The following is a 55,869-nucleotide window of genomic DNA, read 5'->3' on the forward strand; positions in this document are numbered from 1 at the left end:
GGCTGGCCGTACCCGCCCTGCTGGGGCGGATAGCCCCCGCCCGGGCCGTAGCCGGGCGGCTGCTGGCCGTAGCCCGGCTGGTTGCCCCAGGCACCGCCGGGGCGCGGCGGCTCCTGGCGGGGATCCTGGCGGGGATCTTGGCGGGGATCTTGGCGCGAGCCGCCGCCGAAGATGCTGGAGAAGAAGCCGCCGCCCGCGCCCTGACCGGCCCCCTGACCGCGCTGCGCCTCGGCGCGCGCCTGCTCGAGCTGCTGGTTGAGGCTCTTGATCGCCTCCTGCTGCACGTAGATCAGCTGCGCCATGGCGTAGGGCGCGTAGGGCTGGGTCCGGATCTTCTCGGCGATGAACCGCTCCGCGTCGGCATCGCGGGGCTGCTGCGCGGCCTGCTCGAGACGCTGGAAAATGCCGTTGATGACGTCGCGTTCTTCGCTGTTCATGGAGTCGTACTCCTATCGGCACCAGGCAGCGAGACCGCCCGGCGGCCTCCAGATGGGAGGGGCGTTGCTGTTTGTCACGGGGCACGAGAGCCGAAATCGACCGAGTCCCGGCCCCGATGAGATTACGATTTGGTCACCTGCTCTCATCCCGCCGCTCCGCTCGACCGCGGCCGCACTGACCTGACAGTTCGCGAGATTTGAAATGGTTCCGCCTCGGCAGCGTCGCCGCGCCGGCACGCGGCGCCTATCTGGGCCCTGTTTCGCCTGTTAAGGACGGCGCGCGCGGCACGCGTGACGGGCCTGCCGCCGGGAGGATGATGATGGATCGAGAAAAGGTCAGCGGGTTGCAGGTGGCGCGGGTGCTCCACGACTTCGTGGTCCGCGAGGCATTGCCGGGCACGGGCGTGTCGCCCGAGGTGTTCTGGGGCGGGCTCGCCGCCGTCCTGCGCGACCTGACGCCGAGAAACCGCGCCCTGCTCGCCAAGCGCGACGCGCTGCAGGACCGGATCGACGCGTGGCACCGCGAGCGCGCGGGCAGGCCCGTCGACGAGGCCGCCTACGAGAGCTTCCTGCGCGAGATCGGCTATCTCCTGCCCGATCCGGGCCCGGTGCGCGCCCGCACCGAGAACGTGGACGACGAGATCGCCAGCATCGCGGGCCCCCAGCTGGTGGTTCCGGTCTCGAATGCCCGCTACGCCCTCAACGCCGCCAATGCCCGCTGGGGCTCGCTCTACGACGCGTTCTACGGCACCGACGCGATCTCGGACGAGGGCGGCGCGGTCCGCGGCCCGGGCTACAACCGCACCCGCGGCGCCCGCGTCGTCACCCGCGCCCGTGCCTTCCTGGACCGCACCGTGCCGCTCGCGGGCGGGCGCCACGCCGACGTCGTGACCTACGCCATCGAGGGCGGCGCCCTCGTCGGCAACATGAACACCGGCGACACCATCCCGCTGGCGCGGCCCGAGGCCTTCGTCGGCTATCGCGGCCGGGCGAGCATGCCCTCGGCGCTGCTCCTGCGCCACAACGGCCTGCACATCGAGATCGTCCTCGACCGCACCCACCGGATCGGCCGCTTCGACGCCTCGGGCGTGGCCGACATCCTGATCGAATCCGCGATCTCGACCATCATGGACCTGGAGGATTCCGTCGCGGCGGTCGACGCGGACGACAAGGTCGTCGTCTACCGCAACTGGCTCGGCCTGATGAACGGCAGCCTCTCGGCGACGTTCCAGAAGGACGGCCGCGTGCTGGAGCGCCGCCTCAACCCCGACCGGCACTACACCGCCCCGACCGGCGGCGAGGTGACGGTGCCCGGCCGCAGCCTGATGCTGGTGCGCAATGTCGGCCACCACATGTTCACGGACGCGGTGCGCGATGCGGAGGGCAACGAGGTGCCGGAAGGCATCCTCGACGCCGCCGTCACGGCGATGATCGCGATCCACGACCTGCGCAACGAATCCGGCCTGCGCAACAGCCGCAAGGGCTCGGTCTACATCGTCAAGCCGAAGATGCACGGGCCCGAGGAGGTCGCCTTCGCGGTCGAGCTGTTCGGCCGGGTCGAGGCGATGCTGGGCCTGGAGCGCAACACGCTCAAGATGGGCATCATGGACGAGGAGCGCCGCACCACGGTCAACCTCGCCGCCTGCATCAAGGCCGCCGACGAGCGGGTCGTGTTCATCAATACCGGCTTCCTCGACCGCACCGGCGACGAGATCCACACCGCGATGGAGGCGGGACCGGTCATCCGCAAGAACGACATGAAGGCGACGCCCTGGATCAAGGGCTACGAGGAGAACAACGTCGATGTCGGGCTGGCCTGCGGGCTGCTCGGCCGGGCGCAGATCGGCAAGGGCATGTGGGCGGCGCCCGACGCCATGGCCGACATGCTGATGCAGAAGGGGGCCCACCCGAAGGCCGGCGCCAGCACGGCCTGGGTCCCGTCGCCGACCGCCGCGACGCTCCACGCCCTGCACTACCACGAGACCGACGTGCGCGCCCGCCAGGAGGAGCTCGCGCGCCGGCCCCGCTCGGCCCTGCACGAGATCCTGCAGATCCCGCTCGCCCGCTCCAACTTCGCCCCCGACGACGTCCAGCAGGAGATCGACAACAACGCCCAGAGCATCCTCGGCTACGTGGTGCGCTGGATCGATCAGGGCGTCGGCTGCTCCAAGGTCCCGGACATCCACGATGTCGGGCTGATGGAGGACCGCGCCACCCTGCGCATCTCCTCCCAGCACATCGCCAACTGGCTGCACCACGGCGTGGTCAGCGAGGAGCAGGTGATGGAGACGCTCCGGCGGATGGCCAAGGTCGTGGATCGCCAGAATGCCGGCGACCCGCTCTACACGCCGATGGCGCCGGGCTTCGACGGGCCGGCCTTCCGGGCCGCCTGCGACCTCGTCTTCAAGGGCCGCGTGCAGCCGAACGGCTACACCGAGTGGGTGCTGCATGCCCGCCGCCGCGAGGCGAAGGCGGCCGGAGCCCCGACCGAGAAGGCCCGCGAGGGCGCCACGGCGTGACGTCGCGGGCCGGCTCCCCCGGGAGCCGGCCCCGTCGGCAGGCGTCAGGCCGCCGGCCCGCCGCCCTCCAGGCTCGCCCCGAGCCAGGGCTGGCTGTTGACCATCCCGACCCGCCAGCCGGCCCCGTCCGGGCCCTCGTAATGGTCGAGCCGGGTGAGCGAGCAATTCTCCACCGCGAAGGCCAGCCCGCCCTGGGGCGGCAGGGCGAGGGCGAGGGCGATCGCGGCCCGGATCGTGCCGCCATGCGCCACCGCGACGATGTCGCGGCCGCGGTGCTCCGCCGTCAGCTCCGCGATCGCGGCGTGGACTCTCCCGCACAATTCCGAAAAGCTCTCGCCGTTGGGCGGGCGCTCGTCGGCGGGGGCGAACCAGTAGCTGTCCGCCAGGGGCTGCCGCTCGGCGAAGAAGCGGGCGCGCTCCCGGCCCTGCCAGTCGCCGAGATCCTGCTCCGCCAGCGCGGGCAGCACCGTCAGGGCGGGCGCGATCCCGTCGACCGTGAAGTCGCGCGCCTGCCACAGGGCCTCGGCGGTCTGGCGCGTGCGGCCGAGATGGCTCGACACCCAGGCCGCGCCGAGCGGCAGCACCGGGGCGAGGCCCGCGAAGACGTGGGCATCCCCGCAATCGCAGGCGATGTCGGAGCCGCCGTAGATGCGGCCGTTGTCGCCGCGCACGGGCGCGTGGCGCACCCACCACCAGCGGGTGCGGACGAAGGAGGGGGGAGGGGCCTTGCTCATCACCCCGCTATAGCCCGAATTGCCGGGAAGCCCGAATTGCCAGGACGGCGAACGCACCATACCGTCCTTTCGAAATGCGGAGCGGGCGGATGGCGGACGGGGCGGCGGATCTGATCTTCGGGGCGGACATCCCCTTCGCGCGGCTCTGCGGCGTGGAGGCGTTGCGCTTCGCGGAGGGGCGGACGCATCTGCGCCTCGCCCTCGGGCCCGCGCACGCCAACAATCTCGGCATCGCGCACGGGGGCGTCCTGTGCACGCTCCTCGACATTGCCATGGGGACGGCGGCGCGGCTCAATGTGGGGCGGCCGGTGGTGACGCTCGACATGCAGACGCGCTTCCTGTCGCCGGGACGGGGCGTGCTCCTGGCGGAGGGGCGCGTGGTGCGGGCCGGGCAGTCGATCCTGTTCTGCGACGCCGAGGTGCGCGCCGAGGGCGGCGCCCTCGTCGCCACGGCGAGCGGCGTGTTCAAGCCGACCGGCCTCGCCGAGCCGACCTCGCGGCCGGCCGGCGCGGCGAGCCCGTGAGGGAGCCGCGCCTCACGCGGCCAGGACGCCGCGCCTCACGCGGCCAGGAGTGTGCGCCCGTCGTGACCGGTGATGGCGAGGCGGCGCAGCGTGCCGGGCGCGACGCCCTCCGGCAGCCGCACCGGCAGGAACCCTTCCGTGCGGCCGGTGCCGCCGCGCTCGGCCAGCACCTCGCGCCGCTGCCCGACCTCCGCGGCGAGGCGGCGGGCGAGGGCGGCGGCGCCCGCCTCGCGCAGCCGCGCCGCCCGGGCGCGCGCGACCTCGCCCGGGACCTGCGGCATCCGCGCGGCCGGCGTCTCCGGGCGTGGCGAGTACGGGAAGACGTGGAGCTGCGTCAGCCCGCATTCCTCCACCAGGGCGAGCGAGCGGGCGAACTGCGCCTCGGTCTCCGTCGGGAAGCCCGCGATCAGGTCGGCGCCGAGCACGATCTCCGGCCGCAGGCGCCGGACCGTCTCGCAGAAGGCGACGGCGTCGGCGCGGGTGTGCCGGCGCCTCATGCGCTTGAGGACGAGGTCGTCCCCCGCCTGCAGCGACAGGTGCAGCTGCGGCATCAGCCGCGGCTCGGTCGCCAGCGCGTCGAGGAGGTCGGCATCCGCCTCGACCGAATCGATCGAGGACAGGCGCAGCCGGGCGAGGTCGGGCAGCGCCCGCAGCAGCGCCTTGACGAGACCCCCGAGGCCCGTCCCCGCGCCGAGATCCCGGCCGTAGGCCGTAAGGTCGATTCCGGTCAGCACGATCTCGCGGACCCCGTCCTCGACGAGATCCCGCGCCTGGGCGATCGCCGCCGCGACCGGCAGCGAGCGCGAGGGGCCGCGCCCGAACGGGATCACGCAGAAGGTGCAGCGGTGGTCGCAGCCGTTCTGCACCGGCAGGAAGGCCCGGGTGCGGCCCGGCATGCGGGGCGCGGGGGCGGGCGAGGCGTGCCGCACCGCCATGACGGCGCCGACGCCAGCGGGATCCGGCGCCGCCCGGCTCTCGCCCGACCAAGTTCCGCCCGACCAAGCCCCGTCCGACCACGTCGCCGGCGCGAGCTTTGCGTGGTTGCCGACGAGGCCGGAGACCTCCGGCATCGCCCGGTAGGCCCGCGCCTCGACCTCGGCGCCGCAGCCGGTGACGACGATCCGAAGCCCGGGCCGCTCGCGCGCCGCCTGCCGGATCGCCTTGCGCGCCTGGCGGGTCGCCTCCGCGGTGACCGCGCAGGTATTCACGACCAGGAGGTCGCCGCCCGCCGGCCCGGCCGCCCTCCTGACCGCCTCGCCCTCGACGGCGTTGAGGCGGCAGCCGAAGCTCAGCACCTCCACGGGCATCAGGCCGCGCCCGCGAACAGGGCAGGGGGGAAGCGGCCCTCCCATTCGAGCTCCGTCGGCCCGGTCATCCGCACGTGGTCGTCCTCGCCCCAGGCGATCACGAGGTCGCCGCCCGGCAGGGTCACGGTGGCGCGCCGGCCGGTCAGCCGCAGCCGCGCCGCCGCCACCAGGGCGGCGCAGGCCGCCGAGCCGCAGGCCCGGGTGAGGCCGGCGCCGCGCTCCCACACGCGCAGCCGGATGCGGTCCGCCGCGACCACCTGGGCGAGCGAGATGTTGGCCCGCTCCGGGAAGAGCGGATGCGCTTCGAGGAGCGGCCCGATCCGGCCGAGATCGTAGGTCTCGGGATCGCGGTCGACGAAGAACACCGCGTGCGGGTTGCCCATGCTGACCACGCCCGGCGAGTGCAGGATCGGCGCATCGATCGGTCCGATCTGCAATTCGATCCGCCGCGTGTCCGGGAAGGGCTCCGAGAGCGGGATCTCGTCCCAGCGCAGGTGCGGGGGGCCCATGTCGACGGTGAAATCCGTGTCGGAGACGCGGGTGACGGCGAGCAGCCCCGCCGCGCTCTCCAGGGTGAGCTGCTCGCCCGCGCGCCCCATGACCGGATCGGCGCGCATCGCCCAGGCGACGCAGCGGGTGCCGTTGCCGCAGGCGCCGGATTCCGAGCCGTCCCGGTTGTAGATCCGCAGGCGGGCGTCGGTGCCGGGCGTGACCGGATCGTGAAGCACCATGAGCTGGTCGAAGCGGGAGCGGGGATCGGCCGCGATGGCCCGCGCCTCCTCGGGCCGCACCACGTGGCTGCTGGCGCGCAGGTCCAGCACCACGATCTCGTTGCCGAGACCGTTCATCTTCAGGAAGCGGTGATCCGCGAGGGGGGACATGGGTGTGGCGGCTCGTCTTCAGGTCGCCCGTATATGGCCCGAAACGCCGCCGCGCGCGAGCGCCGCTCTCGCCGGGGCAGGCGAACCGGATTACGGTCTCGCCCGTTCGGATGGTGGCGCACGGCGCCGGCCCGACCCCCGATCCCGACCGGAGCGCTTCGCCCGTGATTGTGTCCCGTCTCCCGCTCGCCGCGCTCGGATTGGCCCTCGCCCTCGCCGCCGGATCGGGCGCCCCGCGGGCCCAGCAACCGCCCGCGCAGGCCAACCCGCTCCCGACCACCACCGATCCGGGGCCGGGGCCCCGCTCCGGCGAGGCGCCGGCCCCGCCGCTGCCCGAGAAGGCGGTGCCGCCGGGCCCCGCGCCGGCCGGCCCGCGCCAGACCCTGGTGCCGAATCCCGGGGATCCCTCGGACGTGGACGAGGTGATGCTGCCGGCCAAGCCCGCCGCGATCCTCGCCGGCAACGCCAAGTGGGACGCGGCGGTGCCGACCCTGCGCGACGCCTTCGCGCGGCTGGAGGGCGACCTCGCCAAGGCGGGCGTGCGGGCGGTGGGCCGGCCGGTCGCGGTCTTCACCCGCACGGACGACGACGGGTTCCAGTTCGAGGCGATGCTGCCGATCGAGCAGGTGCCGGACCCGAGGCCCGCCGGCCTGCCGGCCGATCTCCGCTTCGGCAGCACGCCGAGCGGCAAGGCCCTGCGCTTCGTGCACAAGGGCGCCTACGACGAGATCGACCAGACCTACGAGACGGTGACGGCCTATCTCGACGCCAAGGGCATCATCGTCCAGGACGCCTTCGTGGAGGAGTACCTGACCGACCTGAGGAGCGCGAGCGACACCGGGCTCGAGGTGAACATCTACGCGCTGCCGAAGGAGGGTGGGCCGCGGTGATACGACGTCCGACTGATCCGGGATCCGCTGCGGTCAACCGGAGCCCGGATCAGACCATCCGGCGGCCGGCCTGACCCGGCGCCGGCCCGCCCGCCTACTTCGCCGCGGCCCGCACCTTCTCCAGGAAGCTCTCGTAATTCTCCGCCGTCAGGATGCCGACGAGCTTGTCGCGGATGCGGCCGTCCGGGCCGATGATGAAGGTCTCGGGCACCCCGTAGACCCCGAAATCGATGCCGACGCGCCCACTCTCGTCCATGCCCACGGCCCGGAACGGGTTGCCGTGGCGGCCGAGGAAGCGCCGCCCGTTCTCGGGCGCGTCCTTGTAGTCGATGCCGACGAGGTTCACCCCGTCGCGCGACAGGCGCATCAGCATCGGGTGCTCGATCTGGCAGGGCGCGCACCAGGACGCCCAGACGTTGAGCACCGTCACCTTGCCGGCGAAATCGGCGCTGGCGAGGCCCGGCACCGGCCCGTCCTGCCCCGCGAGGCCGGGCAGCCCGGGCAGCGCGAAGGCGGGGGCCGGGCGGCCGATCAGGGCCGAGGGCACCGCCGAGGGGTCGTAGCCCCGCGTGAGCAGGCGCCCGAGGAAGATCCCGGCCAGCGCGAGGAAGACCACGAGCGGCAGCAGGAAGAGGATCCGGCCGCGCCGGGCGGACGCCGCCTCGGCCTCGTCGGCGGCGCTCACGCGTCCCTCCCGTCCTGGAGCCGCGCCAGGGCGCGGCGCTGGGCGCGGAAATCGAGCACGGCGTGCAGGATCAGCGCCGCGACCACCAGGGCCGTGAAGGCGTAGGAGGCGAGGATGAAGGTGGCGTGCGGTCCGAGATCCACGGCGGGTCCGATCGGTCAGGCGATTTGGGGCGTCGGCACGGCGTCGAGCCGCTCCGCTTCGAGGATCGCCAGCGTCCGCACCCGGCGGCGCAGGATCTCGGTGCGCATCGTCGCGAGGTGCAGCGTGATCCCGAGCACCGAGAAGGCCGCGATCATCACCAGCAGCGGGTAGAGCATGGTCGGGTGGATGGTCGGCCCACCCATCCGCAGGATCGAGGCCGGCTGGTGCAGCGTCGACCACCAGTTCACCGAGAACTTGATGATCGGCAGGTTGACGGCGCCGACCAGGGTGAGGATCGCCACCGCCCGGGCGGCCCGGCCCGGATCCTCGATGGTGCGCCACAGCGCGAGCAGCCCGCAATAGATCAGCAGCAGCACCAGCATCGAGGTCAGGCGCGCGTCCCAGACCCAGTAGGTGCCCCACATCGGCTTGCCCCAGAGCGAGCCGGTGACGAGGCAGATCAGCGTGAAGGCGGCGCCGATCGGGGCGGCGGCGCGCTGCGCCACGTCGGCCAGCGGGTGGCGCCAGACCAGCGTGCCGAGCGCCGAGACCGTCATCGCCCCGTAGAAGAACACGCCGAGCCACGCGGCCGGCACGTGCAGGAACATGATCCGCACCGTCTCGCCCTGCTGGTAATCGGCGGGCGCGACGAAGAACGACAGGTAGAGGCCCGCGGCCAGCAGCACGGCGCTGAGGCCGCCGAGCCAGGGCAGGGCGGCGCCCGACCAGCGCATGAAGTGGCTCGGCTGCGCGAGCCGGGTGAGGAGGCCTTGTGCCATGGGGCGGGATCTAGCCCGGGGCCGCGGCCGCCCGCAATGCGGATGATCGGCGCATCACGGAACGCGCGCGGGAGAACCCCGTTGGGGTGCGGTTTCTCGGTCAAGGTTCCGCGACATGCTGAAATGGGCCCTCATCTTCTTCGTGGTCTCGCTGGTAGCGGGCGCGCTCGGATTCACCAACGTGGCGGCGGGCGCCCGCGGGATCGCCCGCCTGCTGTTCGGCCTCTTCCTCGTCGTCGCCGTGGTGATCGTGGTGGTCGCCTTCGCGCTCGGGCAGGCGGTGTTCTGAGCCTCGCGGCCGAGCCGGGGGCGCCGCGCGCGGCGGCGCGGGTCACTCGCTGGCGCGCAGCGCCGCGGCGGCCCCGAGCGTGCCGACGACGCCCGCCACCAGGCTGAGCGCGCCCAGGATCATGAGCGGCGTCGCGAAGGGCACGGTGCCGCCCGTGGCGGCCTCCGCCGCCGAGACCCCGAAGATCAGGGTCGGGATCATCAGGGGCAGCACCACCACGGCGAGGATCAGCCCGCCGCGGCGGATCGAGGCGGTGAGCGCGGCGCCCACCGCCCCGATGAAGGTGAGGGCGGGCGAGCCCACGAGGAGCGTCAGGCTCGTCGCCGCCATGGCGGTCGGCGTGAGCGCCACCAGGAGCCCGAAGAGCGGCGCCGCGAGGGCGAGCGGCAGGCCGGTCGTCAGCCAATGGGCCAGGGCCTTGGCCAGCACCACGAGTTCGAGCGGCACCGGCGCCCCCGTGAGGAGGTCGAGGGAGCCGTCCTCCTCGTCGGCCTGGAACAGCCGGTCGAGGCCGATCAGGGTCGCCAGCACGGCCGAGAGCCACAGGATGGCCGGGCCGATCCGGGACAGGAGGTTGAGGTCGGGTCCGAGCGCGAAGGGCACCAGCACCACGATCATCAGGAAGAAGACGAGCGACAGGGCGCCCGAGCCGCCGATGCGGCCGGCGAGCCGCAGGTCGCGCAGGAGCACCGCGAGGAAGGAGCGGGTCATCGGGCGGCCTCGGCGAGGGGGTCGAGGCGCGCCGGGCGATGGGCCTCGATGGCGATCTCGCGGGCGCCCTCGAGCCCGAGCGCCTGGTGGGTCGCCGCGATCACGAGGCCGCCCTCGCGCAGGTGGGCGCGCATCAGCGCGGCGAGGATGCCCTGCGAGGCGACGTCGAGGGCGGCGGTCGGCTCGTCGAGGAGCCAGAGCGGGCGGCGGCAGACGAGGAGCCGCGCGAGCGCGACCCGCCGCCGCTGCCCGGCCGACAGGTAGGCGACCGGCAGGCCCGCCGCGTGGGCGAGCCCCATCCGGCCGAGCGCCTCGCGGGGCGACAGCGCCGCCTCGCCGAGGAGGTCGCGGGCGAAGGCGAGGTTCTCCTCGGCGGTGAGCGCGCTCTTGAGCCCGTCCCGGTGGCCGACCCCGTGCAGGCATTCGGGGATCGTGCGCTCGCCGACATCCTCCGCGCGCAGCCGCCCGGCCTCCGGCGCGAGACGCCCGGAGACGAGGGCGAGCAGGGTGGACTTGCCCGCGCCGTTGCGGCCCGTCACGACCAGCGCCTCGCCGGGGCCGAGGGCGAAGGAGAGGCCGGAGAAGATGCGCCGCCCCGAGCGGCGGCAGGCGAGCCCCTCGGCGATCAGCCGCACGGGGCCGCCCCGGCCGCGCCCGCGACGCCGCGTCCCGGCCCGCCAGGGAAGGGCGCGCGCCGCCCCCCGGGCGCGTCCCGGTGCCGCCTCGCCTGCGCGTCTCGTCTCGCCACCTCACACCCCCGTAGCGGCCACATTCGAAGTGTTCTATACGCATCCCTGGCTGCGCCGCGCGACCTTGAAGGCGTCCAAACCGTCTCTCGCGCAATCCCAGTCCGGGCACCCCCGGGGCGGCGCGCGCACCGTGGCCCTCCCGGCCCTGCCCGGGATGCCGCACGGGAAGCGGAGTCGTGCCCGCACAGGGGACCGGCGCCGCTCGCGCATCCGGCCGAACACATGACGTCTGGCGCAGGTCATCCCTGCGCCGTGTTCGACAACCCCTCGCGAGGACCACGCCGTGGCTTCCATCGACAGCTTCAAATCCCGTCAGACCCTGCAGATCGGCGCGAAGGCTTACGCCTACTACTCCATCCCTGAGGCCGAGAAGAACGGCCTGCCGGACGCGGGCCGGCTGCCCTTCTCGATGAAGGTGCTGCTGGAGAACCTGCTGCGCTTCGAGGACGACCGCTCCGTCAAGCGGGCCGACATCGAGGCCGTGACCGCCTGGCTCGACAACCGCGGCAAGGTCGAGACCGAGATCGCCTTCCGGCCCTCGCGCGTGCTGATGCAGGACTTCACCGGCGTGCCGGCCGTGGTCGACCTCGCGGCCATGCGCGACGCCATGGTGGCGCTCGGCGGCGACCCGAAGAAGATCAACCCGCTCGTGCCGGTCGATCTCGTCATCGACCACTCCGTGATCGTGGACGAGTTCGGCACCCCGAAGGCGCTGGCCGACAACGTCGCCCTCGAATACGAGCGCAACGGCGAGCGCTACACCTTCCTCAAGTGGGGCCAGACGGCGTTCGACAACTTCTCCGTGGTGCCGCCCGGCACCGGCATCTGCCACCAGGTCAACCTCGAGTACCTCGCCCAGACGGTCTGGACCAAGGCCTTCGAGAACGGGCAGGAACTGGCCTATCCGGACAGCCTCGTCGGCACCGATTCGCACACCACGATGGTGAACGGCCTGGCGGTGCTGGGCTGGGGCGTCGGCGGCATCGAGGCCGAGGCGGCGATGCTCGGCCAGCCGCTCTCGATGCTGATCCCCGAGGTGGTCGGCTTCAAGCTCTCGGGCAAGCTGCCGGAGGGCACCACCGCCACCGACCTCGTGCTGACCGTCACCCAGATGCTGCGCAAGAAGGGCGTGGTCGGCAAGTTCGTGGAGTTCTACGGCCCCGGCCTCGACGACATGGCGGTGGCCGACCGCGCCACGATCTCCAACATGGCGCCCGAATACGGCGCGACCTGCGGCTTCTTCCCGGTCGACGCCAAGACCATCGACTTCCTGAAGGTCACCGGCCGCGCCGACGAGCGCATCGCGCTGGTCGAGGCCTACGCCAAGGCGCAGGGGATGTGGCGCGACGCCGCGACCCCCGACCCGGTCTTCACCGACACGCTGGAACTCGACCTCGCCGACGTGAAGCCCTCGCTCGCCGGCCCCAAGCGCCCGCAGGACCGGGTGCTGCTCGATTCCGCCAAGGCCGGCTTCGCCGCCTCGATGGAGAGCGAGTTCCGCAAGGCCGCCGACATCGCCAAGCGCTACCCGGTCGAGGGCGCCAATTTCGACATCGGCCACGGCGACGTGGTGATCGCGGCGATCACCTCCTGCACCAACACCTCGAACCCGAGCGTGATGATCGGGGCGGGGCTGCTCGCCCGCAACGCCGTCGCCAAGGGCCTGCGCTCGAAGCCCTGGGTGAAGACCTCGCTCGCCCCCGGCTCGCAGGTCGTCGCCGAGTACCTGGAGAAGGCCGGGCTGCAGCAGAGCCTCGACGCGCTCGGCTTCAACCTCGTCGGCTTCGGCTGCACCACCTGCATCGGCAATTCCGGCCCGCTGCCGGCGCCGATCTCCAAGGCGATCAACGACAACGACGTGGTCGCGGCCGCCGTGCTGTCGGGCAACCGCAACTTCGAGGGCCGGGTGAATCCGGACGTGCGGGCGAACTACCTCGCCTCGCCGCCCCTCGTCGTCGCCTACGCGCTCGCCGGCTCGCTCCAGGTCGACCTGACCCGGGAGCCGCTCGGCACCGGCTCGGACGGCAAGCCGGTCTACCTGAAGGACATCTGGCCGTCCTCGGCGGAGGTGAACGCCTTCATCGAGCAGACCATCACCTCCGCCCTGTTCAAGAGCCGCTACGCCGACGTGTTCGGCGGCGACGCGAACTGGAAGGCGGTCGAGGTGACCCCGGCCCAGACCTTCCAGTGGAATTCCGGCTCCACCTACGTGCAGAACCCGCCCTACTTCGTGGGCATGGAGAAGACCCCGGCGCCGGTCACCGACATCGTCGGCGCCCGCATCCTCGGGCTGTTCCTCGACTCGATCACCACCGACCACATCTCGCCCGCGGGCAACATCCGGGCGGCCTCGCCGGCCGGCGCCTACCTGCAGGAGCATCAGGTCCGGGTGCAGGACTTCAACCAGTACGGCACGCGGCGCGGCAACCACGAAGTCATGATGCGGGGCACCTTCGCCAACATCCGCATCAAGAACCAGATGGTCCGCGACGCGTCCGGCACGGTGGTGGAGGGCGGCTGGACCCTCTACCAGCCTACGGCTGAGAAGATGTTCATCTACGACGCGGCGATGCGCTACCAGCAGGAGGGCACGCCGCTGGTCGTGTTCGCCGGCAAGGAATACGGCACCGGCTCGTCGCGCGACTGGGCGGCCAAGGGCACGAAGCTGCTCGGGGTGCGGGCGGTCATCGCCGAGAGCTTCGAGCGCATCCACCGCTCGAACCTCGTCGGCATGGGCGTGGTGCCGCTGGTCTTCCAGGGCGACACGACCTGGGCCTCCCTCGGCCTCAAGGGCGACGAGACCGTGACGATCCGCGGCCTCGCCGGGGAGCTGAAGCCGCGCCAGACCCTGGTGGCGGAGATCACCGGGGCGGACGGCGCGACCCGGGAGGTGCCGCTCACCTGCCGGATCGACACCCTCGACGAGCTGGAATACTTCCGCAACGGCGGCATCCTTCCCTACGTGCTGCGCCAGCTCGCGGCGTGACCGAACGGGCCGGGCGCCCGCCCGGCCCCTCCCGAGGGCCCTTCCGCGCCGCGGAGGGGCCTTTTTGCTGGGCGCCGCGCCCCCCGGAGACAGCGCATGACCGCGGATGACAAGATCAACGGCCTCACCGTCCTGTCGGCGAGCCACGGCGAGATGATCGCCCGCCTGTCGGAGGCCCAGGCCGACGTGGCGGCCAAGCAGGTGGCGCTGCAGATGGCGATCGGCTTCCTCGCCCGGATCCTGCGCGGGATCGATTCCGACCATTACCGCCACGAACTCGGCGGCTACCTCGCGATGCTGGAGGACGCGCTCACCCGCGACGACCCGGATTCGGACCTCGCCAAGCGGGTGCTCGCCACCGTGCGGGCGACCCTGGAGACCGGCGACGCCGAGGAGGAGTGATCCGGGATCCGCTCGATCGAAGCGGATCCCGGATCACGAGCCTGCGCGGCGCCTGAGGGACGCCGACAGCCGCATTACTGCGCCACCGCGGCGGCCTGCGTGGCCTGCGCCTCGGCGCCGGACTGGGTCCAGCGCGTCGCCTCGATGATGTTGGTGCCGAGCATCGTGCGCACCGAGATGCGCAGGGGCAGCAGCACCCGCGCGCCCTCGACCGGGGCGAGCCACACCGACATGTCGGTGTTCTCCTCCATGAACTTCACGCCCGGCTTGTCGGGCCGGTGGCCCGTGATCGGCCGGTAGCGGGCGTTGCAGACCAGGACCGGCCCCGCATAGCCCGGCTTCTCCACCCGGCGGGTCTCGCCGTAGCTCAGGATCACGTCGAACCGGCTCGCCCCGTCGAAGACCGGGATCACCCGGTTGCAATTCTGCGGGTCGGTGAGGTCGCCCCGTCCCTGGGCGGGCATCAGCAGCGCGCTCACCGGATCGACCACGGCCCGCTTGCTCGCCGCGTCGACCGGCACCCGCTCGGGATCGACCAGGAGCGGCGGCACGATCTCGGAGGCGACCACGTTGCCCCGCGCCAGCGCCATCCGGACGGTGATCGAGGTGCTCGACGAGTGCGAGGACACCGCGAAGGTGCCGGGGATCGGGCGCCCGGACCCCGCGACCCCCGAGGCCCGGCCCGAGCCGTAGCCGCCGGTGATCGCGCCGACGAGGCCCGTGAGCTTGGCCGTCACGTCCATCCGGTAGCGCTGGCCCTCGATCGCTCCCGTCATCTGCGCGGTCCCGATCGGCACGCCGGCCAGCATGATGCCGTAATCCACCGTCACCGCGGTCGCGGCCGCCCGTGCGCGGGCCGCCGCGGCAGGGTCCGCCGGCCCCATCCCGAGCAGCAGGCCCGGGGCGAGGAGGGCCGGGAGGAAGGGCTTGGCACGCATGGCACAGACCGTGGTGAGGGGACGCGGGACGAGCCCGCCATCCGCAGGAATCGCGCGGCATCGTGACGAGTTTAAGGTTAACGCTTCGTCTCGGCGCCCGCGGGCGCGCGGACGTGACGCCGCTCACGCTTGACGAAACCGCCCTCTCTCCCCTATAGGCGCGAGCCTTCCTGGCTTTCGCGCGGTCCGGTCGCCGCCGCGGTCGCTGTTCCAGCGCCCGGCGTGAGCGTCAAGCGGCCCGTGGCCTATCGGATTGTGAAGGACTGATACCATGTCGCGTCGCTGCGAACTCACCGGCAAGGCCGTGCTCACCGGCCACTTGGTGAGCCACTCGAACCGCAAGACCAAGCGCCGGTTCCTGCCGAACCTGTGCAACGTCACCCTGCTCTCCGACACGCTCGGCCGCTCCGTGCGCCTGCGCATCTCGGCCAACGCCCTGCGCTCGGTCGAGCACCGGGGCGGGCTCGACGCCTTCCTGGTCAAGGCCGGCGAGCAGGACCTGTCGCAGAACGCGCGCCTGCTGAAGCGCGAGATCGAGAAGAAGCTCGCCGCCGCGGCCTGAGCGGCCCCCGCCGGGCGCGGCGTTCCGCGCCGCCGGCGGGGCCCCCGGGCACCCGATCGAGAGCCGCCGCCCGACCCGGGCCGGCGGCTCTTCGCGTCCGGGGCGTCTTCGCGCCCGGGGCGGGATCGCGGCTGTGACGCCGTGTCGGGGCGGCCGCCCTTGCCGCGCTGCGCGTTCTGCCGCAGCGTGCCGCCCAACAGCCCGGCCGTGCCGGGATCCATCGGCCCGCTCGCGGCCGGGGTTGAGGGAGGCGTCCCGTGACGAAGGGTGGGCGCGCGCATCTGTGCGGCGTGCAGACCGCGTGGTCGGAGCTGGACCGGGCCGAGGAGGCCGTGGCGGCCATCGCCGACGCGATCGACGCGCGGCGGGTCGGCCAGCTCCTCGTCTTCTTCTCGCCCGCCTACGGGGCCGACGCGGTCGCGGCGGCGCTGGCGCGCCGCTTCCCGGGCATTCCGGTGGCGGGCTGCACCTCCTCGGGGGAGATCAGCCCGGCGGGCGGCCTCGATCGCGGCCTCGTCGCGGTCGCCTTCCCGCGCGAGGGCTTCCGGGTCGTCTCGACCGTGCTCGCCGACGTGGAGCAGCTCGACGTCGAGGCGGCGGTGGCCCGCGTGCGCAGCCTGCGCCTGCGCCTCGGCACCGAGGGGGCGGAGTACGGCCAGCGCTTCGCGATCTCGCTCATCGACAGCCTGACGCTGGCCGAGGAGCGGGTGACCTCGGCGGTCGCCTTCGGCCTCGACGCGATCCCCCTGGTGGGCGGCTCGGCGGGCGACGCGCTCACCTTCGCCCACACGGCGCTGATCCACGACGGGGTGGTCCATCACGGCGCGGCGATCCTGCTCATCGTGGCGACCGACCACCCGATCCAGGTGTTCAAGACCGACAACCTGGAGCCGCGGGCGGTGAAGTTCGTGGTCACCCAGACCGACGCCGAGCATCGCACGGTGCGCGAGCTCAACGCCGAGCCGGCCGCGGCCGAGTACGCGCGGGCGCTCGGCCTGCAGCCCGAGATGCTGACCCCGACGGTGTTCGCGGCCAATCCGCTCGCCGTGCGGGTCGGGGGCGACTACTTCTGCCGCTCGATCCACCGCCTCAACCCGGACGGCTCGCTGAGCTTCCTGTGCGCGGTCGACGAGGGGGTCGTGCTGACGCTGGCCGGCCGCAAGGATCTCGTGGCGACGACCCGGGACGAGCTCGCCCGGCTCGACGCGTCGCTCGGCGGCCTCGACCTCGTCATCGGCTTCGACTGCGTGCTGCGCCGGCTCGACGCCGAGTCGCACCAGGTCCGCCACCGCCTGTCCGATCTCTATCGCCGCTACAACGTGATCGGGTTCGAGACCTTCGGCGAGCAGTACCGGGCGATCCACCTCAACCACACCTTCACGGGAATCGCGATCGGGGCGGGGTCGCGGGCGTGAGGGCGCGCCGCATCCCGGCGCGCGGGTGATCCGCGCGGCCGCGCCGGCAGCGCCCTCCTCGCCGCGCGCCATCCCGGCGGCCCGGGACGCCGACGCATCGGGCCGTCGCCGATGGCGGACCCGGGCTTCGCTCAGGCGCCGCGCGGGCTTGTGATACGTTTTCCGGAAGTGATCTTCCGGAAAACGTATCAGACCTTCGGCAAGGCGCGCGCGTCGCCGTGGTAGGAGCGGTTCGGCCGCATGTCGACCGCCGAGGCCATGCGGTTCGTCATGTTGAAGAAGCTCGCCACCGCCGCGATGTCCCAGATGTCCTTGTCGGTGAAGCCGGCATCGCGCAGCGCCTCGCGGTCCTCCTCCTCCACCGTCCAGGGCGCCTCGGTGAGCGCCACCGCGAAGTCGAGCATCGCCCGGTGGCGCGGCGAGAGCGACGCGGCCCGGTAGTTCATCACCAGCATCTCGCCGAGGACCGGGTCGCCCGAGAGCACGCGCACCGCCGCCCCGTGCGCGGTCAGGCAGTAGTAGCAGCGATTGGCGCTCGACACCGCCACAGCGATCATCTCGCGCTCCAGCTTCGACAGGCCCGACGGCGCCAGCATCAGGTCGCTGTAGAAGGACACGAAGGCGTCGAGCTTGGCCGCGTCGTGCGCGTAGGCGAGCAGCACGTTCGGCACGAAGCCGATCTTCTCCCGGCACTTGTCGAAATAGGCGGCGAGGTCGGGGGGCAGCTCGGCCGCCGGCTCCAGGTCGAGGGCCATCACGGCGCCCTCGGTCTCCTGGAGGCGCGGGTGCTCGCCGACCTCCTCCTTGGCCACCTTCCTCTTCGGCTTCGCCCCGGCCATCGCGTCGTCTCCCTGTCGTCGCGACTGAGCTATAGATCGGGAAACGCACGCGGACGAGACGCCAGGGTTGCGGGCCGCCGAGGTCTATGTCACCCGTCGCCCGCTGACACCTCGGCGGGAGGGACGAGCCGTGGACCTGTCGACCGCGACGCCCGAAGCGCGGGCGAGCCGCACCGACCTCATCGCCGCCGCCGTCGCGGCGGCGGAGGCCCGCCGGGAGCCCGGCGACTTCGTCCGCGACCTGTTCGGCCGAGTCCCGCCCGAGGATCTCAACGCCTACGCGCCCGAGACCCTGGCCGACCTCGCCCTCGCGGCCCGCCAGCACCTCGCCGCGGCGCGGCCCGACGAGAGCGGCGCGGATCTGCGCCTCAACGACGTGGTGGTGGAGCGCGACGGCGGGCGGCGCGACGTCACCGTCCTGGAGGCCATCAATCCGAACCGGCCCTTCCTGCTCGATTCGACCCTGGCCGAGCTGGTGGCGCGGGGCTACGAGCCGCGCCTCGTCGCCCACCCGATCCTGGCGGTGGAGCGCGGCCCCGACGGCGCCCTGCTGCGCCTCGTGGGCGAGACCACCGCGGGAGCCGGCGACGCGCTGAGCCGCGAGAGCTTCATCCACATCCATCTCGACCGGATCGACGACGAGGGCGAGCGGGCGGGCCTCCTCGACGGCCTCGCCCAGGTCTACGCCGACGTGGCGGTCTCCACGCAGGACCACCGGGCGATGCTGGCCCGGCTCGACGCGGTCGCCGCCGCCTACGAATCCGCGCCGCCGCCGGTGGCGGCCGAGGAGGTCGCGGAGGCCCGCGCCTTCCTCGACTACATCCGGGCCGACCAGTTCACCTTCCTGGGGATGCGCGAGTACCGGCTCGGCGAGGGCGCCGAGTACCGGGGTGTGCGCGAGAGCGGCCTCGGCCTCCTGCGCGACGGCTCCGTCGAGGTGCTGCGCCGCGGCCGCACCATGGTGGCGATGACACCCGAGATCCGCGCCTTCCTGGAGCGGCCCGAGGCGCTGATCATCACCAAGGCAAGCCTGATCTCGCGGGTCCATCGCCGCACCCACCTCGACATGGTCGGGATCAAGCTCTTCTCGGGCGACGGGCGCGTCGCGGGCGAGCTGCGCATCGTCGGGCTCTTCGCGAGCACCACCTACACGAGCCGGGCCGAGGAGGTGCCGTACCTGCGCCGCAAGGTCGCGACCGTCGTGGCCGAGGCCGGGCTCGACCCGACCAGCCATGCCGGCCGCTCGCTCCTGCACGTGCTGGAGACCTATCCGCGCGACGACCTCTTCCAGATCGACACCGATCTCCTGCGCCGCTTCGCCCTCGCCATCGTGCTCCTGGCCGAGCGCCCGCGGGTGCGGGTGCTGGCGCGGGCGGACAAGTTCGGCCGCTTCGTCTCGCTCCTCGTCTTCGTGCCGAAGGACCGCACCGACGCGGCCCTGCAGAAGCGAATCGCCGCCCACCTCGCCATGCGCCTCGGCGGGCACATCTCGGCGATCTACCCGGATTATCCGGAGGGGCCGCTCGCCCGCTTCCACATCGTGATCGGCCGCCGCGAGGAGGTTCCGCCGGCGATCGATCCGGCCGAGCTCGAGGCCGAGGTGACGGCCCTCTCGCGCACCTGGGCCGACGGCCTGCGCGACGCCCTCGCCGAGGCCATGGACGGCGGCCGCGCCCGGGCGCTCGGAGCCTACTACGCCGAGGCGTTCCCGGCGGGCTACCGGGAGACCTACGACAGCGCTCAGGCCCTGTCCGACATCGCGATCCTGGAGCGGATCACGGCGGAGCGCCCGCGCGCCGTCGACCTCCACCGCCACCCGGGCGACCCCGAGACGCGGATCGGCCTCAAGGTATTCTCGAAAGGCAGCGCGCTGCCCCTCTCGGATCGGGTGCCGGTGCTGGAGAATTTCGGGTTCCGGGTCATCGACGAGCGCACCTTCCTGATCGGCCGGCCCGGCGCGCCGGAGACGGACGGGATCTGGCTGCACGACATGCTGCTCGAGCGCGCGGGCGGCGGGGCGATCGATCTCGCCCGGCTCGACCGCCCCGTCGAGGCGGCCCTGCTCGCCATCGCGCGCGGCCTCGCCGAGACCGACGCCTACAACCGGCTGATCCTGGAGGCCGGCCTCGGCTGGCGCGACGCGGCCCTGCTGCGCGCCCTCGGGCGCTACCTCCGGCAGTTGCGGATCCGCTACGGCCAGGGCTACCTCGCCGCCACGCTGAGCCGCCACCCCGCCCTGGCCGCCGGGATCGTCGCCCTGTTCTACGCGCGCTTCGATCCCCGCGCCGAGGGCGGTGCCGAGAGCCGCGCTGCCCGCGAGGCGGCCCTGCGCGCCGAGATCGAGGCCGGCCTGTCCGCGGTGACGAGCCTCGACGAGGACCGCATCCTGCGCCGCTTCGTGAACCTCGTGGAGGCGGCCCAGCGCACCAACTTCTTCCAGGTCGCCCCCCACGGCCTGCCGCCCGACACCATCGCGTTCAAGTTCCGCTGCGCCAAGGTCGACGGGATGCCGCTGCCGCGGCCGCTCTTCGAGATCTTCGTCTATTCCCCGCGCGTCGAGGGCGTGCACCTGCGCTTCGCCTACATCGCCCGCGGCGGCCTGCGCTGGTCGGACCGGCCGGAGGATTTCCGCACCGAGATCCTCGGCCTCGTGAAGGCCCAGCAGGTCAAGAACGCCGTGATCGTGCCGGTGGGCGCCAAGGGCGGCTTCTTCCCCAAGCGCCTGCCGCCCGCCTCCGACCGCCAGGCCTGGATGGCCGAGGGCACCGAGAGCTACCGGATCTTCATCCGCACCCTGCTCTCGCTCACCGACAACATCGTGGACGGGGCGATCGTCCCGCCCGCCGACACGGTGCGCCACGACGGGGACGACGCCTACCTGGTGGTCGCGGCCGACAAGGGCACCGCCACCTTCTCGGACATCGCCAACGCGATCTCGATCGAGCGCGGGCACTGGCTCGGCGACGCCTTCGCGTCGGGCGGCAGCCAGGGCTACGACCACAAGGCGATGGGCATCACCGCCCGGGGCGCCTGGGAGGCGGTCAAGCGCCACTTCCGCGAGATCGACGTCGACGTGCAGAGCCAGCCGGTGACGGTGGTCGGCGTCGGCGACATGTCGGGCGACGTGTTCGGCAACGGCATGCTGCTCTCGCGCTGCCTCAAGCTCGTGGCCGCCTTCGACCACCGGGACATTTTCCTCGATCCGGACCCGGACCCGGCCACCTCCTACGCCGAGCGCCGCCGCCTGTTCGAGCTGCCGCGCTCGTCCTGGGCCGATTACGACCGGGACAAGATCTCGGCCGGCGGCGGGGTCTTCCCGCGCTCGGCCAAGACGGTGCCGCTCTCGCCGGTGATCCGCGCCCGCCTCGGCTTCGACCGGGCCGAGGCGACCCCCGCCGAGGTGATGCAGGCGATCCTGAAGGCGCCCGTCGACCTGCTCTGGTTCGGGGGCATCGGCACCTACATCCGCGCCTCGGGCGAGAGCGACGACGAGGCGGGCGACCGCGCCAACGACGCCCTGCGCATCACCGGCGCGGAGGTGCGCGCCCGGGTGATCGGGGAGGGGGCCAATCTCGGCGTGACCCAGCGCGGGCGCATCGAGGCGGCGCGGCGGGGCATCCGCCTCAACACCGACGCGATCGACAACTCGGCCGGCGTCAACACCTCGGACGTCGAGGTGAACATCAAGATCGCGCTCACCACGCCCGAGCGCGACGGGCGGCTCGGCCCGGAGGCGCGCAACGCCCTGCTCGCCGGCATGACCGGCCAGGTCGCCGACCTCGTCCTGCGCAACAACCAGATCCAGACCCTCGCCCTGTCCCTCGCCCAGCGCCAGGGCGCGGCCGAGTCCGGCTTCGCGACGCGGCTGATGCAGGCCCTGGAGGCGGAGGGCCGCCTCGACCGCTCCGTCGAGTTCCTGCCCTCGGACGCGGCCCTCGCGGAGCGCGCCCAGGCCGACGAGGGCCTGACGCGGCCCGAACTCGCCGTGCTCCTCGCCTACGCCAAGCTGTCGCTCAAGGACGCGCTCCTCGACAGCGCCGTGCCGGACGATCCCTATCTGTCGCGCGAGCTCGATCGCTACTTCCCGCCGGTGCTGCTCGCCCGCTACCCGGACGCGGTGGCGAGCCACCGCCTGCGCCGCGAGATCATCGCGACGGGCCTCGCCAACGCGATCATCAACCGCGGCGGCCCGACCCTGGTGAGCCGCCTCTCCGACGAGACCGGCGCCGAGGCGCCGACCGTGGCGGCGGCCTACGCGGTCACCCGCGACGCGTTCGGGCTCCTCGACCTCAACCGGGCCGTGGACGGGCTCGACGGCGCCGTCTCGGGCGCCCAGCAGCTCGCCCTCTACGCGGAGCTCCAGGACCTCCTGCGCCAGCGCATGGTCTGGTTCATCCGCCACGAGAGCCTCGGGGAAGGGGGCATCGACGCCGTGGTGGCGCGCTACCGGGACGGGATCGCGGCCGTGGCCTCCTCGCTGTCCTCGGTGCTGCCGGCCGGCGCGCGCGAGGCCCTCGCCAAGCGCGGCCGGAGCCTCGCCGACCAGGGCGTGCCGGAGCCCCTCGCCGGGCAGCTCGCGGCCCTCGCCGAGCTCGGCGCCGCCCCCGACATCGTGCGGGTCGCCGAGGCGACCGGGCGCCCGCCGGTCGCCATCGCGGCGACCCACTTCGCCATCGAGGAGCTGTTCCGCCTCGGCCCGCTCACCCGGGCGGCCCGCGCCGTGCCGGTCTCCGACACCTTCGACCGCATCGCCCTGGAACGGGCGGTCGCCGGCATCGCCGCCGCGCACCGGGCGCTGACGGCCGAGGCGGCCGCGACGGGGGCCCAGGGCCAGGCGGCGGTGGAGAGCTGGAGCGCCGCCCGCGGCGCCTCGCTCGCCCGCATCCGCACCGCCGTCTCGGCGATCGCGGCCTCAGGCCTCACCGTGTCGAAGGTCTCGGTGGCGGCGAGCCTGCTGGCGGACCTGTCCAGGCCGTGACGGAGGCTCCCGCCTTCGACGCCGCCTTCCGCGAGCGTCTCGCGGACCTCGTCGCGTGGCGGCGCGACGTGCGCCGCTTCCGGCCCGACCCGGTGCCGGAGGAGGACCTGCGCGCCTGCCTCGCCCTCGCCTGCCTGAGCCCCTCGGTCGGCAACAGCCAGCCCTGGCGCTTCGTGCGGGTCGGCGACCCGGACCGGCGTCGCGCCGTGACGGAGAATTTCGCCCGCTGCAACGACGAGGCGGCGCGGGCCTACCCGGACGCGCGCGCCGCCGCCTACCGGCGCCTGAAGCTGGAGGGGCTGCGCGAGGCGCCCGTCCACCTCGCGGTGTTCTGCGACGAGGCGACGGAGAGCGGCCACGGGCTCGGCCGCGCCACCATGCCGGAGATGCTGCGCTACTCGGTCGTGCTGGCGATCCACACCTTCTGGCTCGCCACCCGCTCGCGGGGCCTCGGGGTCGGCTGGGTCTCGATCCTCGACCCGGCGCCGCTGACGGCGCTCCTCGGCGTGCCGGAGGCGTGGCGCCTCGTCGCCTACCTGTGCGTCGGCTACCCCCAGGAGGAGCACGCCGATCCGGAACTCGTGCGCCACGCCTGGCAGCCGCGCCTGCGGGCCGAGGACCTCGTCGTCGAGCGCTGACCGCCCCGGCGCCGGCAAAAAGGAAGACCGCACTCCGGGGAGGCGGCCTTCAAGGAAGGGTCTCGAAACCTCTGGAGGAGGCCCGGATCCTTCGCCGCCCGCGCAGCCGGGGCTGGCCGGGTGCCGGAGGGGCCGGACCGAGAGGTCGTGCCGTGAATACAGCGGCTTCGCGGCCGGGCGAAGGCACCATTTCGGCGGAATGATGACGCGTGGCCGGTCCGGGCGCGGCGGGGCGGCCGCCGGCCGAGACCTGTGCGAAGCCGGCAACGCGATGCGCCGCGTCGCCCTTGCGGGGCCGGGAGCGGCATCCCATCATGCCCGGCAGGGACGTGCGCAGACGTCCGGCGAGACCAGCGGAGGAACGATGACGGAAGGAGAGACCCCGGACAGTCGTCTACCGGGGGCTGAGGCGCGGGTGATCCCGTTTCCCCGCGCTGCCCCCCCGCCGGTCTCGTTCCATCGCAGCGAGCTGCGCGAGATCCTCAACCTCTACGGGCGCATGGTCGCGGCCGGAGAGTGGCGCGACTACACGATGGATTTCACCCGCGAGAAGGCGGTGTTCTCGATCCATCGCCGCACCTCGGAGCGCCCGCTCTACCGCATCGAGAAGGATCCCCGGCTCGCCCGCCGCCAGGGCGCCTACGCGGTGGTGGCCGAGACCGGCCGCATCCTGAAGCGGGGCCACGATCTCGCGCAGGTGCTGCGCGTGCTGGAGAAACCCCTGCGCGTCGTGTCCTAGGACCCTGACGCCAGCTTGCGCCAGCCTCAGGCAAGGTTGCGACCCTAGACCTCGGGATACGGAATGGTTCCGAGGATCCGACATTGAGCGGCATCTACCTCTTCGGCCTCGCGTCCCGGCGGGCGCAGTACCTCTCGGTGCGGCAGGCGACGGTCGCGGGCAACATCGCGAATGCCGACACGCCCGGCTACAAGGCGCGCGACGTCGTGCCCTTCGCCGAGGTGCTCTCCCGCGCGGGGCTGGACCTCGCGGCGACGTCCCAGGGCCATCTCAGGGCCGGCACGACCACTCCCACCGCGAAGGTGAAGCCGAGCGAGAGCTGGGACGCGATCCAGGGCGGCCACTCGGTCAGCCTGGAGCAGGAGATGCTGAAGTCCAACGACATCGCGCGCGACTTCAACCTCAACACGGCGGTGGTGAAGGCCTTCCACCGGATGATGCTGTCGGGCGTGAGGAGCGGCTCGTGATCGACCCTCTGACCGCCTCGGCGCGCCTCGCCAGCGCCGGGATGGAGGTGCAGTCGCTGCGGCTGCGCGTCGTGGCCGAGAACATCGCCAACGCCCAGTCGACGGGCGTGGACCCGGGCTCGGACCCCTACCAGCGCAAGACGATCACCTTCCGCAGCGAACTCGACCGGGCGGCGGGGGCCGCCACCGTGGGCGTGCGGGAGATCGGCGTCGACCGGGCGCCCTTCCGCGTCGAGCACGAGCCCGGCAACCCGGCGGCCGATGAGAACGGCGACGTCAAGTATCCCAACGTCAATGTCCTCATCGAGATGACGGACATGCGCGAAGCCAACCGCTCCTACGAGGCGAACCTGCAGATGATCAAGCAGGCCCGGGCCCTCGTGGCGAGCGTCATCGATCTCCTGAAGAGCTGAGGCGTGGCGCCATGATCGAGGCCGTCGCATCCCTGAACGCGCTGATCGACCGGACGGGACCGGTCTCCGGCCCCTCCTCGGCCGGGCTCCTTCAGGGCGTTCTCAGCCCCGCCCCGACCGCGATCCCGACGGGTCCGGCCTTCGGCGACGTCATGGCCCAGATCGCCTCCGGCATGCGCGACACCCTGCGCGCCGGCGAGGCGACCGCCATCGCCGGGCTCCAGGGCAAGGCTTCCGCCCAGCAGGTGGTGGAGGCAGTGCTCTCCGCCGAGCAGAGCCTGCAGACCACCATCGCCATCCGCGACAAGGTCGTGGCCGCCTATCTCGAAATCAGCCGCATGGCGATCTGAGGATCCACCCCGACATGAGAGCGCTCGCCATCGCCGCCACGGGCATGAATGCCCAGCAGCTCAACCTCGAAGTCATCGCCAACAACGTCGCCAACCTGAACACGACCGGCTTCAAGGGCGCCCGGGCGGAGTTCACGGACCTGCTCTACCAAGCCGAGCGGCAGCAGGGCGTGCCGAACCAGACCGGACAGGAGGCGGTGCCCGAGGGGGCGCTCCTCGGCCTCGGCGTGCGGGCGGCCGCGATCCGCAACCTGCACCGCCAGGGTCCGCTCGCCCAGACCTCGAACAACCTCGACCTCGCCATCAACGGCCGCGGCTACTTCCAGGTCACGAACCCGAACGGCGAGGTGAACTACACCCGCGCCGGCTCCTTCAACAAGAGTTCGACCGGCCAGCTCGTCACCCTCGAAGGCTACGTGGTGGAGCCGGCAATCCTGTTCCCGGCCAACACCGTCGACGTCGTGATCAACCAGTCGGGGCAGGTCTACGCCAAAGTCGACGGGCAGGCGACGCCGCAGCTCCTCGGCCAGCTCTCGATCGCCAACTTCGCCAACGAATCGGGCCTGGAGCCCCTCGGCAACGGCCTCTACCGCGAGACCGCCGCCTCGGGCGCCCCCGTCACCGGCGTCGCGGGGGATACCGGCTTCGGCAAGGTCCAGCAGGGCTACCTGGAGAGTTCGAACGTCGATCCGGTCAAGGAGATCACCAGCCTGATCACGGCCCAGCGCGCCTTCGAGATGAACTCGAAGGTGATCCAGGCCGCCGACGAGATGGCCGGCACGGTGTCGAAGGGCATCCGGTAACCCGGCGCGCCGCGGCGGCGCCCGCGAGCGGCGCGGCCCCGGCGCGCCCGCGAAGGCGAGGATGCGATCACGATGGTCATGAGCAGTCGAACCCGGCGGGCGCTCGCGCTCGCCCTCCTGGCCGGCGCCTGCGGCGCCGGCATCGGCCCCTGCGCGGCCGCTCCCGCCGCCGGCCCCGCCGCCGCGCAGGCGCCGCCCGAGCGCGCGCCCGACCTCGTCCTCCCGGTCCCGGCCGTGACGATCTACCCGGGCGACATGATCAAGGAGACGATGCTGCGCGAGCAGTCCTTCCCGCCGACCTTCCGCGCCCGCGCCGCCGTGATCGACGCGCCCCTCGCCATCGTCGGCCGGGTGGCGCGGCGCACGCTCCTGCCCGGGGAGCCGGTGCCGGTCAACGCGGTGGACGATCCGCGCCTGGTCAGCCGCGGCACGCCCACCACGATGATCTTCGAGGAGAACGGCCTCATCATCACCACGCTCGGCACGCCGCTGCAGAATGGCGGCCTCGGCGAGGTCATCCGGGTGCGCAACACCGATACGGGCCGGATCGTCGTCGGCGTCGTCCAGGGCGACGGCCGCATCCGCATCGGGGACATGCGCTGATGGACCGGATCCTCGCGCTGCTGCTCGCCCTGCTGGTCGCGCCCCTCGCCGCGCTCCCGGCCCTCGCCGGCACCCGGATCAAGGACATCGCCGCGCTCCAGGGCGTGCGCGACAACCAGCTCGTCGGCTACGGGCTCGTCACGGGCCTCCAGGGCACCGGCGACACCCTGCGCAACGCGCAGTTCACCGAGCAGTCGCTGCAATCGATGCTCGACCGGATGGGCGTCAACGTGCGCGACTCGCGCCTGCGCACCCGCAACGTCGCGGCCGTGATGGTGACGGCCGACCTGCCGCCCTACGCGACCGTGGGCTCGCGCATCGACGTCACCGTGACCTCGCTCGGCGACGCGACCTCGCTCAAGGGCGGCACGCTCCTGATGACGCCGCTCTCGGGCGGCGACGGGCAGGTCTACGCCGCCGCCCAGGGGCCGATGGCGGTCTCCGGCTTCTCGGTGGGTGGCCAGGCCGAGACGGTCACGCAGGGCGTGCCGACCGCCGGGCGCATTCCGAACGGCGCCCTGATCGAGCGGCAGGTGCCGGGCTCGCTGCAGGACCTGCCGCAGCTCGTCCTCGAACTCAAGAACCCCGACTTCAAGACCGCGACCCTGATCGTCGACGCGGTCAACGCCTACGCGCTGCAGCGCTTCGGCCGGCGCGTGGCGATCCCGCGCGACCAGCGCTCGGTGGTGCTGCACAAGCCGCCCGCGATCGCGCAGACCCGCTTCATCGCGGAGGTCGGCGACCTGACCATCCAGCCCGACACCCCGGCGCGGGTGGTGGTGGATCAGCGCACCGGCACGGTGGTGATCGGCCGCAACGTCCAGATCTCCACGGTGGCGGTCACGCACGGCAACCTGACGGTCCGGGTCACCGAGACGCCCGAGGTCTCCCAGCCCAATCCCTCCTCCCGCAACGGCCAGACCGTGGTGGTGCCGCGCACCGAGGTCTCGGCCCAGGAGCAGCAGGGCCGCCTCGCCGTCCTGGGCGGCTCCGACCTCCAGACCCTCGTCAAGGGCCTCAACCAGGTCGGCCTGAAGCCGAGCGACATCATCGCGATCCTCCAGGCCGTGAAGACGGCCGGCGCCCTCCAGGCGGAGCTCGTGGTGCAATGAGGCGGCGTCCCCTCCCGGCGGGCTTCCTCCCGCCGCTCGCGGGCCTGCTGTGGCTCGCGGGGCTCGCGGGCCTGCTGTGGCTCGCGGGGCTCGCGGGCCCTGCCCGCGCCGCCGAGGAGGCGCCGCCCTCGCGGGCCGCGGCCTATTGCAACGGCATCGTGGACGCGGCCGCGGATGCGCGCGTGGCGTGGCAGAAGGAGACGCTGACCGCCCTCGAGAAGCAGGTCGAGGAGCGCATCAGGCAGCTCGAGGCCAAGCGCGCCGAGTACGAGGAGTGGCTGCGGCGGCGCAACGAGTTCCTGGCCAAGGCCGACGAGACCGTGGTGGCGATCTACATGAAGATGCGCCCCGACGCGGCGGCCCTCCAGCTCGCCAACATGCCGGACGAGGCGGCGGCGGCCCTCCTCACCAAGCTCAATGCGCGCACGGCGAGCAGCATCCTGAGCGAGATGGAGGCGTCGCGCGCCGCGCAGCTCGCCCGGATCATGACCGACGCCAGCAAGAAACCGAAGGACGGCGAGAAATCCTGATGAAGCGCCTGCTGACCTGCGCGGCCGTGGCGGGGCTCGGCGCCTGCGCCCAGCCCCTCGACCCGATCGGACGCCCGCCGCTGCTGACGCCGATCGGCACGGGCCTCGCCGCCCCGCGCGAGCCGCTGCCGGCCTCCTTCGCGGCCACGCCCCGGCGCAGCTACAGCTCGACCTGGGCACCCGGCGCCGCCGACCTGTTCCAGGACCCGCGCGCCCGCAACATCGGCGACGTGATCACGGTGAGCATCTCGATCAACGACAAGGCGCAGTTCGACAACGCCACCGATCGCTCGCGCAGCCAGAAATCGTCGCTCGGCTTCGATTTCAGCTACGGCGTCTCGGGCGTGAAGGACTCGGCCACCGCCGATGCGGGCATCCGCTCGGGCACCGAGACCAAGGGCAACGGCACCATCGACCGCAAGGAGAACCTGAGCCTGTCGGTCGCGGCCGTGGTCACCGACACGCTGCCGAACGGCAACCTCCTGATCAGCGGCTCGCAGGAGGTGCGCGTCAACAGCGAGGTGCGCGTGCTCACCGTGGCGGGCATCGTCCGGCCGCGCGACATCACCCGCAAGAACACGATCGACTACGACAAGATCGCGGAGGCGCGGATCTCCTACGGCGGGCGCGGCCGCATCACCGACGTGCAGGACCCGACCATCGGGCAGCGCGTCTTCGAGACCGTCACGCCGTTCTGATCCGCTGTCCGGACGATCACGTCCGGACAGCGTCTGACAAGCCCGCGCGGCGCGTGAGCGAAGCCGACATCCGTATTGCGAAGCAATCCGTCGGATGTCGTATGACACGCCCGCGCGGCGCTTGAGCGACGCCGACATCCGCGTTGCCGAAATGGGAGATGGCGAAGCCATCAACCGGATGTCGGATGACGGCGCCGGTTCTGCGGTGTTCGGGGCATACCCATTCCGCTCGATCCCTTTCGCATGGCGGATTGGGGCGTCGCTCACGCGCCGCGCGGGCGCGCGATCCGGGATCCGCTGCGATCAACCGGATCCCGGATCAGCCCTCGCCCTCCGGCGGCGGGCCGGGCGGGGCGAAGAGATCCTCGGGCGGCGCGATCGTCACGCGGCCGGCCGCGATCTCGACCTTCGGCACGAAGAGGCGGGTGAAGGGCAGGAGGGCCGGGCGTCCGCCGCCCTCGGGCTCGATCTCCAGGAGGTCGCCGCCGCCGTAATTCGGCACCGCCCGGATCGTGCCGAGCCGCGTGCCCGCCGCATCCACCGCGGCGAGACCGACGAGGTCGGCGGTGAAGAACTCGTCCTCGTCCTCGGGCGCGCCGAGGCGGTCCCGGGGCACCGAGAGGGTGAGGCGGTTGAGGCCCTCGGCCGCGCTGCGGCCCGCGACGCCGGCCACCCGCGCCACCAGGATGTCGGGCGTTCCCGCGGCGGGGCGCAGCGCCGTCAACTCCACCACGCGGCCGTCGGAGGCGAGGAGCGGCCCGTAGCCGCCGATCGCCATCGGCTCGGCGGTATAGGATTTCAGCCGCACCTCGCCCTGGAGGCCGTGCGCGCGGCCGAACTCGCCGAGCACGACGAGTCTCGCGTCCGGCCCCGGCGGGGCCGCGCCGGCCGCGCCCCGTCCCGCGCCGGCGCGACCGGATGGGGCGGGGCGCTGGGGCCGGCGCGCCATGGAGGCGTTACGCCGCGGCGTCGTCGCCGGCGCCGGCCTTCTCGGCGCGGGCGGCGGCGCGCTCCTTGGCCTTCTGGCCCGGCTCGGCCTTCTTCGGGTTGTTGCGGGCCGGGCGCTTGGCGAGGCCGGCGGCGTCGAGGAAGCGCAGGACGCGGTCGGTCGGCTGCGCGCCCTTGGCCAGCCACGCCTGGATCTTCTCGGATTCGAGCGACACGCGGGCCGGGTCGTCCTTCGGCTTCATCGGGTCGTACACGCCGACCTTCTCGATGAAGCGGCCGTCGCGCGGCGAGCGCGAATCGGCGACGACGATGCGGTAATAGGGGCGCTTCTTGGCGCCGCCGCGGGTCAGGCGGATCTTCAGGGACATTGTCTCACCTCTTCACTCAGTCGCTTGTCACCACGTGCGCGGGAGACGCGCGATCGCGCTCCCGCCTTCCGGAGGGGCCGCCGGGCGGCACGCCTCCCCATCGATCTTCCCGCTGTCGAGAACGTCGATTCCCAAGCCGGGCCGGTCGGCCCGATCACTTCCCAAGCCGGGCCGATCGGCCCGGTCACTTCCCAAGCCGGGCCGGTCGGCCCGCTCACTTCTTCTTGCCGAAGGGCAGGCCCCCGAGGCCCGGCAACCCCGGCATCTTGTTCCCGCCGAGGCCCGGCAGGCCCGGCGCCTTCCCGGGCGCGCCCCCGAGCCCGGGCGGCATCGGCGGCAGCTTGCCGCCGAACTGCTTCTCCAGGGCGGCGATCTGCTCGGGCGTGGGCTCCGGCATGCCGCCGCCCATCATCCGGCCCAACCCCCGAGGCCGCCGCCGGGGCCGCCCCCGCCGAGCCCGAACATCGAGCCCAGCGCCTGGCCGATCCCGCGCTTGCCCGACCCCATCGCCTTCATCATGTCGGCCATGGTCCGGTGCATCTTCAGCAGCTTGTTGATCTCCGCGACGTCGACGCCCGCGCCCTTGGCGACGCGCTTCTTGCGCGAGGCCTTGAGGATGTCGGGGTTGCGCCGCTCCTCGGGCGTCATCGACGAGATGATGGCGCGCTGGCGCCGGAACATCTTCTCGTCGAGATTGGCGCCCTCGACCTGCTTCTTGATCTGGCCCATGCCCGGCAGCATGCCCATCAGGCCGCCGATGCCGCCCATCTTCTCCATCTGGCCGAGCTGCATCGCGAGGTCGTCGAGGTCGAACTTGCCCTTGCGCATCTTCTCGGCGACGCGCAGGGCCTGTTCCTGGTCGATGGTCTCCGCCGCCTTCTCGACGAGCGAGACGATGTCGCCCATGCCGAGGATGCGGTTGGCGACGCGGGCGGGATGGAATTCCTCGAGCGCGTCGACCTTCTCGCCGGTGCCGACGAGCTTGATCGGCTTGCCGGTGACGGCGCGCATGGAGAGGGCCGCGCCGCCGCGCGCGTCGCCGTCCATGCGGGTGAGCACGATGCCGGTGACGCCGAGGCGCTGGTCGAAGGCGCGGGCGGTGTTGACCGCGTCCTGACCGGTGAGCGCGTCGGCGACGAGCAGCACCTCGTGCGGGCGGGCCGCCGCCTTCACCTCGGCGGCCTCCTGCATCAGCGCCTCGTCGAGGGTGATGCGGCCGGCCGTGTCGAGCATCACCACGTCGAAGCCGCCGAGCCGGGCGGCCTCCATGGCGCGCTTGGCGATCTGCACCGCCGATTGGCCGGCCACGATCGGCAGGGTCTCGACGCCGACCTGCTTGCCCAGCACCGCCAGCTGCTCCATGGCGGCCGGGCGGCGCGTGTCGAGGGAGGCCATCAGCACCCGGCGCTTCTCGCGGCCGTTCAGGCGCCTGGCGATCTTCGCCGTGGTGGTGGTCTTGCCCGAGCCCTGCAGGCCGACCATCAGGATCGCCACGGGGGAGGGGGCGTTGAGGTCGATGATCTCGGCCTCGGCGCCCAGCATCGCCACGAGCTGGTCGTTGACGATCTTCACGACCATCTGGCCGGGCGTGACCGATTTCAGCACGGTGGCGCCGACCGCCTGCTCGCGCACCTTCTCGGTGAAGTCGCGCACCACTTCGAGGGCGACGTCGGCCTCCAGGAGGGCGCGGCGCACCTCCCGCAGGGCGGCGGTGACGTCCGCCTCGGTCAGCGCGCCGCGGCGGGTGAGCCCCGACAGGATGCCGGAGAGGCGATCGGAGAGGCCTTCGAACATCGGATCCTCGCGCCTACTCGTCGTTGCCCGCGCTGGCCGCCCGGCGCACCTGCAGGGCGCCCTCGAAGTGCCGGATCGCGGCCTCGAACTTGTCGCGGCAATCGGGATTGCAGAAGCCCACCACGGCGCCGTTGTAGAGCGTCAGCGAATCGGCGGCGATCGGCCGGCCCGACCAGGGGCAGGCCGTGTTCACCGCGTCCTCGATGCGCAGTCGCGCGGGGCTGGTCTCAGTCATCCGTGATCCCGGCTCGCGGCGCCGCTCCGCCCAACGCCGGACGCGCCCGAGGGCGCGTCGCGCTGTCGGGCGTTGGCCTCCGGCCTCGGGGGACCGGTCGGCGGGTCGGGTCGGGACGAAACGTCGCCTGGAAGCCGGAGCCCCTAGAGGGTGTCGAGGCGAATGTCAACGCAGGGCGGAGGCGCGCTCCCGCGCGGCCGCGAGGTGCCCCTCCAGGAAGGCCCCCGCCTCCGCCAGGGAGCGCCGGGCCTCGGGCAGGAACGAGGAGGCGAATTGCCAGGCATGGGGCACGACCGGCCAGACCGTGAGCGCCACCGTCACGCCCGCCTCCCGCGCCCGGGCGGCGAAGCGCACGGAATCGTCCCGCAGGATCTCGCGCTCGCCGACGTGGAGCAGGATCGGGGGCAGGCCGCGCAGGTCGCCGTGGAGGGGCGACACCAGGGGATCGGCCGGGTCGTGGCCGCCCAGATAGGCCCGCTGCAGCAGCGGGAAGCTCTCGACCGAGAGCATCGCCTCGCGCCCGGCATTCTCGGTCAGCGAGGGGCTGCCGCCGAGGAGGTCGGTGGCGGGCGAGAAGGCCGCCGCCGCCGCCGGGAGCCGCCCGCCCGCGTCCCGGAGGCGCAGCAGCAGGGCGAGGGCGAGGTTGCCGCCCGCCGATTCGCCCGCGAGCACGGCCGGCCCTTCGGCCGCGAAATCCGCCCAGGCCGCCGCCGCGTCGTCGAGGGCCGCCGGGAAGGGATCCTCGGGGGCGAGGCGGTAGTTCGGGGTAAAGATCCGGAAGCCCTGCCGCGCGAGCCCGCCGATCAGGGGCCGGTGGGTGCGCGCCGAGCAGGCGACGAAGCCGCCCCCGTGCAGGTAGAGGAGGCGCGGCGCGGCCGCCGCGAGACCCTGGCGCTCCGCCCATTCCCCCGCGATCCCGCCGACCTCGCCGGGCCGGAAGGCGATGCCGGGCGGGTCCGGGAAGGCGGCGGAATCGAAGACGCGCCGGACCTGTCGGACGTCGGTGACGCCGGACAGGCGCCGCTTGACCTGCCGCCGGACGATCCAGGCGAGGAAATGGGCGCGCAACGAGGCCATGCCGCGAGAACCCTCCTACTCGCCGAGCGCCCGGCGGATCACCGCCCAGTAGCGCACCGGCATCAGGCGCTGCAGGAGGACGACCTGCCGCGCGTCGGCGCCGACGATGAGGCGGGGCATGCGCCGCGCGATCCCGGCGAGGATCCGGTCCGCCGCCGCCGCGGGGGCGAGGCGCAGGTGGCGCTCGAAGGCGGCGCGGCCGCGCGCGGCCTCGGCCGGGTCGACCCCGGCCCCGGTGCGGGCATTGCGGGCGATGGCGGTGGCGACGCCGCCCGGATGCACCACCATGACGTGGAGCCCCGTCCCCTCGTATTCGTGGCGCAGGGCCTCCGAGAAGCCGCGCAGCGCGAACTTGCTCGCCGCGTAGGCGGTCTGGCCCGCCGGCGCGATGATCCCGTAGAGGCTCGACAGGTTGACGATCATCGCCTCCGGCCGCCGGCGCAGGGCCGGCAGGAAGGCGTGGGTCATCCGCACCGCGGCGCGGAAGTTGATGTCCATCAGCCACTCGAACTCGTCGAGGGCGAGGTCCTCGAAGCGGCCGGCGAGCGCCACCCCGGCATTGTTGACGAGGAGGTCGAGGTCGCCGTGGCGCTCCTGCACGGCCTCCGGCAGGGCCGCGATGCAGGCCGCCTCGCGCAGGTCGAGGGGGTGGGTGCTGAGCGCGGGCGCGCGCCCGTCCAGGGCGGCCGCGACCCGGGCGAGACCCTCGGCATCCCTGTCGACCAGGGCGAGGCGGGCGCCGCGCGCGGCCAGGGCCTCGGCCAGGGCCGCCCCGATCCCGCTCGCCGCGCCGGTGATCAGCGCCGTCCTGCCCCGCAGCCCGAATGGTCCCGCCACCGACCGGCCCCCTCGCCCCGCAGGGCTTCCTCAGCCCCGCAGGGCTCCCTCAGCCCCGCAGGGCCTCTTGGCCCCGCAGGGCCTCTTGGCCCCGCAGGGCCTCCCCGCGTCATCGCGCGAAGGAGGCCCGGGTTGCAAGCGCGAGGGGCCCGGTCTCCGGGGCGCGGGCCGGTCAGGCCCGCTTGCGGGCGGGCTCGCGGGTCTCGGGGACGGGCCGGGCCGGCAACTCGACGTCGATCTCCAGGAGCGAGACCCCCTCGCCGCGGTCCATCGACACCTTGACCTTCTCGCTGTCGATGGTGACGTGCTTGGCGATGACGGCGAGGATCTCCTCGCGCAGCACCGCCGCGAGGTCGCTCCGGCCGGAGGCGGCGCGCTCGTGGGCGAGCAGGATCTGCAGGCGCTCGCGCGCGATCGGGGCGCTGGCGCGGCGAGTGAAGAACGGCAGGAGTGTCATGCGGCCCTCCGCGACAGGAGACGGTTGAGGAAAGACTTGCGCTCGCTGGGGATCGTCATCGCGACGGTCTCGCCGCAGAGCCGGCGCGCCGCGTCCAGGTAGGCGCGGGCGGGCGCGCTCGCCGGGTTGTTGAGCGTCACCGGGTTGCCGACGTTGGAGGCCTTGAGCACCTCCTCGCTCTCCGGCACCACCGCGAGCAGCGGGATCGACAGGATCTCCAGCACGTCCTCGATCTTGAGCATCTCGCCCTTGTCCGCCCGCGAGGGGGCGTAGCGGGTCAGGATCAGGTGCTTGTCGATCGACTCGCCGGCCTCGGCCCGCACCGTCTTGGAATCGAGCAGCCCGATGATCCGGTCCGAGTCGCGGACCGAGGACACTTCCGGGTTGGTGACCACCACGGCCACGTCGGCGTGGCGCATCGCCAGGGTCGCGCCGCGCTCGATCCCGGCCGGGCTGTCGCAGACGATCCAGTCGAAGCGCTCCCGCAGGGCCTCGATCACGCGGGCGACGCCCTCCTCGGTGAGCGCGTCCTTGTCGCGGGTCTGGGAGGCGGGGAGGAGGGAGAGCGTGTCGAGGCGCTTGTCGCGGATCAGGGCCTGGGCGAGCTTGGCGTCGCCCTGGACGACGTTGATGAGGTCGTAGACGACGCGGCGCTCGGCGCCCATCACCAGGTCGAGGTTGCGCAGGCCGACGTCGAAATCCACCAAGCAGACATTCGCGCCTCCCTTGGCGAGGGCGGCGCCCAGGGCGGCGGTCGTGGTGGTCTTGCCGACCCCGCCCTTGCCCGATGTGACCACCACGACCTTTGGCATGCTGCACCTCGTTGTTCGTTGGGCGGTCCCGGCCGCCTGCCGTTCGGGGGTCGCCCGGGCGCCCGAGGGCGCGGGGCGGACGTCAATCGAGCACTTTCATCCGCATCGCGTCGCCGTCGAGCCAGACATGCACCGCCCGTCCGAGCAGGGACGGCTCGATGTCGTCGGCGACGCGGTAGAGGCCGTCGATCGCCAGCAGTTCCGGCGCGAACCGGCTGCTGACGATCCGGGCATTGGCGTTGCCGGCCGCCCCCGCGATCGCCCGCCCGCGCAGGGCCCCGTAGACGTGGATCGACCCGCCCGCGATCACCTCGGCACCCGAGGCGACCGACCCCATCACGGTCACGTCCCCCTCCGGGAACAGGACCTGCTGGCCCGAGCGCACGGGTGCGTCGAGCACCAGCGAGCCGACGGTGGTCGGCCGCTCCGGCAGGGCGATCGGCGCCGGCGCCGGTTCCGGCTCGCCCGGCACCGGGATCTCGCCGCCGGCCCGGCCGCCGGTCAGCCGCGGCGGCAGGCCGCTCGTGAAACCCGCCGCGCCCGCCCCTTCGAGCCCCATGATCGGGATCCCGCGGGCGGTCAGATCCCCCACGAGGACCGTCAGCGCCTCGGCCGAGGGCTTCAGCGCGGTCACGTCGAGGATCACGGCGCGGCCGGCGAAGAAGGCCGGCGAGCGCTGCATCAGGGCGTCGAGGTCTGAGAGCCAGGCCTCGACGGGCGCCTCGGGGGCGAGGACCACGGCCAGGAAGGAGCGGCCGCGGAAGCGGATCGGCGGGCGGGCGGGGGTTGAGTGGGTCACGGGTTGATGATTCGTTACCGTTCTATTTCGCGCCCGGATGGTTAGCGAGTGGTTAACACCAGAGCGCGAAGTTTACATTTCCCTAACGTCATACGCGAGTCTCCCCCGTCAGCGGCCGGCGGCGCGCCGCTCCCCGGCCCAGCGGCGGCGGGCCGTCCAGGCGTAGCGGGCGTCGCCGTCGAGGAGGTGGAGGTGATCCGCGAGGCGGTTGCGTTCGAGCCAGGCGAGGGCCGCCTCGAGCTCGGCCGCCGTCATGGCGGTGCGGGCCTTGTTCCCGAACAGCCGCTTCAGCACGGCGTTGTAGCGGTGGGCGAGGCGGCCGGTGCGCGGCAAACGCAGCTCGGCCTCGTCCTCCACCGCCTGCGCGGTGACCAGGGCGGCGACCCGCCGGCGCAGCTGCCGCTCGGCGGCGGAAGGCGGCAGCGGCGGGTCGGCCGGCATCTCCGGCCGCACCAGGGCGAGCGCCGGCCCCGGCCGCAGCATGGCGTAGCGCAGCCCGAGGGCGTTGCTCTCCAGGGGCACGATGCCCTCCTCGCCGCGGGGCGGGAGCGGATCGCGCGGCGCGGCCGAGATGCTCCGCGTCCGGCGCGCGGCGGCCCCCTGCTCGGCCTCGATCCGCGCCCGGAAGCGGGCGAAGAGCGGGTCGTCCGGGTGGAAGACGACGGCGTGCTGCTCCCCGTAGGGCCCGGCCTGGGGGTCGACCCGCGTCGCCCGGGCGATCATCTGCTCGAGCCAGGGGCGGCTGCGGATGTGGGTGAGCGCCGCCACCACGGCCACCTCGGGCGCGTCGAGCCCCTCGTAGGCCATGGCCACGGTGACGAGCGCGGCCGGCTCGGGCGCGAGCCGGAAGCTGGCGAGCGCCGCGTGGGCCTCGGGCTCGGAGGAGACGGCGATGCGCGCGTCGCGGGCGGCTTGGCCGGCGGGCATCCAGCCGCGCAGCATGGCGAGGTAGCTCTGCGCGCTCGCCTGGTCGGGCGCCACCACCAGGAGCTTGCCGAGCCCGCGCGCCGCCTCGCCCGGTCCGAGGCCGCGGGCCGCCCGCCGCGCCGCCCGCAGGCGCCGCGTCGCCAGGAAGGCCTCGTGCAGCAGCGCGCGGGCGAAGCCGGTGCGCAGGGCCGTGAACAGGGCCGGCCGGGTCGTCGCGCGCGGCGCCGAACCCGACAGGCGGTGCGGGCCGACCCGGGCCTGCCCGTCCGCCCGGCCGCCCTCGAGCCAGCTCGCCTCGCCGTCGAGGGCCCCGAACTGAACCGGCAGCACCGCCCGCTCGGCGAGCGCCTGCGCCCGCGAGTAGCCGATCACCGCCCAGCCCGGCGCCGCCGTGTCCGGCACCGGCGCGCGGCCGGCCTCGCCGTCCCGGTAGGGGAGCCACAGGATGCGCCTCCCATCCGCCCGCTCCAGGGTGCCCGACAGGAGGAGGCGCAGCCGCGCGTGCTGGAACAGCGGCAGCAGCGCCCGGCTCCAGGCCGCCGCCTCGCCCTCCGGCACCTCCCCACCCAGGGCGGGGAGGTGGTGCACCTCGTCGATCACCAGCAGGGTGTCGCTCCGCCGCATCTCGGCGAGGTGCAGGGAAGGGGCGGCGGCGACCGCCTGGTAGGTGGTGACGTAGCCGGAAAGGCCCCTGGCGGGATCGGGGGTGTTGTCGGCGGCGCGCACCGAGAGGGCGTGGCCGAGGGCCGCCCGCCAGGCCGGATCCGCGAAGGCCTCCTCGGCCTGCAGGCGCAGGGAGTCGCGCGGCACCACCCAGACCACCCGCCGCACGGTGCCGGCCGCGATCAGGCGGGCGGCCGCGATGACGGGCAGGAGCGACTTGCCCCCGCCCGGCGTGACGGCCGCGAGGATGTCGGTGACCTCCGCCGCCGCGCCGCCGGCGATGGCGGCGACCAGTTCGGCGAGGGCGCGCTGGTGGCTGCGCAGGGGGCGGGGGGCGGCGCTCACGGGGCGAGGATGCGACTCATTCCGGCCAGCATGGCCGAACATCGCGCATTTGTGAATCCTTACGCTGTGTCAGGTTCAGTCGCAGCCCCTCCGTCATCCGGTACTGTCCGGTTCCGAGCTCGCAAGAACTGCGAGACGGCGGCGCTCGGGCGGGACTGGAGCGCAGGTTTTCGTCGAGACATTCTGGCGAAGAGGGCGAGTTCAGTCCGGCGGGGCGGCAGCGATCGGGCGGCGCGCGCGGCGGTCTCGTCCTCGATCCCGGAGCGCTCGTCTCTCGTCCGCCGTGCCGGCCCGGCGCGGTGTTGTGGCGGGATCATGCCTCGCAGGCGGGCGGACGGGCAGGCGGGCCGCCCGCGCCGCGGGGAAGACTGCGGCGGAGCGGGGCCGCGTCGTCGGCCGACCCGTCCCGGCCCTGCTTCGCGGGCCGTCCCGCCGGCGCTCAGCCGGCCCGGGCGGCCATGTAGGCGCGCCAGCCGCCGTGATGCGTCACCTCCTCGGCCCCGGCCACCGCGTGCGCCTCGCACAGGAAGCCCGGGACGGCGCTGCCGTCGTCGAGGGTGATGCGACCGAGCCCGAGGGGGGCGGGGATCGCGGCCGCGAAGCGCCCGAAGGCGGCGGGGTCGAGGGTCCAGACCTCGACCGCGAGCCCGGGGCCGGCATGGCCCGGAACCCGCACGAGCCCGGGCTTCGGCGGCTGCGTGCCCGGCAGGGCGTAGAGCCTGTAGTCGGGCGCCGTGCGGGCCTCCCGCAGCAGCCGGCCGCCGAGGGCGGTGAGTTCGCGGTTGAGGGGCATGCCCGACAGGTGCGCCCCCACCACCACGATCGCCAGCCGCTCCTCGGGCTCCGCCCCGACGCGGCTCTCCTCCGGCAGCGGCGCGTCGCGCCGCGCGCCGAGCCCGCACGACGCCGCGCGGTGGAGCGCGTCGGCGAGGGGCAGGAGGGCGTCGTCCTGGAAGGCCCGGGCGACCAGGGTGACGCCGGCGGGCAGCCCGTCCGCGCGGAACCCCGCCGGCACCGCGACCGCCGCGCAGTCGAGCAGGTTGGCGAAGTTGGTGTAGCGCCCGAGCCGGCTGTTGAGGGCGATCGGGTCGGCCCGCATCGCCTCGACCGTGTAGGTGGTGGGCGCCGTGGGGAGGAGCAGCGCGTCGACCCGCTCCCAGGTCGCCTCCGTGCGCCGCCGCAGCGCCTCCAGCCGGTACTGGCCCCGGAAGGCATCCGCGGCCGAGAAGGCGCGGGCGGACTCGACGATGCGGCGCACCGCGGGGTCGAGCGCGTCCGGGTTCGCCGCCGCGAAGGACTCGATCGCCGCGAGCCGCTCGGCCACCCAGGGGCCCTCGTAGAGCAGCTCCGCCGCCTCGCGGAACGGCCCGTAATCGAAGGGCACCAGGGGGCAGCCGAGCGCCTCGGCGCGGGACGCGGCCTCGTCGTAGAGGCGCGCGGTCTCGGCATCGCCGTAGAACTCGCGCTCCGCCCCGGCCAGCACCCCGAGCCGGGGCCGGGCCGGCAGCGGGCGCGGAGCGCCGCGCCGCGAGTAGGGGTCGTCCGGGTCGAAGCCCTCGGCGATCCGGCGCACCGCCGCCGCGTCGCCCACCGTGAGGGCGAAGATCGAGACGCAGTCGAGGCTGCGGCAGGCCGGGACGAGGCCGCGCGCGCTGAGGAGGCCCTTGGTCGGCTTGATGCCCACGAGGTTGTTGAACGCCGCCGGCACCCGGCCGGAGCCGGCCGTGTCGGTGCCGAGGGCGAAGGCGCAGAGGCCCGACGCGACCGCGACTGCGGAGCCGGAGCTGGAGCCGCCCGAAATGTAGGCGTCGTCGAAGACGCTGCGCGGCGCCCCGTAGGGCGAGCGCGTCCCGTTGAGGCCGGTCGCGAACTGGTCGAGGTTGACCTTGCCCACCACGAGGGCGCCCGCCGCCCGCAGGCGCGCCACCACGGCGGCGTCGGCCGGCGCGGTGGTGGCGAAGGCCGGGCAGGCGGCGGTGGTCGGCAGCCCCGCCACGTCGATGTTGTCCTTCACCGCGAAGGGCACGCCCCAGAGGGGCAGGCTGCCGGGCTCCGGCGCCCGCTCCATCAGCTCCCTCGCCGCGTCCCGCAGGGCGCCCGCGCGGGCGGGCGTGATGAAGATGGCCGGGTCCGCCCCGGCGATGCGCGCGCTGAGCGTCTCGGCGAGGTCGAGGGGCGTGAAGGCCCCGGACGCGTAGAGCGCCCGCAGGGCCGTGAGATCGAACACCGCCGGCAACATGACGCCAGAAGACCCTCCGCGCGGCGCAGCCTGGCGCCACCGCACCCGCGCAGGCAAGAGCCGGACCGTCCGGCCCGCGCGCCGCCCTCAGCCGAGGGCGCGCGGCATGCGGAAGGGCAGCATCAGCCGCACCAGCGGGTGGCGGAAGCGGTCGAGGCAGAGCGCCTCGTGCACCGGCTCGACCGCCTCGCCGCAGATCCGCGCCGCGAGCTGCGAGCGGGAGTAGAAGGGCGCGTCCTCGAAGCGGCGCAGCACCCTGGCCTGCCCGTCGTCGCTGCGCGTCGCCCGCTTCAGGCGCCAGAGGGTCGGCGGCAGCGCGGCCGGGATCGGCGGCTCGATCGGGCGCGGCGTCCCGTCCGGGTCGAAGCGCAGCGAGAGGTCCTGCCGGGTGCCGTCCCGCCGCAGCACGTCGTACAGGATCGCGGCGCCGTGGCGGAGGGTCGCGCGCGACCACGTCCAGCTCCGGAACGAGGCTTCGAGGGGGGTGTCGCCGTCATTCGTGTCGAAGTAGGCGTGGCCGCGCCAGCGCAGGGCGGGCCGGTCGAGGTCCACCTCGATCCGCGAGGCGGGGGCGATCGGCCACCAGCGGTGGCGCCCCTCCGCGTCGAGGGTGAAGGGGCCGGGCGTGATCCCGCGCGGGTAGACCCGGATCGTGCCCGAGAGGCGCGAGGGCAGGGGGGCCGTCACCTCGCTGACCCGGATCGTCAGGGCGCTGCCGTCCCAGGCGAGGGAACTCGGGCCGATGCTGAGCGAGGCGGCGTCCCGCGCCACGCTGCGGCGGCGGCGCTCGGTCATGGCCCAGCGGGCCGGCGCCCCGTACAGCACGACGTTGACCGCGCTGTGGTCGAGCGGGTCCTGGCGCCCGCTCCAGGCGTAGTAGGGCGAGAACACGCTGCCCAGGAAGGCGATGACGGTGAGGCCGTGGCGGCCGTCGTCGCTGACGCCGTCCACGTACCACCACGCGTAGCCGCCGGGCGGCACGCTCAGGTCGAAGCGAGGTCCCGCAGCACCTGCCGCGCCGCGAGCCGGCCCGACTGGGCTGCCATCGGCACGCCCGGCCCCGGATGCGCGCTCCCCCCCGCCAGGTAGAGGCCCGGCAGCCGCGTGCGCGCCCCCGGCCGGCGGAAGGACGCCGTCCAGCCGTGCGAGGCCCGGCCGTACAGCGCCCCCCCGGTCCCCGGGAAGAGCGTCGCGAAATCCGGCGGCGCCGTCACCGTCTCGGCCTCCGGCGCGAGCGTCAGGCCGCAGGCGGACAGCCGCCGGCTCATCGTGGCGTGGCATCGGGCGATCTCCTGCGGGGAAAAGGGTTCGTCGCGGGCGGGCGCGTTGACGAGGGCGAGCAGGGCTTCCGGCGCGTGGTCCGGGCCCCGGCCCGTCTCCGGCACGCCGTCGTCGCCGCGGTCCTGGGCGCAGACGTAGACGGTCGGGTCCTCCGGCAGGCGCCGCCGCCGGGTCAGGTCCACGAACTCGCTCTGGTAGTCGCGCGAGAAGAACACGTTGTGGCGCACCAGGGGGAAGCCGTCCGGGCGGCCGGCCACCGCGAAGGTGACCGCCGAGAGCGAGCGCGCCTCGCGCGGGACCGGGTCGACCGCCCGCGCCGCCTCCGGCCCGAACAGGCCCGCGGCGAGGGCCGCCACGTCCGCGTTGGCGACGACGCGGGTCGCCGGGAGGCGCTCGCCGCTCGCCAGGGCGACCCCGGCGACGCGCCCGCCCGCCGTGACGATCCCGGTCGCCTCGGCCCCGTAGCGCAGGGCGGCGCCCTTCTCGGCGGCGAGCTCCGCCACGGCGGCAGCGAGGCGCGACAGCCCGCCGGCGATCGTCCAGACCCCCTCCTGCTCCACGTGCGCGACCAGCATCAGGGTCGCGGGCGCCTCGAAGGGCGAGGAGCCGCAATAGGTCGCGTAGCGCCCGAACAGCTGGCGCAGGCGCGGGTCGCGGAAATGCGCGCAGAGCGCGGTCCAGAGCGTCGCGAAGGGCTGGATGCGCCAGAGGTCGCCGAGGCCCCGGGGCCCGACCCGCAGGGCGAGTTCCAGCGGGTTCGGGCGGGGCTCGCGGATGAAGGGGGTCTCGAGGGTGCGGTAGATCTCGGCCGCGCGGGCGCGGAAGCGGCGGAACCCCTCCGCCTCCCGGGGGCCGGCGAAATCCGCGATCGCCGCCTCCGAGCGGGCCGGGTCGGCGAAGAGGTCGAGGCGCTCCCCCGCGCTCCAGGCGTGCCGCGCCAGGATGCCGGCCGGCGTCAGCGAGACCCGGGCGGCGAGGTCGGCGCCCGCCTCGGAGAAGATCTCCTCGAACACCCAGCGCATGGTGAAGACCGTGGGGCCGGCCTCGACCCGGCGCGGGCCGGCCGCCACCGCGCGCATCTTGCCGCCCGGCGCGGCCGCCTTCTCCACCACGGTGACGTTCAGGCCCGCGGCCGAAAGGCCGAGGGCCGCCACCAGCCCGCCGATTCCCGCCCCGATCACCACCACCCGTTCGTCCGTCACGCCGTTGATCTCCCGGCCCAAGAGTGTCAATCATAGTGGACAGTTTCTGGCGTTCAAACAAAATGACACCGGCAGAATGATACCGGCAGAATGACCCCGGACGGAGGGAGAGGCGCATGGACGACGGTGGGCGCATCGAGCGGGCCCTTGACGTGGCCGTGTCCCACGCGGAGGCGCCGGGGGCGCCGCCGCTCCTGGCGGAGGCGATCCGCTACGCGGTCTTCCCGGGCGGGCACCGGATCCGGCCGCGCCTGTGCCTCGCGGTGGCGCGGGCCTGCGGCGACGACGACCCGGCGGCGTCCGACGCGGCCGCGGCCGCGATCGAACTCCTGCACTGCGCCTCGCTCGTGCACGACGACCTGCCCTGCTTCGACGACGCGCCGATGCGCCGGCAGAAGCCCTCCGTGCACGTCGCCTTCGGCGAGCCGATCGCGCTGCTCGCCGGCGACGCGCTGATCGTGCTCGCCTTCGAGACGCTGGCGCGCGGCGCCGCGCGGGTGCCCGAGCGGCTCGGCACCCTGGTCGGGCTGGTCGCGCGCGCGGTGGGCTCGCCCGCCGGCATCGTGGCCGGGCAGGCCTGGGAATCGGAGCCGAGCGTCGGCCTCTCGGCCTACCAGCAGGCCAAGACGGGCGCGCTCTTCGCGGCCGCGACCGTGACCGGGGCGGCGGCGGCCGGGGCCGAGGCGATGCCCTGGCGGCTGCTCGGAGAGTATCTGGGCGAGGCCTACCAGGTGGCGGACGACCTGCGCGACGTGGCCTGCCGCCAGGAGGAGGTGGGCAAGCCGGTCGGGCGCGACGCCACCCTCGGGCGGCCCAACGCCGCGGCGCTCCTCGGCCTCGACGGGGCCCTGCGGCGCCTCGCGGACCTCGCCCAGGAGGCGGTGGCGGTGATCCCGGACTGCCCCGGCGCCGAGAGCCTCCGGCGCGAGATCCAGGCCCAGACGCGGCTCTTCCTGCCGGCGCGGGTGGCCCAGAGCCTGGTCGCGTAGGCGAGCGCCTCCCGCGCTCTCCGGGCCCGACGGGCCCGGAGAGGGGAGTGCCCGGCGGGAGGGGCAAGGCCTCCGCCGGACCCGCACGCCCCGCCATTCCCTCGCCCGGAGCATCGCCCATGCACGGCACCGGCCCGCACGCGCTGACGGCCCGACCGGCCGCCCCGCCCCCGCCCCTGGCGCGAGCGCTGGCTCGCGCTCCGCCACCGGCTGATCGCCAGCCCGCGCTTCCAGCGCTTCGCCGCCGCCTTCCCGCCGACGCGCCCGGTCGCGCGCCGCAACGCGCGGGCCCTGTTCGACCTCTGCGCCGGCTTCGTCTACGCGCAGGTGCTGGCGGCCTGCGTCGCGCTCGACCTCTTTCGCCTGCTCGCGGACGGCCCCCTGGCGCCCGACTGCATCGCCCGCCGCCTCGACCTGCCGCCGGAGCGGGCGCTGTGCCTCCTGCGCGCCGCCGCCTCCCTCGACCTCCTGACCGCCCTGCCGGACGGCCGCTTCGCCCTGGCGGATCTCGGCGCGGCCCTCCTCGGCAATCCCTCGGTGGGCGCGATGATCGCCCACCACGCCCTGCTCTACGACGACCTGCGCGACCCCGTGGCGCTCCTGCGCGGGCGGGCGGGGCCGAGCCGGCTCGCGGGCTACTGGGCCTATGCGGGATCCGCGGCGCCCGCCGCCCTCGGCGAGGCCGCCGTCGCGCCCTACGGCGCCCTGATGGGGGCCTCCCAGGCCCTCGTCGCGGGCGACATCCTCGACGCCTACCCGCTCGCCCGGCACCGCCGGCTCCTCGACGTCGGCGGCGGGGAGGGCGCCTTCGCGGTGGCGGCCGCGCGGCGCGCGCCCCACCTCGCCGTCACCCTGTTCGACCTGCCCCCGGTGGCGGCCCGCGCCGCGCGGCGCTTCGCCGAGGAGGGGCTGGGCGGGCGCGCCACCGCCCTCGGCGGCAGCTTCCACGACGGGCTGCCGCCCGGCGCCGACCTGATCTCCCTGGTGCGCGTGGTGCACGACCACGACGATGCGCCCGCCGCCGCCCTGCTGCGGGCCGCCCACGACGCCCTGCCGCCCGGCGGAACCCTGCTCCTCGCCGAGCCGATGGCCGGGACGCGGGGCGCCGAGCCGGTCGGCGACGCCTATTTCGGCTTCTACCTCCTCGCCATGGGCAGCGGGCGCCCGCGCCGCGCGGAGGAACTCGCCGCGATGCTGCGGCAGGCCGGCTTCGGCGACATCCGCGAGCGCGCCACCCGCCGCCCGCTCCTGGTCCGACTCCTCGTCGCGCGCCGCGGATCCGTGTCAAAAGTGTAAACTCAACTTGACGCCACACCGTGGCAATCTAAACTGACATGAGCCGCACGAAGCGGCACCGCTGCCGACGCAGCGCTGGGAGGGGCGGATCGCATGCACGCGCTGGCCGTGATCCTCGACGGGCCCGAACGCCTCGGCCTCGACCGGCTCGCCCTCGACTCGCCCGGCCCGGCCGACGCCGTGGTCGAAGTGGCGTGGAGCGGCATCAGCACCGGCACCGAGCGCCTGCTCTGGTCGGGCCGGATGCCGGACTTCCCCGGCATGGGCTATCCCCTGGTCCCCGGCTACGAGTCGGTCGGGCGCGTGGTCGAGGCCGGCCCCGAATCCGGCCGCCGCCCCGGCGAGACCGTCTTCGTGCCCGGCGCCCGCTGCTTCGGCCCGGTGCGCGGCCTGTTCGGCGGCGCGGCCTCGCACCTCGTGGTCGAGGGCGCGCGCCTGTTGCCCATCGACGCGGCGCTCGGCGAGCGCGGCATCCTGCTGGCCCTCGCCGCGACCGCCTACCACGCCCTGGCGGGGGCGGAGCGCGGCGAGCGCCACCTCGTCGTCGGGCACGGCGTGCTCGGGCGCCTCCTGGCGCGCCTCGCCCGGCTCAGCGGTCAGGACCCGGTGGTCTGGGAGCGCGATCCGGCCCGCCGCGGCGGCGAGCACGGCTACCCGGTGCTCGACCCGGCCGCCGACGAGACCGGGCGCTACGCCCGCATCACCGACGCGAGCGGCGATGCCGGCCTCCTCGACGGGCTGATCGCCCGCCTCGCGCCCGGGGGCGAGGTGGTGCTGGCGGGCTTCTACGAGGCGCCGCTCTCCTTCGCCTTCCCGCCGGCCTTCCTGCGCGAGGCGCGCCTCCGGGTCTCGGCGCAGTGGCGGCCCGGCGACCTCGACGCGGTCGCGGGCCTCGTGCGCGCGGGCGCGCTCGGCCTCGACGGCCTGATCAGCCACCGCCGGCCCGCCGCGCAGGCCGCGAGCGCCTACCGCACGGCCCTCACCGATCCCGCCTGCCTCAAGATGGTCCTCGACTGGAGAGCCCGCTCATGACTGCCGCCCCGCACGCAGCCGCTCTCCGCCACCCCGATCCCCGCCCGGCGGGCCCCTCGGTCGCGCCGCCCGATCCGCGGGAGGGCGCGGCCCGGCGCGAGACCCAGGTGATCGCGATCTACGGCAAGGGGGGCATCGGCAAGAGCTTCACCCTCGCCAACCTGTCCTACATGCTCGCCCAGCAGGGGCGGCGGGTGCTGCTGATCGGGTGCGATCCGAAGAGCGACACCACCTCGCTGCTGTTCGGCGGCCGGGCCTGCCCGACCATCATCGAGACCTCGACCCGCCGCAAGCTCGCGGGCGAGGCGGTGGCGATCGGCGACGTCTGCTTCAAGCGCGACGGCGTCTTCGCCATGGAACTCGGCGGACCGGAGGTGGGCCGCGGCTGCGGCGGGCGCGGCATCATCCACGGCTTCGAACTGCTGGAGAAGCTCGGCTTCCACGAATGGGGCTTCGACTACGTCCTGCTCGACTTCCTCGGCGACGTGGTCTGCGGCGGCTTCGGCCTGCCGATCGCCCGCGACATGTGCCAGAAGGTCATCGTCGTCGGCTCGAACGACCTGCAATCGCTCTACGTCGCCAACAACGTCTGCTCGGCGGTGGAGTATTTCCGCAAGCTCGGCGGCAATGTCGGGGTGGGCGGCCTCGTCATCAACAAGGACGACGGCACCGGGGAGGCGCAGGCCTTCGCGGCGAGCGCCGGCATCCCGGTGCTCGCCTCGATCCCGGCCGACGACGACATCCGCCGCAAGAGCGCCAATTACGAGATCATCGGCCGGCCCGACGGCCGCTGGGGACCGCTCTTCGCCGAACTCGCCGCCAACGTGGCGGCGGCCGCGCCCCACCAGCCGCTTCCCCTGAGCCAGGACGCGCTGCTCGGCCTGTTCAAGGGCGAGGCGGTCGGCCGCGGCGTGGTCCTGGACCCGGCGAGCGACGAGGACATGCGCGGCCGGCCGGTCCAGCCGCGGGCCTCCCTCGAAGTCGTCTACGACGCGGTGTGAGCATGGGCGCCTCTCTCGACATCGGGGCGCTGCGCGCCCGCGGCGAGGCCCGGCAGGGGCCGGAGCCGGCTGCTCCCGGGCCGGACCCGATTCCGGCGCCGGACGGGCCCGGCTGCCACGCCGGACGGGCGCAGCTGCGCGCCGCCGCCGAGGCGGCGGGCATGGGCGAGACCCTGCAGGCGCTCCGGCGCGACTACCCGGCGGGCCCCCACGACCAGCCCCAGAGCATGTGCCCGGCCTTCGGCGCCCTGCGGGTGGGGCTGCGCATGCGCCGCACGGCCACGATCCTGTCGGGCTCGGCCTGCTGCGTCTACGGGCTCACCTTCACGTCGCACTTCTACGGGGCGCGCCGCACGGTCGGCTACGTGCCCTTCAACTCGGAGACCCTGGTCACCGGCAAGCTGTTCGAGGACATCCGCGACGCCGTCCGGGCGGTGGCCGACCCGGCCCAGTGCGACGCCGTGGTGGTGATCAATCTCTGCGTGCCGACCGCCTCCGGCGTGCCCCTTCGGCTGCTGCCGCGGGAGATCGACGGGGTGCGCATCATCGGCATCGACGTGCCGGGCTTCGGGGTGCCGACCCATGCCGAGGCCAAGGACGTGCTCGCCGGCGCGATGCTGCGGGTCGCGCGGGCCGAGGCCGAGCGGGGACCGGTCGCGGCGCCGCGCCAGGGCCGCGACGGTCGCCCGACCGTGACGCTGCTCGGCGAGATGTTCCCGGCCGACCCGGTGCAGATCGGCGCCCTGCTCGAGCCGCTCGGGCTCAGCCCCGGCCCGGTCGTGCCGACGCGGGAGTGGCGGGAGCTCTACGCGGCCCTCGACTGCGCCGCCGTCGCGGCGATCCATCCCTTCTACACCGCGGCGATCCGCGAGTTCGAGGCGGCCGGGCGGACGGTCCTCGGCTCGGCGCCGGTGGGCCACGAGGGCACCGCCGCCTGGCTCGACGCGGTCGGCGAGGCCTGCGGGGTCGCCCGCCTCACCGTCGAGGCGGCCAAGAACCGGATCCTGCCGGCGATCCGCGGGGCGCTCGCCGCCAACCCGATCCGCGGGCGGATCACGCTGTCGGGCTACGAGGGGTCCGAACTCATCGTGGCCCGGCTCCTCGTCGAGAGCGGGGCCGAACTGCCCTATGTCGGCACCGCCTGCCCGCGCACCCGCTTCGCGGAGGACGACCGGGCGTGGCTGGAGGCGCGCGGCACCCGGGTGCAGTTCCGCGCCTCCCTGGAGCAGGATCTCGCCGCCCTTGAGGAGTTCCGGCCCGACCTCGCGGTCGGCACCACGCCGGTCGTGCAGAGGGCCAAGGAGCGGGCGATCCCCGCCCTCTACTTCACCAACCTGATCTCGGCGCGCCCGCTGATGGGCATTGCCGGGGCGGGCTCGCTCGCCCAGGTCGTGAACGGGGCGCTCGCCCAGCGGGAGCGGTTCTCCGCCATGCGCGCCTTCTTCGAAGGCGTCGGCGAGGGCCACGCGGCCGGGATCTGGGAGGACGTGCCGCAGCGCCGCGCGCCCCCGAAGCGCGCCCCCGCCCCGGCGCCGATCGGGGAGGGCGCCTGATGCTCGTCCTCGATCACGACCGCGCCGGCGGCTACTGGGGCGCCGTCTACGTCTTCACCGCGGTGAAGGGCCTGCAGGTCGTCATCGACGGCCCGGTCGGCTGCGAGAACCTGCCGGTGACCTCGGTGCTGCACTACACCGACGCATTGCCCCCGCACGAATTGCCGATCGTGGTGACCGGCCTCGCCGAGGAGGAACTCGGCCGCCACGGCACCGAGGGCGCGATGAAGCGCGCCCACGCCACCCTCGACCCGAGCCAGCCGAGCGTCGTGGTCACCGGCTCGATCGCCGAGATGATCGGCGGCGGCGTCACCCCCGAGGGGACCAACCTCCAGCGCTTCCTGCCCCGCACCATCGACGAGGATCAGTGGCAGGCGGCCGACCGCGCCCTGTCCTGGCTCTGGGCCGAGTACGGGCTGAAGAAGGCGGCCCGGAAGGGCGCGATCCCGCCCCGCCCGGCCCGCACCCCGGCGGTGAGGCCGCGGGTCAACATCATCGGGCCGGCCTACGGCAGCTTCAACACGCCCTCCGACCTCGCCGAGATCCGGCGGCTCGTCGAGGGGATCGGCGCCGAGGTGAACCTCGTCTTCCCGCTCGGCTGCCACCTCGCGGACATCCCCCGCCTCGTCGAGGCGGACGCCAACATCTGCCTCTACCGCGAATTCGGCCGGCTCCTGTGCGAGTCCCTCGACCGGCCCTACCTTCAGGCGCCGTTCGGCATCCACAGCACCACCAAGTTCCTGCGCGCCCTCGGCGAGATCCTCGACCTCGATCCCGAACCCTTCATCGTGCGCGAGAAGCACACCACGCTGAAGCCCCTCTGGGACCTCTGGCGCTCGGTCACGCAGGACTTCTTCGGCTCGGCGAGCTTCGGGGTGGTCGCGACCGAGACCTACGCGCGGGGCCTGCGCCACTTCCTGGAGGAGGAGATGGGACTGCCCTGCCGCTTCGCCTTCGCGCGCACGGCCGGGGTCAAGCCCGACAACGCCGCCGTCCGGGCGGCGATCCGGGAGACGCCGCCGCTGGTGCTGTTCGGCTCCTACAATGAGCGGATGTACCTCGCCGAGAGCGGGGGCCGGGCGGTCTACATCCCGGCCTCGTTCCCGGGGGCGGTGGTGCGGCGCCACACCGGCACGCCCTTCATGGGCTATGCGGGCGCGACCTACCTCGTGCAGGAAGTCTGCAACGCGCTCTTCGACGCGCTCTTCCACATCCTGCCGCTCGCCCGCGACCTCGACGCCGTCGAGGCGACGCCGGCCCGCGCGCACCGCGAACTGCCCTGGGACGAGGAGGCGCGGGCGCGCCTCGACGCCTCGGTGGCGGCGAGCCCCGTCCTGGTGCGGATCTCCTACGCCAAGCGCCTGCGCGACGCCGCCGAGCGCGAGGCGCAGCGGGTCGGCGCCGAGCGGGTCACGGAACTCTGCGTCGAGCGCGCCCGCAGCGCCCTCGCCGCGGCCGCCTGATCCCCCCGGCGGCGGGTGACGGGCGGCCCCGGCCGCCCGCCGCGGGCCGCGCCGCCCGCGGTCGAGCACGACGGAATGCGCGCGCCGCGCGGTCATCGCGCGGCGCGCCCCAGGGATTTGGCAGGCGCGGAGCGCGTCACGGACACGGCACGCGCGCGGAGCGCGCCACGGATTCGGCACGCGCGCGGAGCGCGCCAGGGAGGAGATCAGACGCATGACCCGTCCGTTCACCACGGCCTCGCGCTCCCGGTCGGAACAGGCCCAGTTCCGCCTGATCCTGGCGGCGACCTACCCGGTCTTCCTGGCGGCGGCCGTCGTCCAGCGCGTGCTCCCGGGCCGCGGCGTCACGCCCCCGGGGCTGCGGCGCTCCGTGTTCGGCGAGGCGCGGGCGATGGCGCTCTCGGCCATCCCCTTCGCCTTCATGGGCTGAACCCGGGCGGCCCCCGGCCCCCCGGTTTGCCGGCCACCGGCCCGCAGGGCCGACCGGAGAGTTTCCGTCGCCGTCCCGGCGACGGAGAGACCGCCCGTTCCCGCCGCGCGGGGGGGGGCGACCACCCCCGCGCGGCAGCCCCGCGCGGACCCGCATCCGGAGGTTCGGCAATGGCCAATGGAATGGACAAACCAAGTACCCTCTCGGGACTGACCGAGGAGGAGGCGAAGGAATTCCACGGAATCTTCGTCACCAGCTTCATCATCTTCACGGCGATCGCGGTGGTCGCCCACTTCCTCGTCTGGCTGTGGCGGCCCTGGCTGCCGGGACCGAACGGCTACTCGTCGCTGACGGACGGCGTGACCTACGCCGCCCACGGCCTCCTGCCCTTCATCGGCTGAGGACGGAGCTCTCGCCATGCACAAGATCTGGCTTCTGTTCGATCCGCGCCGCACCCTGGTGGCGCTGGCCGTCTTCCTGTTCACGCTCGCGATCCTGATCCACTTCATCCTGCTCAGCACCAACCGGTTCAACTGGCTGGAGGGGCCCGCGGTGAAGAGGGCCGAGATCCCGCACAGCCTCGTGCTGCCGACCTGACGGCCCGAAAGGGGCGCCGCTCTCGGCGCTCCACACCGCGGACGGCGGCCCGGACCGACACCGGGGCACCGCCCGCGGGCGACTGCGCTCCATCGCGGGGAGGCGGCCACCATGGCCATGCTGAATTTCGAGCGGAAATACCGGGTCCGCGGCGGCACGCTGCTCGGCGGCGACCTGTTCGACTTCTGGGTCGGGCCCTTCTACGTCGGGTTCTTCGGGGTCACGACGATCTTCTTCAGCCTGCTCGGCACCGGGCTGATCCTCTGGGGCGCGGCGCTCGGCCCGACCTGGAACGTCTGGCAGATCAGCATCGCGCCGCCCGACCTCAAGTACGGGCTGGCCCTCGCCCCGCTGCGCGAGGGCGGGCTGTGGCAGCTCATCACCGTCTGCGCCATCGGGGCCTTCTGCTCCTGGGCGCTGCGCGAGGTCGAGATCTGCCGCAAGCTCGGCATCGGCTACCACGTTCCCTTCGCCTTCTCGGTGGCGATCCTCGCCTACGTCACCCTCGTGGTGATCCGCCCCTTCCTGATGGGCGCCTGGGGGCACGGCTTCCCGTACGGGATCCTGAGCCATCTCGACTGGGTGTCGAACGTCGGCTACCAGTACCTGCACTTCCATTACAATCCGGCCCATATGCTCGGCGTGACGTTCTTCTTCACGACGACCTTCGCGCTGGCGCTTCACGGCTCGATGATCCTGTCCGCGACCAATCCCGGCAAGGGCGAGGTGGTGAAGACGCCGGAGCACGAGGACACCTACTTCCGTGACACGATCGGCTACTCGATCGGCACGATCGGCATCCACCGGCTCGGCCTGTTCCTCGCCCTCTCGGCGGGTTTCTGGAGCGCCGTCTGCATCGTCATCAGCGGCCCGTTCTGGACCCGCGGCTGGCCCGAATGGTGGGGCTGGTGGCTGAACCTGCCGGTCTGGCGCTGAACCGCTCCCCGCACCGTCACCCTGAAGAAGGCATCCGCCGCCATGGGGTATTACCAGAACATCTACACGCAGGTGCAGGTGCATCCCCTGCGCCCTGAGCCCGGGGTCAGCATCCCGCACATCGAGAAGCGGGTCGGCACCGGCCACTTCAACTATCTCGCGGGCCTCGTCGGCAACGCGCAGGTCGGCCCGATCTACCTCGGCACGACCGGCACGCTGTCCCTGGTGAGCGGGTTCATCGCCTTCGAGATCATCGGCCTCAACATGTGGGCCTCGGTGAACTGGGACCCGATCCAGTTCCTGCGCCAGCTGCCCTGGCTCGCCCTGGAGCCGCCGCGCCCGCAATACGGGCTGATGATCCTGCCGCCGATGGCGGAGGGCGGCTGGTGGCTGCTCGCCGGCTTCTTCCTGACCGTCTCGATCCTGCTCTGGTGGTTCCGGATGTACCGGCGCGCCAAGGCGCTCGGGCTCGGCTACCACGTGCCCTGGGCCTTCGCCTCGGCGATCTGGCTCTACCTCGTGCTCGGCTTCATCCGGCCGATCCTGATGGGGTCCTGGAGCGAGGCGGTGCCGTTCGGCATCTTCCCGCACCTCGACTGGACCGCCGCCTTCTCGCTGCGCTACGGCAACCTGTTCTACAACCCCTTCCACATGCTCTCGATCGTCTTCCTGTACGGGTCGACGCTGCTCTTCGCCATGCACGGGGCCACCATCCTGGCCACCAGCCGCTATGGCTCCGAGCGCGAGATCGAGCAGATCGTGGACCGGGGCACCGCCACCGAGCGCGCCGCCCTGTTCTGGCGCTGGACCATGGGCTTCAACGCCACGATGGAATCCGTCCATCGCTGGGCGTGGTGGTTCGCGGTCCTGACCACGCTCACCGGCGGCATCGGCATCCTGCTCACCGGCACCGTCGTCGACAATTGGTACCTCTGGGCCGTCAAGCACGGCGTCGCCCCGAGCTATCCGGCGGTCTACGGGCCGGTGGTCGATCCCCTGAGCCTGACGGGAGGCGCGCGATGAGATTGGCCCTTCAACTCCTCGGCGTCGTCGTCGCGGTGCTGCTGACGGGCGCGATGCTCGGCACGGCGGGCTGGACCCATCCCCCCGTGCGCTCCGAGCAGGTCGGCTACCGCGGCACCGGCATGGTGCAGGTGACGAACCCCCGCACCCAGGCCGCGCTCCTCGCCGCCAACACGGTCCCGACCCCGCAGGACCCGGCGCCTCCCGGCGGCGAGCCCGCGACCCAGACCTACCAGAACGTCCAGGTCCTCACCGACCTCACGACCGACCAGTTCAACCGCGTGATGGTCTCGATCACCGAGTGGGTCTCGCCCGAGCAGGGCTGCGCCTATTGCCACAACGTCGAGAACATGGCCGATGACAGCGTCTACGCCAAGACGGTGGCGCGCGCGATGCTGCGCATGACCCGCCACGTCAACGCCGATTGGAAGAACCACGTCGGCACCACCGGCGTGACCTGCTACACCTGCCACCGCGGCAACCCGGTGCCGGCGAATGTCTGGCACAACAACCCGGGCCCGGCCCATGCCCTGGGCTTTGCGGCCCGCGACAACGGCCAGAACCACCCGAGCCTCGCGGCGGGCCTCGCCTCGCTGCCCTACGACCCGTTCAAGGACCTGCTCGGCGACAAGGGCATCGACAACGGCGCGATCCGGGTCGCCGCGACCACGGCCCTGCCGGTGAGCCCCGGCAAGCCGATCATGACCACCGAGAAGACCTACTCGCTGATGATCCACATGTCGGAGGGGCTCGGGGTCAACTGCACCTACTGCCACAACAGCCGCGCCTTCTCGAACTGGGGCGAGAGCACGCCCAAGCGCGTGACGGCCTGGCACGGCATCCGGATGGTGCGCGACATCAACGGCTCCTACATCGAGCCGCTCGCTCCGGCCCTGCCGCAGGTGCGCCTCGGCCCGGAGGGCGACCCGCCCAAGGCCAATTGCACCACCTGCCACCAGGGCCTCGCCAAGCCCCTCAACGGCGCCAGCATGCTCAAGGACTATCCGGAACTCGCCGGAGGACCCCTGCCGCGGCCCTGACCGAGAGTTGCGGCTCGTCGGGACGGTCCCTGCCGAAGCGGCAGGGGCCGTGCTGTTTCGGTCACGGTGAGATCACGGCGCAATTCGTAAATTGTTAGACTGGTATTTACGCCTCGCGCGACAGTGTACGGGCCTCCGGAAGGGCCCCATGCCGATTCTGCACCACACCCGATCGCTCGCGGCGCGCATCGTCCTCGCGGCCCTGGCGCCGTGTCTCGTCCTCGCCGGCGCCGTGCTGCTGGCGGGGAGCGAGCGGGCGCGGCAGTGGGACGAGATGGGCCGGGTCGAGCGGCACGTCGACCTCGCGGCGGCGCTGAGCCGCTTCGTCCACGAGACGCAGATCGAGCGCGGCGCGTCGAACCTGTTCCTCGGCGCGAAGGGCGGCCAGTTCCGGGCCGAGGTGGCGGCCCAGCGCGAGCGGACGGACGCCGCCCTCGCCGCCCTGACGGAGATCCTCCCCGCCGAGGCGGCGGATCCCGGCGAGGGGCTCGCGCGCCGCGCCGCGGCGCTGCGCCGGGCGCCCGCGCTGCTGCGCGGCCACCGGTCCGCGGTCGACGCGCTGGCGGCGACGGCCAAGCAGAACCTCGCCCTCTACACGGGCCTGATCGACGAGGCGCTCGGCATGGTCGGGGAGCTGTCGCGCCGCGCCGCGCACCCGGCGATCGCGGCGCGGCTCCTCGCCTACGCGGCGCTGCTGGCGCTCAAGGAGGAGGCGGGGCGCGAGCGGGCCACCGCGGCGGCGATCTTCGCGGCGGGCAGCGCCGACCTCGCGGCGTTCGAGCGCCTCGCGGGGCTGGCGGCCAGCCAGGCCGCGCGGGAGGGCGCCTTCCGCCTCTGGGCGGAGCCGGACGCCGCGGAGGCGGTCGCGGCGGTCGAGGCCCAGGAGGCGTCCCGGGAGGTGGCGCGGCTGCGCCGCCTCGTCCTCGACGCGCCGCCGGGCTCCCCGCTCGCCTTCCGCGACGCGCCCGCGTGGTTCGGGCTGGCGACGCGCCGGATCGAGGGCCTGAAGGGGGTCGAGGACCGGCTGACGGCGGAGATGCGCGAGGCTGCGCGGGCGGTGCGGGCCGAGGCGGGCCGCGCGCTCGCGGCCTGGACCGGCGCGGGGCTCGGCGCGGTCGGCCTCTCGGTCCTGCTGGCGGCGGCGATCGCGCGCGCCATCGCCCGGCCGCTCGTCCTGGTGTCGCGGACCATCGCGGCGATCGGTCGGGGCGAGGAGGCTCCGGCCCTGCCGCCGGGCGGCCCGCGCGAGGTCCGCGCGCTCGCCGAGGCGGCCGAACGCCTCCGCGAGGGCGTGAGCGAGCGGCGCCGGATCCGCGCCGCGCAGGAGGAGGAGGGCCGCCGGCGGGCGCTCGCCCAGCGCGCCGCCATGCAGGCGGTGGCGGAGCGCTTCGAGGCCCGGGTCG

At 73.7% G+C, this 55,869-nt stretch carries 55 protein-coding genes and 1 pseudogene (2 of these 56 only partly in view); 32 read left to right on the forward strand and 24 right to left on the reverse strand.

Translation table 11 applies throughout. The features are described 5' to 3' along the window. On the reverse strand, positions 1-437 hold the 5' portion of the coding sequence (locus tag QA634_RS18525; RefSeq protein WP_012333431.1) for a DUF2076 domain-containing protein. The gene continues 355 nt to the left of window position 1, outside the view; 437 of the gene's 792 nt are visible here — the first part of the coding sequence; its start codon is at positions 435-437; its stop codon lies off the left edge, out of view. Positions 438-757: 320 nt separating this feature from the next. Between QA634_RS18525 and QA634_RS18530 the strand changes: the two genes are divergently transcribed. Then, entirely contained in the window at positions 758-2,956 is a 2,199-nt protein-coding gene (locus QA634_RS18530) for a malate synthase G (protein ID WP_036270269.1), read from the forward strand. A 44-nt stretch (positions 2,957-3,000) separates the two neighbouring features. On the opposite strand, the gene QA634_RS18535 is transcribed toward QA634_RS18530, so the two are convergent. Beyond that, positions 3,001-3,750, reverse strand: a complete 750-nt coding sequence (locus QA634_RS18535; protein ID WP_012333433.1) for a histidine phosphatase family protein — start codon at positions 3,748-3,750, stop codon at positions 3,001-3,003. Between the two features lie 29 nt (positions 3,751-3,779). On the opposite strand from QA634_RS18535, the gene QA634_RS18540 reads away from it, so the two are divergent. Next, positions 3,780-4,214, forward strand: coding sequence for a PaaI family thioesterase (locus QA634_RS18540; RefSeq protein WP_012333434.1), 435 nt, complete (start codon positions 3,780-3,782; stop codon positions 4,212-4,214). Between the two features lie 35 nt (positions 4,215-4,249). Here QA634_RS18540 and mtaB read toward each other — a convergent pair whose 3' ends face one another. Together mtaB and dapF are read right to left on the reverse strand one after the other, a co-directional pair. Then, the gene (mtaB, locus tag QA634_RS18545) at positions 4,250-5,521 is read right to left on the reverse strand and encodes a tRNA (N(6)-L-threonylcarbamoyladenosine(37)-C(2))-methylthiotransferase MtaB (RefSeq protein WP_012333435.1); all 1,272 of its coding nucleotides are present in this window, start codon (positions 5,519-5,521) and stop codon (positions 4,250-4,252) included. Beyond that, positions 5,521-6,402, reverse strand: a complete 882-nt coding sequence (gene dapF / locus QA634_RS18550; protein ID WP_012333436.1) for a diaminopimelate epimerase — start codon at positions 6,400-6,402, stop codon at positions 5,521-5,523. Before dapF ends, mtaB begins: the two co-directional genes overlap by 1 nt. A 110-nt stretch (positions 6,403-6,512) precedes the next feature. Between dapF and QA634_RS18555 the strand changes: the two genes are divergently transcribed. Further along, a complete protein-coding gene (locus tag QA634_RS18555; RefSeq protein WP_012333437.1) occupies positions 6,513-7,292 on the forward strand; it encodes a GyrI-like domain-containing protein in 780 nt (259 codons plus the stop codon). 94 nt (positions 7,293-7,386) lie between these two features. On the opposite strand, the gene QA634_RS18560 is transcribed toward QA634_RS18555, so the two are convergent. Genes QA634_RS18560 through QA634_RS18570 form a run of 3 tightly spaced genes read right to left on the reverse strand, consistent with a single transcriptional unit; the run spans position 7,387 to position 8,900 of the window. After that, positions 7,387-7,977 (reverse strand): DsbE family thiol:disulfide interchange protein, encoded by a 591-nt coding sequence (locus QA634_RS18560; protein ID WP_012333438.1) that lies wholly within the window; start codon positions 7,975-7,977, stop codon positions 7,387-7,389. Continuing rightward, a complete protein-coding gene (ccmD, locus tag QA634_RS18565; protein ID WP_012333439.1) occupies positions 7,974-8,120 on the reverse strand; it encodes a heme exporter protein CcmD in 147 nt (48 codons plus the stop codon). The genes QA634_RS18560 and ccmD overlap by 4 nt, the downstream gene beginning before the upstream one ends. Before the next feature lie 15 nt (positions 8,121-8,135). Further along, positions 8,136-8,900: a heme ABC transporter permease gene (locus tag QA634_RS18570; protein ID WP_012333440.1), complete on the reverse strand. Its 765-nt coding sequence runs from the start codon at positions 8,898-8,900 to the stop codon at positions 8,136-8,138. A gap of 115 nt (positions 8,901-9,015) precedes the next feature. Here QA634_RS18570 and QA634_RS18575 point away from each other — a divergent pair, with 115 nt between their 5' ends. Then, positions 9,016-9,189: a DUF1328 domain-containing protein gene (locus QA634_RS18575; protein WP_012333441.1), complete on the forward strand. Its 174-nt coding sequence runs from the start codon at positions 9,016-9,018 to the stop codon at positions 9,187-9,189. A 42-nt stretch (positions 9,190-9,231) separates the two neighbouring features. Here QA634_RS18575 and ccmB read toward each other — a convergent pair whose 3' ends face one another. Both ccmB and ccmA read right to left on the reverse strand, forming a co-directional pair. Continuing rightward, on the reverse strand, positions 9,232-9,900 hold the full coding sequence (ccmB, locus tag QA634_RS18580; RefSeq protein ID WP_012333442.1) for a heme exporter protein CcmB: 669 nt from the start codon (positions 9,898-9,900) through the stop codon (positions 9,232-9,234). Further along, the gene (ccmA, locus tag QA634_RS18585) at positions 9,897-10,535 is read right to left on the reverse strand and encodes a heme ABC exporter ATP-binding protein CcmA (RefSeq protein ID WP_012333443.1); all 639 of its coding nucleotides are present in this window, start codon (positions 10,533-10,535) and stop codon (positions 9,897-9,899) included. The genes ccmB and ccmA overlap by 4 nt, the downstream gene beginning before the upstream one ends. A 397-nt stretch (positions 10,536-10,932) precedes the next feature. Between ccmA and acnA the strand changes: the two genes are divergently transcribed. Continuing rightward, positions 10,933-13,635: an aconitate hydratase AcnA gene (gene acnA, locus QA634_RS18590; RefSeq protein ID WP_012333444.1), complete on the forward strand. Its 2,703-nt coding sequence runs from the start codon at positions 10,933-10,935 to the stop codon at positions 13,633-13,635. A gap of 96 nt (positions 13,636-13,731) precedes the next feature. Then, entirely contained in the window at positions 13,732-14,037 is a 306-nt protein-coding gene (locus QA634_RS18595) for a hypothetical protein (protein ID WP_012333445.1), read from the forward strand. Between the two features lie 74 nt (positions 14,038-14,111). Here QA634_RS18595 and QA634_RS18600 read toward each other — a convergent pair whose 3' ends face one another. Next, positions 14,112-14,975: a DUF3108 domain-containing protein gene (locus QA634_RS18600; protein ID WP_012333446.1), complete on the reverse strand. Its 864-nt coding sequence runs from the start codon at positions 14,973-14,975 to the stop codon at positions 14,112-14,114. A 271-nt stretch (positions 14,976-15,246) separates the two neighbouring features. Between QA634_RS18600 and rpmB the strand changes: the two genes are divergently transcribed. Both rpmB and QA634_RS18610 read left to right on the forward strand, forming a co-directional pair. Beyond that, complete coding sequence (gene rpmB, locus QA634_RS18605; protein ID WP_012333447.1) at positions 15,247-15,537, forward strand: 50S ribosomal protein L28; 291 nt, start codon at positions 15,247-15,249, stop codon at positions 15,535-15,537. Between the two features lie 257 nt (positions 15,538-15,794). After that, positions 15,795-16,952, forward strand: coding sequence for an FIST signal transduction protein (locus tag QA634_RS18610; protein ID WP_012333448.1), 1,158 nt, complete (start codon positions 15,795-15,797; stop codon positions 16,950-16,952). Between the two features lie 188 nt (positions 16,953-17,140). Here the strand turns inward: QA634_RS18610 and QA634_RS18615 are convergent, their stop codons facing one another. Next, the gene (locus QA634_RS18615) at positions 17,141-17,791 is read right to left on the reverse strand and encodes a peroxidase-related enzyme (RefSeq protein ID WP_012333449.1); all 651 of its coding nucleotides are present in this window, start codon (positions 17,789-17,791) and stop codon (positions 17,141-17,143) included. 130 nt (positions 17,792-17,921) lie between these two features. Between QA634_RS18615 and QA634_RS18620 the strand changes: the two genes are divergently transcribed. From QA634_RS18620 to flgH, 11 genes are all read left to right on the forward strand, one after another. Continuing rightward, positions 17,922-22,769 carry an NAD-glutamate dehydrogenase gene (locus QA634_RS18620; RefSeq protein ID WP_012333450.1) on the forward strand — a complete coding sequence of 1,616 codons (4,848 nt, stop codon included), beginning with the start codon at positions 17,922-17,924 and terminating at the stop codon, positions 22,767-22,769. Then, positions 22,766-23,407 (forward strand): 5,6-dimethylbenzimidazole synthase, encoded by a 642-nt coding sequence (gene bluB, locus QA634_RS18625; RefSeq protein ID WP_012333451.1) that lies wholly within the window; start codon positions 22,766-22,768, stop codon positions 23,405-23,407. The genes QA634_RS18620 and bluB overlap by 4 nt, the downstream gene beginning before the upstream one ends. A gap of 364 nt (positions 23,408-23,771) precedes the next feature. Beyond that, complete coding sequence (locus QA634_RS18630) at positions 23,772-24,146, forward strand: DUF2794 domain-containing protein (protein WP_012333452.1); 375 nt, start codon at positions 23,772-23,774, stop codon at positions 24,144-24,146. An 83-nt stretch (positions 24,147-24,229) separates the two neighbouring features. Continuing rightward, positions 24,230-24,613 carry a flagellar basal body rod protein FlgB gene (gene flgB / locus QA634_RS18635; RefSeq protein ID WP_012333453.1) on the forward strand — a complete coding sequence of 128 codons (384 nt, stop codon included), beginning with the start codon at positions 24,230-24,232 and terminating at the stop codon, positions 24,611-24,613. Beyond that, positions 24,613-25,026 carry a flagellar basal body rod protein FlgC gene (flgC, locus tag QA634_RS18640; RefSeq protein WP_198293055.1) on the forward strand — a complete coding sequence of 138 codons (414 nt, stop codon included), beginning with the start codon at positions 24,613-24,615 and terminating at the stop codon, positions 25,024-25,026. The genes flgB and flgC overlap by 1 nt, the downstream gene beginning before the upstream one ends. Before the next feature lie 11 nt (positions 25,027-25,037). Continuing rightward, complete coding sequence (locus tag QA634_RS18645) at positions 25,038-25,376, forward strand: flagellar hook-basal body complex protein FliE (RefSeq protein ID WP_012333455.1); 339 nt, start codon at positions 25,038-25,040, stop codon at positions 25,374-25,376. Between the two features lie 14 nt (positions 25,377-25,390). Then, positions 25,391-26,179 carry a flagellar basal-body rod protein FlgG gene (gene flgG / locus QA634_RS18650; RefSeq protein ID WP_012333456.1) on the forward strand — a complete coding sequence of 263 codons (789 nt, stop codon included), beginning with the start codon at positions 25,391-25,393 and terminating at the stop codon, positions 26,177-26,179. A gap of 72 nt (positions 26,180-26,251) precedes the next feature. Continuing rightward, positions 26,252-26,782 (forward strand): flagellar basal body P-ring formation chaperone FlgA, encoded by a 531-nt coding sequence (flgA, locus tag QA634_RS18655; protein WP_012333457.1) that lies wholly within the window; start codon positions 26,252-26,254, stop codon positions 26,780-26,782. Next, complete coding sequence (flgI, locus tag QA634_RS18660) at positions 26,782-27,894, forward strand: flagellar basal body P-ring protein FlgI (RefSeq protein ID WP_012333458.1); 1,113 nt, start codon at positions 26,782-26,784, stop codon at positions 27,892-27,894. The genes flgA and flgI overlap by 1 nt, the downstream gene beginning before the upstream one ends. Continuing rightward, entirely contained in the window at positions 27,891-28,424 is a 534-nt protein-coding gene (locus QA634_RS18665; protein WP_012333459.1) for a MotE family protein, read from the forward strand. The genes flgI and QA634_RS18665 overlap by 4 nt, the downstream gene beginning before the upstream one ends. Continuing rightward, positions 28,424-29,122: a flagellar basal body L-ring protein FlgH gene (gene flgH, locus QA634_RS18670; protein WP_012333460.1), complete on the forward strand. Its 699-nt coding sequence runs from the start codon at positions 28,424-28,426 to the stop codon at positions 29,120-29,122. The genes QA634_RS18665 and flgH overlap by 1 nt, the downstream gene beginning before the upstream one ends. A 319-nt stretch (positions 29,123-29,441) precedes the next feature. On the opposite strand, the gene rimM is transcribed toward flgH, so the two are convergent. The 13 genes and pseudogenes from rimM to crtD form a co-directional block, all read right to left on the reverse strand. Further along, a complete protein-coding gene (gene rimM, locus QA634_RS18675; protein ID WP_026190522.1) occupies positions 29,442-30,071 on the reverse strand; it encodes a ribosome maturation factor RimM in 630 nt (209 codons plus the stop codon). A gap of 7 nt (positions 30,072-30,078) precedes the next feature. Then, positions 30,079-30,438 (reverse strand): 30S ribosomal protein S16, encoded by a 360-nt coding sequence (gene rpsP / locus QA634_RS18680; RefSeq protein WP_012333462.1) that lies wholly within the window; start codon positions 30,436-30,438, stop codon positions 30,079-30,081. Positions 30,439-30,652: 214 nt separating this feature from the next. After that, positions 30,653-32,232: pseudogene (ffh, locus tag QA634_RS18685) on the reverse strand (signal recognition particle protein). A gap of 13 nt (positions 32,233-32,245) precedes the next feature. Further along, a complete protein-coding gene (locus QA634_RS18690; protein WP_012333464.1) occupies positions 32,246-32,467 on the reverse strand; it encodes a glutathione S-transferase in 222 nt (73 codons plus the stop codon). Positions 32,468-32,632: 165 nt separating this feature from the next. Continuing rightward, positions 32,633-33,544: an alpha/beta hydrolase fold domain-containing protein gene (locus tag QA634_RS18695; protein ID WP_012333465.1), complete on the reverse strand. Its 912-nt coding sequence runs from the start codon at positions 33,542-33,544 to the stop codon at positions 32,633-32,635. A gap of 15 nt (positions 33,545-33,559) precedes the next feature. After that, entirely contained in the window at positions 33,560-34,381 is an 822-nt protein-coding gene (locus QA634_RS18700; RefSeq protein WP_012333466.1) for an SDR family NAD(P)-dependent oxidoreductase, read from the reverse strand. 172 nt (positions 34,382-34,553) lie between these two features. Next, a complete protein-coding gene (gene minE / locus QA634_RS18705; protein ID WP_012333467.1) occupies positions 34,554-34,838 on the reverse strand; it encodes a cell division topological specificity factor MinE in 285 nt (94 codons plus the stop codon). Continuing rightward, on the reverse strand, positions 34,835-35,650 hold the full coding sequence (minD, locus tag QA634_RS18710; protein WP_012333468.1) for a septum site-determining protein MinD: 816 nt from the start codon (positions 35,648-35,650) through the stop codon (positions 34,835-34,837). Before minD ends, minE begins: the two co-directional genes overlap by 4 nt. Before the next feature lie 82 nt (positions 35,651-35,732). Next, positions 35,733-36,449, reverse strand: a complete 717-nt coding sequence (minC, locus tag QA634_RS18715) for a septum site-determining protein MinC (protein WP_012333469.1) — start codon at positions 36,447-36,449, stop codon at positions 35,733-35,735. A 108-nt stretch (positions 36,450-36,557) separates the two neighbouring features. Continuing rightward, a complete protein-coding gene (locus QA634_RS18720) occupies positions 36,558-38,426 on the reverse strand; it encodes a DEAD/DEAH box helicase (protein WP_012333470.1) in 1,869 nt (622 codons plus the stop codon). A 397-nt stretch (positions 38,427-38,823) separates the two neighbouring features. Next, positions 38,824-40,623 (reverse strand): allophanate hydrolase, encoded by a 1,800-nt coding sequence (gene atzF / locus QA634_RS18725; protein ID WP_012333471.1) that lies wholly within the window; start codon positions 40,621-40,623, stop codon positions 38,824-38,826. Between the two features lie 87 nt (positions 40,624-40,710). After that, on the reverse strand, positions 40,711-41,604 hold the full coding sequence (locus tag QA634_RS18730; RefSeq protein ID WP_012333472.1) for a carotenoid 1,2-hydratase: 894 nt from the start codon (positions 41,602-41,604) through the stop codon (positions 40,711-40,713). Positions 41,605-41,606: 2 nt separating this feature from the next. Next, on the reverse strand, positions 41,607-43,106 hold the full coding sequence (gene crtD, locus QA634_RS18735; protein WP_012333473.1) for a 1-hydroxycarotenoid 3,4-desaturase CrtD: 1,500 nt from the start codon (positions 43,104-43,106) through the stop codon (positions 41,607-41,609). A 116-nt stretch (positions 43,107-43,222) separates the two neighbouring features. On the opposite strand from crtD, the gene QA634_RS18740 reads away from it, so the two are divergent. The 13 genes from QA634_RS18740 to QA634_RS18800 form a co-directional block, all read left to right on the forward strand. Next, complete coding sequence (locus tag QA634_RS18740) at positions 43,223-44,095, forward strand: polyprenyl synthetase family protein (protein ID WP_012333474.1); 873 nt, start codon at positions 43,223-43,225, stop codon at positions 44,093-44,095. 210 nt (positions 44,096-44,305) lie between these two features. Continuing rightward, positions 44,306-45,391, forward strand: a complete 1,086-nt coding sequence (locus tag QA634_RS18745) for a methyltransferase (protein WP_283027518.1) — start codon at positions 44,306-44,308, stop codon at positions 45,389-45,391. A 93-nt stretch (positions 45,392-45,484) separates the two neighbouring features. Further along, positions 45,485-46,423, forward strand: a complete 939-nt coding sequence (bchC, locus tag QA634_RS18750; RefSeq protein ID WP_012333476.1) for a chlorophyll synthesis pathway protein BchC — start codon at positions 45,485-45,487, stop codon at positions 46,421-46,423. After that, positions 46,420-47,424, forward strand: a complete 1,005-nt coding sequence (locus QA634_RS18755; RefSeq protein WP_012333477.1) for a chlorophyllide a reductase iron protein subunit X — start codon at positions 46,420-46,422, stop codon at positions 47,422-47,424. Before bchC ends, QA634_RS18755 begins: the two co-directional genes overlap by 4 nt. A 2-nt stretch (positions 47,425-47,426) precedes the next feature. After that, positions 47,427-48,977, forward strand: a complete 1,551-nt coding sequence (gene bchY / locus QA634_RS18760; protein WP_012333478.1) for a chlorophyllide a reductase subunit Y — start codon at positions 47,427-47,429, stop codon at positions 48,975-48,977. Beyond that, positions 48,977-50,440 carry a chlorophyllide a reductase subunit Z gene (gene bchZ / locus QA634_RS18765; RefSeq protein WP_012333479.1) on the forward strand — a complete coding sequence of 488 codons (1,464 nt, stop codon included), beginning with the start codon at positions 48,977-48,979 and terminating at the stop codon, positions 50,438-50,440. Before bchY ends, bchZ begins: the two co-directional genes overlap by 1 nt. A gap of 214 nt (positions 50,441-50,654) precedes the next feature. After that, on the forward strand, positions 50,655-50,870 hold the full coding sequence (locus QA634_RS18770) for a hypothetical protein (RefSeq protein ID WP_012333480.1): 216 nt from the start codon (positions 50,655-50,657) through the stop codon (positions 50,868-50,870). A 170-nt stretch (positions 50,871-51,040) separates the two neighbouring features. Further along, positions 51,041-51,271: a light-harvesting antenna LH1, beta subunit gene (gene pufB / locus QA634_RS18775; RefSeq protein WP_012333481.1), complete on the forward strand. Its 231-nt coding sequence runs from the start codon at positions 51,041-51,043 to the stop codon at positions 51,269-51,271. Positions 51,272-51,287: 16 nt separating this feature from the next. Further along, a complete protein-coding gene (pufA, locus tag QA634_RS18780) occupies positions 51,288-51,467 on the forward strand; it encodes a light-harvesting antenna LH1, alpha subunit (protein WP_012333482.1) in 180 nt (59 codons plus the stop codon). Between the two features lie 111 nt (positions 51,468-51,578). Then, the gene (gene pufL / locus QA634_RS18785; RefSeq protein WP_012333483.1) at positions 51,579-52,403 is read left to right on the forward strand and encodes a photosynthetic reaction center subunit L; all 825 of its coding nucleotides are present in this window, start codon (positions 51,579-51,581) and stop codon (positions 52,401-52,403) included. Positions 52,404-52,445: 42 nt separating this feature from the next. Continuing rightward, on the forward strand, positions 52,446-53,426 hold the full coding sequence (gene pufM, locus QA634_RS18790; protein ID WP_012333484.1) for a photosynthetic reaction center subunit M: 981 nt from the start codon (positions 52,446-52,448) through the stop codon (positions 53,424-53,426). Then, entirely contained in the window at positions 53,423-54,466 is a 1,044-nt protein-coding gene (gene pufC / locus QA634_RS18795; protein WP_043701366.1) for a photosynthetic reaction center cytochrome PufC, read from the forward strand. The genes pufM and pufC overlap by 4 nt, the downstream gene beginning before the upstream one ends. Positions 54,467-54,614: 148 nt before the next feature. After that, a protein-coding gene (locus QA634_RS18800; RefSeq protein WP_012333486.1) for a methyl-accepting chemotaxis protein crosses the window boundary here: on the forward strand, positions 54,615-55,869 show its 5' portion. The gene runs 800 nt beyond the window's last position; 1,255 of the gene's 2,055 nt are visible here — the first part of the coding sequence; the start codon lies at positions 54,615-54,617; its stop codon lies beyond the right edge, outside the window.

This window comes from Methylobacterium sp. CB376 (genome assembly GCF_029714205.1).
GTDB lineage: Bacteria > Pseudomonadota > Alphaproteobacteria > Rhizobiales > Beijerinckiaceae > Methylobacterium.

Bases quoted from the DNA above. Each gene is read 5' to 3' on its own strand.
- QA634_RS18530 (WP_036270269.1), top strand. From the start codon at position 758: ATGGATCGAGAAAAGGTCAGCGGGTTGCAGGTGGCGCGGGTGCTCCAC.
- QA634_RS18535 (WP_012333433.1), bottom strand. From the start codon at position 3,750: ATGGTGCGTTCGCCGTCCTGGCAATTCGGGCTTCCCGGCAATTCGGGC.
- QA634_RS18540 (WP_012333434.1), top strand. From the start codon at position 3,780: ATGGCGGACGGGGCGGCGGATCTGATCTTCGGGGCGGACATCCCCTTC.
- mtaB (WP_012333435.1), bottom strand. From the start codon at position 5,521: ATGCCCGTGGAGGTGCTGAGCTTCGGCTGCCGCCTCAACGCCGTCGAG.
- dapF (WP_012333436.1), bottom strand. From the start codon at position 6,402: ATGTCCCCCCTCGCGGATCACCGCTTCCTGAAGATGAACGGTCTCGGC.
- QA634_RS18555 (WP_012333437.1), top strand. From the start codon at position 6,513: ATGGTGGCGCACGGCGCCGGCCCGACCCCCGATCCCGACCGGAGCGCT.
- QA634_RS18570 (WP_012333440.1), bottom strand. From the start codon at position 8,900: ATGGCACAAGGCCTCCTCACCCGGCTCGCGCAGCCGAGCCACTTCATG.
- QA634_RS18575 (WP_012333441.1), top strand. From the start codon at position 9,016: ATGCTGAAATGGGCCCTCATCTTCTTCGTGGTCTCGCTGGTAGCGGGC.
- ccmB (WP_012333442.1), bottom strand. From the start codon at position 9,900: ATGACCCGCTCCTTCCTCGCGGTGCTCCTGCGCGACCTGCGGCTCGCC.
- QA634_RS18595 (WP_012333445.1), top strand. From the start codon at position 13,732: ATGACCGCGGATGACAAGATCAACGGCCTCACCGTCCTGTCGGCGAGC.
- QA634_RS18600 (WP_012333446.1), bottom strand. From the start codon at position 14,975: ATGCGTGCCAAGCCCTTCCTCCCGGCCCTCCTCGCCCCGGGCCTGCTG.
- rpmB (WP_012333447.1), top strand. From the start codon at position 15,247: ATGTCGCGTCGCTGCGAACTCACCGGCAAGGCCGTGCTCACCGGCCAC.
- QA634_RS18615 (WP_012333449.1), bottom strand. From the start codon at position 17,791: ATGGCCGGGGCGAAGCCGAAGAGGAAGGTGGCCAAGGAGGAGGTCGGC.
- QA634_RS18630 (WP_012333452.1), top strand. From the start codon at position 23,772: ATGACGGAAGGAGAGACCCCGGACAGTCGTCTACCGGGGGCTGAGGCG.
- QA634_RS18645 (WP_012333455.1), top strand. From the start codon at position 25,038: ATGATCGAGGCCGTCGCATCCCTGAACGCGCTGATCGACCGGACGGGA.
- flgG (WP_012333456.1), top strand. From the start codon at position 25,391: ATGAGAGCGCTCGCCATCGCCGCCACGGGCATGAATGCCCAGCAGCTC.
- flgA (WP_012333457.1), top strand. From the start codon at position 26,252: ATGGTCATGAGCAGTCGAACCCGGCGGGCGCTCGCGCTCGCCCTCCTG.
- flgI (WP_012333458.1), top strand. From the start codon at position 26,782: ATGGACCGGATCCTCGCGCTGCTGCTCGCCCTGCTGGTCGCGCCCCTC.
- QA634_RS18665 (WP_012333459.1), top strand. From the start codon at position 27,891: ATGAGGCGGCGTCCCCTCCCGGCGGGCTTCCTCCCGCCGCTCGCGGGC.
- flgH (WP_012333460.1), top strand. From the start codon at position 28,424: ATGAAGCGCCTGCTGACCTGCGCGGCCGTGGCGGGGCTCGGCGCCTGC.
- rimM (WP_026190522.1), bottom strand. From the start codon at position 30,071: ATGGCGCGCCGGCCCCAGCGCCCCGCCCCATCCGGTCGCGCCGGCGCG.
- rpsP (WP_012333462.1), bottom strand. From the start codon at position 30,438: ATGTCCCTGAAGATCCGCCTGACCCGCGGCGGCGCCAAGAAGCGCCCC.
- QA634_RS18690 (WP_012333464.1), bottom strand. From the start codon at position 32,467: ATGACTGAGACCAGCCCCGCGCGACTGCGCATCGAGGACGCGGTGAAC.
- QA634_RS18695 (WP_012333465.1), bottom strand. From the start codon at position 33,544: ATGGCCTCGTTGCGCGCCCATTTCCTCGCCTGGATCGTCCGGCGGCAG.
- minE (WP_012333467.1), bottom strand. From the start codon at position 34,838: ATGACACTCCTGCCGTTCTTCACTCGCCGCGCCAGCGCCCCGATCGCG.
- minD (WP_012333468.1), bottom strand. From the start codon at position 35,650: ATGCCAAAGGTCGTGGTGGTCACATCGGGCAAGGGCGGGGTCGGCAAG.
- QA634_RS18720 (WP_012333470.1), bottom strand. From the start codon at position 38,426: ATGTTCGGCCATGCTGGCCGGAATGAGTCGCATCCTCGCCCCGTGAGC.
- atzF (WP_012333471.1), bottom strand. From the start codon at position 40,623: ATGTTGCCGGCGGTGTTCGATCTCACGGCCCTGCGGGCGCTCTACGCG.
- QA634_RS18740 (WP_012333474.1), top strand. From the start codon at position 43,223: ATGGACGACGGTGGGCGCATCGAGCGGGCCCTTGACGTGGCCGTGTCC.
- bchC (WP_012333476.1), top strand. From the start codon at position 45,485: ATGCACGCGCTGGCCGTGATCCTCGACGGGCCCGAACGCCTCGGCCTC.
- QA634_RS18755 (WP_012333477.1), top strand. From the start codon at position 46,420: ATGACTGCCGCCCCGCACGCAGCCGCTCTCCGCCACCCCGATCCCCGC.
- bchY (WP_012333478.1), top strand. From the start codon at position 47,427: ATGGGCGCCTCTCTCGACATCGGGGCGCTGCGCGCCCGCGGCGAGGCC.
- bchZ (WP_012333479.1), top strand. From the start codon at position 48,977: ATGCTCGTCCTCGATCACGACCGCGCCGGCGGCTACTGGGGCGCCGTC.
- QA634_RS18770 (WP_012333480.1), top strand. From the start codon at position 50,655: ATGACCCGTCCGTTCACCACGGCCTCGCGCTCCCGGTCGGAACAGGCC.
- pufB (WP_012333481.1), top strand. From the start codon at position 51,041: ATGGCCAATGGAATGGACAAACCAAGTACCCTCTCGGGACTGACCGAG.
- pufA (WP_012333482.1), top strand. From the start codon at position 51,288: ATGCACAAGATCTGGCTTCTGTTCGATCCGCGCCGCACCCTGGTGGCG.
- pufL (WP_012333483.1), top strand. From the start codon at position 51,579: ATGGCCATGCTGAATTTCGAGCGGAAATACCGGGTCCGCGGCGGCACG.
- pufM (WP_012333484.1), top strand. From the start codon at position 52,446: ATGGGGTATTACCAGAACATCTACACGCAGGTGCAGGTGCATCCCCTG.
- pufC (WP_043701366.1), top strand. From the start codon at position 53,423: ATGAGATTGGCCCTTCAACTCCTCGGCGTCGTCGTCGCGGTGCTGCTG.